The organism is Nocardia bhagyanarayanae (assembly GCF_006716565.1).
Taxonomy (GTDB): Bacteria; Actinomycetota; Actinomycetes; order Mycobacteriales; family Mycobacteriaceae; genus Nocardia; species Nocardia bhagyanarayanae.
Genome location: NZ_VFPG01000001.1, coordinates 2,125,950 through 2,182,845, shown reverse-complemented (window position 1 = coordinate 2,182,845; position 56,896 = coordinate 2,125,950). Strand labels below are relative to the sequence as shown.

General features: G+C 69.7%; 55 protein-coding genes (2 of these 55 only partly in view). 20 read left to right on the top strand and 35 right to left on the bottom strand.

Annotated features, from left to right (window positions below; genetic code table 11):
• Positions 1-1,244: the 5' portion of a glutamate-1-semialdehyde 2,1-aminomutase gene (gene hemL / locus FB390_RS09220; protein WP_141808590.1), read on the bottom strand. Its footprint begins 94 nt before the window's first position; the window shows 1,244 of its 1,338 coding nt (coding positions 1-1,244); it begins with the start codon at positions 1,242-1,244; its stop codon lies off the left edge, out of view.
• 168 nt (positions 1,245-1,412) lie between these two features.
• On the opposite strand from hemL, the gene FB390_RS09215 reads away from it, so the two are divergent.
• Positions 1,413-1,805 (top strand): hypothetical protein, encoded by a 393-nt coding sequence (locus FB390_RS09215; protein ID WP_141808589.1) that lies wholly within the window; start codon positions 1,413-1,415, stop codon positions 1,803-1,805.
• Between the two features lie 195 nt (positions 1,806-2,000).
• On the opposite strand, the gene FB390_RS09210 is transcribed toward FB390_RS09215, so the two are convergent.
• The 6 genes from FB390_RS09210 to hemB all read right to left on the bottom strand — a co-directional run bounded on the left by FB390_RS09210 (position 2,001) and on the right by hemB (position 5,320).
• A complete protein-coding gene (locus FB390_RS09210) occupies positions 2,001-2,219 on the bottom strand; it encodes a hypothetical protein (RefSeq protein WP_141808588.1) in 219 nt (72 codons plus the stop codon).
• 94 nt (positions 2,220-2,313) lie between these two features.
• The gene (locus FB390_RS09205; RefSeq protein ID WP_141808587.1) at positions 2,314-2,553 is read right to left on the bottom strand and encodes a hypothetical protein; all 240 of its coding nucleotides are present in this window, start codon (positions 2,551-2,553) and stop codon (positions 2,314-2,316) included.
• A gap of 73 nt (positions 2,554-2,626) precedes the next feature.
• Positions 2,627-2,875, bottom strand: coding sequence for a hypothetical protein (locus FB390_RS09200; protein ID WP_141808586.1), 249 nt, complete (start codon positions 2,873-2,875; stop codon positions 2,627-2,629).
• Entirely contained in the window at positions 2,872-3,474 is a 603-nt protein-coding gene (locus tag FB390_RS09195; protein WP_246123934.1) for a hypothetical protein, read from the bottom strand. Before FB390_RS09195 ends, FB390_RS09200 begins: the two co-directional genes overlap by 4 nt.
• Before the next feature lie 341 nt (positions 3,475-3,815).
• Positions 3,816-4,346, bottom strand: a complete 531-nt coding sequence (locus tag FB390_RS09190) for a hypothetical protein (protein ID WP_141808585.1) — start codon at positions 4,344-4,346, stop codon at positions 3,816-3,818.
• Positions 4,343-5,320: a porphobilinogen synthase gene (gene hemB, locus FB390_RS09185; RefSeq protein ID WP_141808584.1), complete on the bottom strand. Its 978-nt coding sequence runs from the start codon at positions 5,318-5,320 to the stop codon at positions 4,343-4,345. Before hemB ends, FB390_RS09190 begins: the two co-directional genes overlap by 4 nt.
• Positions 5,321-5,566: 246 nt before the next feature.
• On the opposite strand from hemB, the gene FB390_RS09180 reads away from it, so the two are divergent.
• The 4 genes from FB390_RS09180 (at position 5,567) to FB390_RS09170 (ending at position 9,615) form a co-directional block, all read left to right on the top strand.
• Positions 5,567-7,798 carry a hypothetical protein gene (locus FB390_RS09180; protein ID WP_141808583.1) on the top strand — a complete coding sequence of 744 codons (2,232 nt, stop codon included), beginning with the start codon at positions 5,567-5,569 and terminating at the stop codon, positions 7,796-7,798.
• Between the two features lie 6 nt (positions 7,799-7,804).
• A complete protein-coding gene (locus FB390_RS33450) occupies positions 7,805-8,320 on the top strand; it encodes a hypothetical protein (protein WP_185756980.1) in 516 nt (171 codons plus the stop codon).
• An 83-nt stretch (positions 8,321-8,403) separates the two neighbouring features.
• Entirely contained in the window at positions 8,404-9,198 is a 795-nt protein-coding gene (locus FB390_RS09175; RefSeq protein WP_185756979.1) for a tetratricopeptide repeat protein, read from the top strand.
• Between the two features lie 135 nt (positions 9,199-9,333).
• Positions 9,334-9,615 (top strand): hypothetical protein, encoded by a 282-nt coding sequence (locus tag FB390_RS09170; RefSeq protein WP_141808581.1) that lies wholly within the window; start codon positions 9,334-9,336, stop codon positions 9,613-9,615.
• Positions 9,616-9,689: 74 nt separating this feature from the next.
• Here the strand turns inward: FB390_RS09170 and FB390_RS09165 are convergent, their stop codons facing one another.
• The 5 genes from FB390_RS09165 to FB390_RS09145 form a co-directional block, all read right to left on the bottom strand.
• On the bottom strand, positions 9,690-11,252 hold the full coding sequence (locus tag FB390_RS09165; RefSeq protein ID WP_141808580.1) for a bifunctional uroporphyrinogen-III C-methyltransferase/uroporphyrinogen-III synthase: 1,563 nt from the start codon (positions 11,250-11,252) through the stop codon (positions 9,690-9,692).
• A complete protein-coding gene (hemC, locus tag FB390_RS09160; RefSeq protein ID WP_246123933.1) occupies positions 11,249-12,340 on the bottom strand; it encodes a hydroxymethylbilane synthase in 1,092 nt (363 codons plus the stop codon). Before hemC ends, FB390_RS09165 begins: the two co-directional genes overlap by 4 nt.
• Positions 12,337-13,749, bottom strand: a complete 1,413-nt coding sequence (locus FB390_RS09155; RefSeq protein ID WP_141808579.1) for a glutamyl-tRNA reductase — start codon at positions 13,747-13,749, stop codon at positions 12,337-12,339. Before FB390_RS09155 ends, hemC begins: the two co-directional genes overlap by 4 nt.
• Positions 13,746-14,576: a redox-sensing transcriptional repressor Rex gene (locus FB390_RS09150; protein ID WP_141808578.1), complete on the bottom strand. Its 831-nt coding sequence runs from the start codon at positions 14,574-14,576 to the stop codon at positions 13,746-13,748. Before FB390_RS09150 ends, FB390_RS09155 begins: the two co-directional genes overlap by 4 nt.
• Before the next feature lie 235 nt (positions 14,577-14,811).
• Positions 14,812-15,096 (bottom strand): glutaredoxin family protein, encoded by a 285-nt coding sequence (locus tag FB390_RS09145; RefSeq protein ID WP_141808577.1) that lies wholly within the window; start codon positions 15,094-15,096, stop codon positions 14,812-14,814.
• A 187-nt stretch (positions 15,097-15,283) separates the two neighbouring features.
• On the opposite strand from FB390_RS09145, the gene FB390_RS09140 reads away from it, so the two are divergent.
• On the top strand, positions 15,284-16,231 hold the full coding sequence (locus FB390_RS09140) for an HAD family hydrolase (protein ID WP_246124265.1): 948 nt from the start codon (positions 15,284-15,286) through the stop codon (positions 16,229-16,231).
• A gap of 15 nt (positions 16,232-16,246) precedes the next feature.
• Here FB390_RS09140 and FB390_RS09135 read toward each other — a convergent pair whose 3' ends face one another.
• From FB390_RS09135 to FB390_RS09095, 9 genes are all read right to left on the bottom strand, one after another.
• The gene (locus FB390_RS09135; RefSeq protein WP_141808576.1) at positions 16,247-17,275 is read right to left on the bottom strand and encodes a lysophospholipid acyltransferase family protein; all 1,029 of its coding nucleotides are present in this window, start codon (positions 17,273-17,275) and stop codon (positions 16,247-16,249) included.
• Complete coding sequence (locus FB390_RS09130; protein ID WP_185757222.1) at positions 17,272-18,303, bottom strand: NAD-dependent epimerase/dehydratase family protein; 1,032 nt, start codon at positions 18,301-18,303, stop codon at positions 17,272-17,274. Before FB390_RS09130 ends, FB390_RS09135 begins: the two co-directional genes overlap by 4 nt.
• Positions 18,304-18,560: 257 nt before the next feature.
• Complete coding sequence (locus FB390_RS09125) at positions 18,561-18,662, bottom strand: 30S ribosomal protein bS22 (RefSeq protein WP_003402602.1); 102 nt, start codon at positions 18,660-18,662, stop codon at positions 18,561-18,563.
• Between the two features lie 244 nt (positions 18,663-18,906).
• The gene (locus FB390_RS09120) at positions 18,907-19,095 is read right to left on the bottom strand and encodes a helix-turn-helix domain-containing protein (RefSeq protein ID WP_040696222.1); all 189 of its coding nucleotides are present in this window, start codon (positions 19,093-19,095) and stop codon (positions 18,907-18,909) included.
• 293 nt (positions 19,096-19,388) lie between these two features.
• Entirely contained in the window at positions 19,389-20,210 is an 822-nt protein-coding gene (proC, locus tag FB390_RS09115; RefSeq protein ID WP_141808575.1) for a pyrroline-5-carboxylate reductase, read from the bottom strand.
• Positions 20,211-20,233: 23 nt separating this feature from the next.
• Complete coding sequence (locus tag FB390_RS09110; protein WP_141808574.1) at positions 20,234-21,121, bottom strand: thioesterase family protein; 888 nt, start codon at positions 21,119-21,121, stop codon at positions 20,234-20,236.
• A 140-nt stretch (positions 21,122-21,261) separates the two neighbouring features.
• Positions 21,262-22,137, bottom strand: a complete 876-nt coding sequence (locus tag FB390_RS09105) for a sugar phosphate isomerase/epimerase family protein (RefSeq protein ID WP_141811637.1) — start codon at positions 22,135-22,137, stop codon at positions 21,262-21,264.
• Between the two features lie 139 nt (positions 22,138-22,276).
• Complete coding sequence (locus FB390_RS34160; RefSeq protein WP_246123932.1) at positions 22,277-23,896, bottom strand: ABC transporter permease; 1,620 nt, start codon at positions 23,894-23,896, stop codon at positions 22,277-22,279.
• 73 nt (positions 23,897-23,969) lie between these two features.
• Positions 23,970-25,004, bottom strand: coding sequence for a Ppx/GppA family phosphatase (locus FB390_RS09095; RefSeq protein WP_141808573.1), 1,035 nt, complete (start codon positions 25,002-25,004; stop codon positions 23,970-23,972).
• 65 nt (positions 25,005-25,069) lie between these two features.
• Between FB390_RS09095 and FB390_RS09090 the strand changes: the two genes are divergently transcribed.
• From FB390_RS09090 to FB390_RS09075, 4 genes are all read left to right on the top strand, one after another.
• Positions 25,070-25,948, top strand: coding sequence for a DUF3109 family protein (locus tag FB390_RS09090; protein ID WP_246123931.1), 879 nt, complete (start codon positions 25,070-25,072; stop codon positions 25,946-25,948).
• A 135-nt stretch (positions 25,949-26,083) separates the two neighbouring features.
• On the top strand, positions 26,084-26,569 hold the full coding sequence (locus FB390_RS09085) for a hypothetical protein (protein ID WP_141808572.1): 486 nt from the start codon (positions 26,084-26,086) through the stop codon (positions 26,567-26,569).
• A gap of 281 nt (positions 26,570-26,850) precedes the next feature.
• Positions 26,851-27,315 carry a hypothetical protein gene (locus tag FB390_RS09080; RefSeq protein WP_141808571.1) on the top strand — a complete coding sequence of 155 codons (465 nt, stop codon included), beginning with the start codon at positions 26,851-26,853 and terminating at the stop codon, positions 27,313-27,315.
• A 129-nt stretch (positions 27,316-27,444) separates the two neighbouring features.
• Complete coding sequence (locus FB390_RS09075; protein ID WP_141808570.1) at positions 27,445-27,777, top strand: hypothetical protein; 333 nt, start codon at positions 27,445-27,447, stop codon at positions 27,775-27,777.
• A gap of 103 nt (positions 27,778-27,880) precedes the next feature.
• Here FB390_RS09075 and FB390_RS09070 read toward each other — a convergent pair whose 3' ends face one another.
• The 3 genes from FB390_RS09070 to FB390_RS09060 form a co-directional block, all read right to left on the bottom strand.
• Complete coding sequence (locus FB390_RS09070) at positions 27,881-28,570, bottom strand: response regulator transcription factor (RefSeq protein ID WP_097245238.1); 690 nt, start codon at positions 28,568-28,570, stop codon at positions 27,881-27,883.
• The gene (locus FB390_RS09065) at positions 28,567-29,802 is read right to left on the bottom strand and encodes a sensor histidine kinase (protein WP_141808569.1); all 1,236 of its coding nucleotides are present in this window, start codon (positions 29,800-29,802) and stop codon (positions 28,567-28,569) included. The genes FB390_RS09070 and FB390_RS09065 overlap by 4 nt, the downstream gene beginning before the upstream one ends.
• A 203-nt stretch (positions 29,803-30,005) precedes the next feature.
• Positions 30,006-30,317 carry a winged helix-turn-helix transcriptional regulator gene (locus FB390_RS09060; protein WP_141808568.1) on the bottom strand — a complete coding sequence of 104 codons (312 nt, stop codon included), beginning with the start codon at positions 30,315-30,317 and terminating at the stop codon, positions 30,006-30,008.
• 953 nt (positions 30,318-31,270) lie between these two features.
• Here FB390_RS09060 and FB390_RS09055 point away from each other — a divergent pair.
• Positions 31,271-31,930, top strand: a complete 660-nt coding sequence (locus tag FB390_RS09055; RefSeq protein WP_141808567.1) for an NADPH-dependent F420 reductase — start codon at positions 31,271-31,273, stop codon at positions 31,928-31,930.
• Positions 31,931-32,893: 963 nt separating this feature from the next.
• Here FB390_RS09055 and FB390_RS09050 read toward each other — a convergent pair.
• The 6 genes from FB390_RS09050 to FB390_RS09025 form a co-directional block, all read right to left on the bottom strand.
• Positions 32,894-34,945: a CocE/NonD family hydrolase gene (locus FB390_RS09050; protein WP_141808566.1), complete on the bottom strand. Its 2,052-nt coding sequence runs from the start codon at positions 34,943-34,945 to the stop codon at positions 32,894-32,896.
• A 573-nt stretch (positions 34,946-35,518) separates the two neighbouring features.
• Positions 35,519-36,256 carry a phosphoglyceromutase gene (locus FB390_RS09045; protein WP_141808565.1) on the bottom strand — a complete coding sequence of 246 codons (738 nt, stop codon included), beginning with the start codon at positions 36,254-36,256 and terminating at the stop codon, positions 35,519-35,521.
• Positions 36,257-36,299: 43 nt separating this feature from the next.
• The gene (locus tag FB390_RS09040; protein ID WP_141808564.1) at positions 36,300-37,193 is read right to left on the bottom strand and encodes an ROK family protein; all 894 of its coding nucleotides are present in this window, start codon (positions 37,191-37,193) and stop codon (positions 36,300-36,302) included.
• 246 nt (positions 37,194-37,439) lie between these two features.
• Entirely contained in the window at positions 37,440-37,943 is a 504-nt protein-coding gene (locus FB390_RS09035) for a type III secretion system chaperone family protein (RefSeq protein WP_141808563.1), read from the bottom strand.
• Entirely contained in the window at positions 37,940-39,337 is a 1,398-nt protein-coding gene (gene mshA, locus FB390_RS09030) for a D-inositol-3-phosphate glycosyltransferase (protein WP_141808562.1), read from the bottom strand. The genes FB390_RS09035 and mshA overlap by 4 nt, the downstream gene beginning before the upstream one ends.
• Before the next feature lie 1,398 nt (positions 39,338-40,735).
• Positions 40,736-41,557 carry an alpha/beta fold hydrolase gene (locus FB390_RS09025; RefSeq protein ID WP_141808561.1) on the bottom strand — a complete coding sequence of 274 codons (822 nt, stop codon included), beginning with the start codon at positions 41,555-41,557 and terminating at the stop codon, positions 40,736-40,738.
• 96 nt (positions 41,558-41,653) lie between these two features.
• Here FB390_RS09025 and FB390_RS09020 point away from each other — a divergent pair, with 96 nt between their 5' ends.
• On the top strand, positions 41,654-42,388 hold the full coding sequence (locus tag FB390_RS09020; RefSeq protein WP_141808560.1) for an SDR family NAD(P)-dependent oxidoreductase: 735 nt from the start codon (positions 41,654-41,656) through the stop codon (positions 42,386-42,388).
• Between the two features lie 281 nt (positions 42,389-42,669).
• Positions 42,670-43,131 (top strand): large conductance mechanosensitive channel protein MscL, encoded by a 462-nt coding sequence (gene mscL, locus FB390_RS09015; RefSeq protein WP_141808559.1) that lies wholly within the window; start codon positions 42,670-42,672, stop codon positions 43,129-43,131.
• A 237-nt stretch (positions 43,132-43,368) separates the two neighbouring features.
• Here the strand turns inward: mscL and FB390_RS09010 are convergent, their stop codons facing one another.
• Positions 43,369-44,589, bottom strand: coding sequence for a L,D-transpeptidase (locus FB390_RS09010; RefSeq protein WP_141808558.1), 1,221 nt, complete (start codon positions 44,587-44,589; stop codon positions 43,369-43,371).
• Between the two features lie 69 nt (positions 44,590-44,658).
• Positions 44,659-45,765, bottom strand: coding sequence for a UDP-N-acetylmuramate dehydrogenase (locus FB390_RS09005; RefSeq protein ID WP_246123930.1), 1,107 nt, complete (start codon positions 45,763-45,765; stop codon positions 44,659-44,661).
• Positions 45,766-45,790: 25 nt separating this feature from the next.
• On the opposite strand from FB390_RS09005, the gene FB390_RS09000 reads away from it, so the two are divergent.
• Genes FB390_RS09000 through FB390_RS08990 form a run of 3 tightly spaced genes read left to right on the top strand, consistent with a single transcriptional unit; the run spans position 45,791 to position 47,606 of the window.
• The gene (locus FB390_RS09000) at positions 45,791-46,276 is read left to right on the top strand and encodes a DUF2505 domain-containing protein (RefSeq protein WP_141808556.1); all 486 of its coding nucleotides are present in this window, start codon (positions 45,791-45,793) and stop codon (positions 46,274-46,276) included.
• A gap of 38 nt (positions 46,277-46,314) precedes the next feature.
• Positions 46,315-46,836 (top strand): DUF2505 domain-containing protein, encoded by a 522-nt coding sequence (locus tag FB390_RS08995; protein WP_141808555.1) that lies wholly within the window; start codon positions 46,315-46,317, stop codon positions 46,834-46,836.
• Positions 46,806-47,606 (top strand): class I SAM-dependent methyltransferase, encoded by an 801-nt coding sequence (locus FB390_RS08990; RefSeq protein ID WP_141808554.1) that lies wholly within the window; start codon positions 46,806-46,808, stop codon positions 47,604-47,606. The genes FB390_RS08995 and FB390_RS08990 overlap by 31 nt, the downstream gene beginning before the upstream one ends.
• On the opposite strand, the gene FB390_RS08985 is transcribed toward FB390_RS08990, so the two are convergent.
• Positions 47,600-49,093, bottom strand: a complete 1,494-nt coding sequence (locus FB390_RS08985) for a hypothetical protein (RefSeq protein ID WP_141808553.1) — start codon at positions 49,091-49,093, stop codon at positions 47,600-47,602. The two genes, FB390_RS08990 and FB390_RS08985, sit on opposite strands and share 7 nt — an antisense overlap.
• A gap of 91 nt (positions 49,094-49,184) precedes the next feature.
• Positions 49,185-49,793, bottom strand: coding sequence for a hypothetical protein (locus FB390_RS08980; protein WP_141808552.1), 609 nt, complete (start codon positions 49,791-49,793; stop codon positions 49,185-49,187).
• 99 nt (positions 49,794-49,892) lie between these two features.
• Here FB390_RS08980 and FB390_RS08975 point away from each other — a divergent pair, with 99 nt between their 5' ends.
• The gene (locus FB390_RS08975; protein WP_141808551.1) at positions 49,893-50,621 is read left to right on the top strand and encodes an LmeA family phospholipid-binding protein; all 729 of its coding nucleotides are present in this window, start codon (positions 49,893-49,895) and stop codon (positions 50,619-50,621) included.
• A 60-nt stretch (positions 50,622-50,681) separates the two neighbouring features.
• On the opposite strand, the gene deoC is transcribed toward FB390_RS08975, so the two are convergent.
• Entirely contained in the window at positions 50,682-51,350 is a 669-nt protein-coding gene (gene deoC, locus FB390_RS08970) for a deoxyribose-phosphate aldolase (protein WP_141808550.1), read from the bottom strand.
• 158 nt (positions 51,351-51,508) lie between these two features.
• Here deoC and FB390_RS08965 point away from each other — a divergent pair, with 158 nt between their 5' ends.
• From FB390_RS08965 to FB390_RS08955, 3 genes are all read left to right on the top strand, one after another.
• Entirely contained in the window at positions 51,509-52,060 is a 552-nt protein-coding gene (locus tag FB390_RS08965; RefSeq protein ID WP_141808549.1) for a GNAT family N-acetyltransferase, read from the top strand.
• A gap of 2,068 nt (positions 52,061-54,128) precedes the next feature.
• A complete protein-coding gene (purU, locus tag FB390_RS08960; RefSeq protein WP_141808548.1) occupies positions 54,129-55,019 on the top strand; it encodes a formyltetrahydrofolate deformylase in 891 nt (296 codons plus the stop codon).
• Positions 55,020-56,154: 1,135 nt separating this feature from the next.
• A protein-coding gene (locus tag FB390_RS08955; RefSeq protein ID WP_141808547.1) for an IS5 family transposase crosses the window boundary here: on the top strand, positions 56,155-56,896 show its 5' portion. It continues 164 nt past the right edge of the window; only the first 742 of its 906 coding nucleotides appear in the window; it begins with the start codon at positions 56,155-56,157; the stop codon falls past the right edge of the window.

The following is a 56,896-nucleotide window of genomic DNA, read 5'->3' as shown; positions in this document are numbered from 1 at the left end:
GCCGCGGAGACGAACCACGCCTCGAACGCGCTCGGCGGCGCGTACACGCCGCCGTCGAGCAGCGCGTGGAAGAAGGCCGGGAAACGCCAGGTCTGGCTGGCCTTGGCGGTGGCGTAGTCGGTGACCGGACGGTCGGAGAAGAACACGCTCACCATATTGCCCGCGAACTGGACCTGGTGCTCGACCCCTGCCGCGCCGAGCGCCTCGGCGAGCAGTCCGCCGAGCCGTTCGGCGTTGCGATCCAGCGCGGCGTAGACCGCGTCGTCGGCGGCGCGCAGCGTGGCGAGGCCCGCGGCGACGGCGACGGGGTTACCCGAGAGCGTGCCCGCCTGGTAGACGGGGCCGAGCGGGGCGAGCTGGTTCATCACCTCGGCGCGTCCGCCGAACGCGGCGGCGGGCAGACCGCCGCTCATCACCTTGCCGAAGGTGTAGAGATCACCGGCGACGCCGTCGCGGCCGAACCAGCCGGAGCGGCTGACCCGGAACCCGGTCATCACCTCGTCCATGATCAACAGCGCGCCGTGCTCGGCGGTCAGCGCGCGCAATCCTTCGTTGAAACCGGGCAGCGGCGCGACCGCGCCCATGTTGCCCGCGGCGGCCTCGGTGATCACGCAGGCGATCTGGCCGGAGTGCGCCGCGAAGGCCGCGGCAACGGCCTCGAGATCGTTGTACGGAAGCACGATGGTGTCGCTCGCCTGCGCGCCCGTCACGCCGGGCGAGGTGGGCAGGCCGAGCGTCGCGACGCCGGAGCCCGCGTCGGCGAGCAGCGCGTCGACGTGCCCGTGGTAGCAGCCGCTGAACTTGATGATCTTGGTGCGGCCCGTGTAGCCGCGCGCCAGGCGCACCGCGCTCATGGTGGCCTCGGTGCCGGAGTTCACCAACCGCACCCGCTCGACCGGCGCGACGCGCTCGACGATCAACTCGGCGAGCTCGATCTCCGCGGCGGTCGGCGCGCCGAAGGACAAGCCGCCGACCGCGGCCCGCTGCACGGCCTCGACGACCGCTGGATGGGCGTGCCCGAGAATCATCGGGCCCCAGGAGCACACCAGGTCGACGTAGTCGATGCCGTCGGCGTCGGTGAGCGTGTATCCGTTCGCGGACGCGATGAACCGCGGCGTGCCGCCGACCGACTTGAACGCCCGCACCGGCGAGTTGACCCCGCCGGGGATGACCGCACTCGCCCTGTCGAAGAGCTGAGCGGAAACCGGCACCGATGCCCTGGTCACGCGCGGAGAAGAACTCACGGTCTCCAGTGTCGCAGCCCCGGCGAGCCCGGTCGACGACAGGGTGTAGGAGAGTGACGCGCGCCGCAATCCGGGCCAACACGCCGGGCGGGCGTTTGCGGCGATATCGGGCGACTCGTCCGTAATCTCGATTGGTCGTCGCAGCAGCTACCCTCGGGAGGGCTCTTCATGCGGTTCGCACTCGTCAGCACGGCAACTTTGGCCGTATTCACCACCGCGACAGCGGTATTAGGCGCGGGAACCGCCGCGGCGGCGGTACCGGTCGTCGATACCGCGCAGGGTCGCGTCGGCGTCCGGCTCAGCCACGAGGAGACGGTCGCGCTGGCGAGCGGCCCGGTCCCCGCGGTCGTCACGATGTTCGTGCCGCTGGACCGGATGGGGGCGGGACTGCACAAGGACACCGAACTTTACCGCGACGAGAACGGCGGGGTGCGCGCCTCGCTGCGCCAGGTGATCGCCGAGACCGCGAGGCACGCCGACGGCACGGTGACCATGTACGTGAACGCCCCCGGCACCCGCAACGGCCGAATTCTCGACGTCTATCAGAGCTGGACGGACTGAACGAAGAACTCGCCCGCGGACCGGAGTCCGCGGGCGAGGCGTAAATCGTTCGGAGGTACGCCTGGACGCGCTGCCGGACGAAGTCCGTCCTTGAACCGCGCATGGCCGCAGCGAAGGCGAAGGTACGCCTAGACGCGCTGCCGGACGAAGTCCGCCCTCAGACCGCGCATGGCCGGAGCGAAGGCGGAGGTACGCCTAGGTGTTGATGCACGGAGCCGCGGCGGACAGCGTCTGCAACGAGCACATGAGCCCGTTCAGCGCACCCGCCGACCCGGTCTCCGGCACCAGACCGGCGACGGGAGCCGTCGGCTCCAAGGGCAGACCGGCACCGTCCGCCATGGCGGGCGCGGCCGCCAAACCGATCGCCGCGAACGCGACAAGGGCCGCACCGAACCTCGCACCGAGAACCTTCACGAGCAACACCTTCCATTCGACCTGCTCACCGGCGAATACCAGTGTGCCACAAGGCGTATCGGCTCTCGAAGCGAGTTCGTTTCAGATATTCGGCTCAGGTGATGCCCACGCAGAACAACGCGAACCCGGTGGTGGCCAGGCAGGCCAGCGGCGGGGGTAGCAGCTTCATCAGCCCCGGCGGCTGTGTCGCGGCGAAAGCGGGTATCACCGGCACCGGAGGCGGCGGAGTGTATTCGACGGGCGCCGCGGCTGCCGGTACCGCACCGGCCGCACCGATCAGGCCACCGGCCACAACCCCGATGGCGATCTTCTTCGCATGGATTGTCGGCTTCATGTGGTCGAGATTCCCGCTTCGGCGCAGGTGAAACGGGGCGGCGAGCCGCAGCGACCGAGTTCGGTCGCCTACCTCACTTCGCCGCGGTGGACCGCAGCGCGCGGGTCACGGCGTCGATGCCGAGCAAGCCCGCCACCGTGGCGAGGAACGCCGCGAGCACCAGCCACGGCCCGACATAGCGGGTCGCCTCGAAGGCGGGCATCTCGCCGAGCGGCGCGAACGCCGTCGTGACGATCCCGCGATTCCAGCTCAGCACCGCGAGCAACAGCGCGACGACGGCCCCGACGACCTCGCCGAGCGCCACCACCATGTCACGTCTCACCGGTCCGCTCCGTTCTCGCTGTTCCGTTCGTCGGCGCCCTCGGGCGCCACCGCCTCGGCGCCCTCGGACCCCCGCATCGCAACGCCCTCGGTCTCCGTCCCCGCGGCGCACTCGGACTTCTTCGCCGGAGCGCCCTCGGGATCCAGCGCCGCGGTGAGCGCGGTTCGCAAGCCACGGTGATCGCGCGCCCACGCCTGCACGAGTCCGCCGTCGCGCAGCCGCAGCCCGATTCCCTTGCGCCTGCGCGGCACACCGCTCAGCTCGCCGAGCGCCCGCGCGGACTCCCATTCCTCATCGTTCCAGGAGTGCTCGTCGCGCTCCGGCAGCACGCGCGCGATGCCGGTGAGCGGCAGGGTCTCGGCGCCTTGGCGCAGGCTCGACTCGGTCAACTCGACGCTGACATGACGGCGGCCCGCCACCACTTGCAGCGCAACGAAAGCCGCGATCAGCACCGCGCAGAAGATCAGCGCGAACAAGTGCACCGGACTGGACGTGACCATTTCCAGCACGAGGACGAGAAGACAGAGCAGGGGGCCGTAGATCACCGCGCGCCACCGCGCGCCCGGCTCCGCGAACAAGACCGCGTCGCCGTCGCTCACGCCGCACTACCCATCGAATCGCGCATTCGAGCGCGCGGGGCTCCGGCTCGCACCGCCGGTGAAATCAGCCGACCATCCCCGGCAGCAGCAGGACCGCGACGGTGACCAAGCCGAACAGGATCAGCAGGCTGAGGACGAGCAAATCTCGCCGAATGCTCTGCGGCTGTTGGATCACCACTCGCATCTATGCCTCCGATCTCCCGGAGTTCACTGGATGACGCCCTCACGCAACGCAAGACAACGCATGACCAATAACTACCGGTTCCCATGTCTACTGTGACAACCCTCACCATACATGTCTGCGCTATGGCGACAAACTCGGTCGCGTCCCGGTCATCCGTTCACCGGCGGTTCGGCTGGAAGTAGGTCGTCGACTCGGGACGGTAGCTCAGATACAACGCGCCACCGGCCAAGACGCCCTGCACGATCGCCGCGCCGCCGGCCACCAGCGAGGCCACGCCGGTGACCGCGTCCAGGGCGAACAGCGCCGCGACGGCCCCGAGCACCAACCAGATCGCGACCACGGTCAGCACCGTGCGCGCCCAGAGTTTGCCGCGGCCGAACTGGTGCACGACGGCCAACGCGCCCGCGGCCAGCGCGAGCCCGGCGAGCACCATTCCCACGAGCATCAGGGAGACCAGCAGTTCGGCGCTGGCCATGGCGAAATTCGGGTCGCCCGCCTTGCCCTGGTCGAACATCCGCTGGTCGAGGTCGTCGCGCTGCTGCAACGAGGTGAGCACCGTGCCGACCAGCTGCACCACACCGAATCCGATGATCCCCCACCACACTTGGCGGGCCGTACGGATGTCTTCGGGCATCGGTGGCCGTTGCGGGAACGGCGCGACGCCCATCGGTCTCGGGTAGTTCGTCACGACAACCAGTGTGCGGCCTCGGTCGCCCAGTAGGTGAGCACGATGTCCGCGCCCGCCCGGCGGATGCCGACCAGCGATTCCAGCACCGCGCCGCGGCGGTCGATCCAGCCGCGCTGGGCGGCGGCGGTGATCATCGCGTACTCGCCGGAGATCTGGTAGGCCGCCACCGGCACGGTCGACCGGTCGGCGACATCGCGCAGGATGTCCAGGTACGACATGGCCGGCTTGACCATCACGATGTCGGCGCCCTCGGCCAGGTCCAGCTCCAGCTCGCGCAGCGATTCCCTGCGGTTGGCCGGGTCCTGCTGGTAGGTGCGGCGGTCGCCCTCCAGCGAGGAGCCGACGGCCTCGCGGAACGGGCCGTAGAAGGCAGAGGCGTACTTCGCGGCGTAGGCGAGGATGCCGGTGTCGGTGCGTCCGACCGCGTCGAGGCCGCGCCGGATCGCGCCGACCTGACCGTCCATCATGCCGCTGGTGCCGAGCAGGTCGGCGCCCGCTTCGGCCTGGGAGATCGCCATGTCGACGTAGCGGTGCAGGGTCGCGTCGTTGTCCACCGCGCCGTTGGTCGCGAGCACGCCGCAGTGGCCGTGATCGGTGAACTCGTCGAGGCAGGTGTCGGCCATGATCACCGTCGCGTCGCCGACCTCCTCGGACAGCGCGCGCAGACCGCGGTTCAGGATGCCCTTCGGATCGCTGGCCTGACTGCCGGTGGCGTCCTTGTCCTCCGGCTTGGGCACGCCGAACAGCATGAGCCCGCCCACGCCCGCCGTGACGGCCTCCACCGCCGCCTTGCGCAGCGAGTCCATCGAATGCTGGTAGACCCCCGGCATGGAGCCGATCTCGCGCGGCTCGTCCAGCCCGTCGGCCACGAACATCGGTAGCACCAATTGCCGTGGTTCCAGCGTGGTTTCGGCCACGAGACGGCGCAGAGCGGGAGTACGGCGCAACCGCCGCGGGCGGTCCATTCCGGTCATGAATCGCACGATACGCCTGCTGGGTGGAGGTGTCGCGAGCGCAGTCGGCGGTGGTGATCCGGCCCACCGGCGGTCGTGCGCTCGACCGTCCGATGCCGTGAGAATTCGGGCCACACTCGACAAGATCACGGTCTTCGCACAGCCCGGCGAATGGAGTCGCGCAACGGGCCGCGCGCGACGGATACTGGCCGGTGAGCGATCGGGGTGGAAAATGAACGGATTCACGCGTATTCGAGGTGCGCGCCGATGACGGACCGGGACGACGAAGCGGCAGCGCATCGGATACTGCTCGCGCTCGCGGGACGGATTCCCGACCGGTACCTGACCGACCTGCGCTACACCCTGGCCTTCGGCGGCGGCGCTGAGCTGACCTACGGGATCGTCGCGCTCGTTCGGAGGCATCGGGTGTGGTTGCCCGAGGCCGAGCGTGAACTGTTGATCGACTCGATCCGGCACAGCGGCAGGCCGGATCTGGTGTCGAAGCTGCCGGACGAGACCGCCGCGCCCGATTTCCGGTTCGGCCCGTTCGAGACGCCCGGGCGCGACCCGATCGACCTGACCGGCGAGTGGCCCGCCGAGCACGAGCCGGTCGATGGGATCGACGCGATGGCGTTGAACGCGATCGGCCGGTACGAGCACGTGGTCGCGGTGTGGCGTTGCTGGCGGTACGCGAAGGGCGTCGCCGCCGAGCGGGTGTATCTCGTGGAGGTTCGCGAGCCGACCGTGCCGTGGGAACTGGCCGCCGCGGTCGCCGCCGCGCTGCATGCCGTCGGCGAGGCCGACGCACAGGTCGAGGTCTATACGTCCGACACCGACCTGCCCTCCTATCACCTGCTCGCGCGGGCGAACGGGTGTCTGCTGTGGGCCGACTCCACGCGAATGCCGCAGGTGCCCGCGCCGTACGCGGGCGGCGAACAAGCCGGGACGAGCCTTTCCGCACACCCGAGGACGACCGCCGACGAGCGGGTGATCCGCTACCTGCGCGACGCGCCCGTCGTGTCCGAGGCGGATCCGGCAGTGGACGTGGTGTCGCCCGAGCGCGGCGCCGTGGTCCCGATGACCGTGCGCGGCGACGGCCGGTGGGTCTGGCCGGAGGCGGTCGCCTACTACCTGGAGAAGTACGGTCTGGCGCCGGACCCCGCGCTGCTCGCGCACCTGCGCGACGCGGGACCGCCGCCCGGATACCTGGACGCGGTGACCATGTTCCGCGCCCGCCTCGCGGTCCGCGACGAACTGGGGATGCGGTGCTCGGAGCCGGAACCGGACGCTCGGCCGGCGCGGTATCGGCACGCGCCGGTGTCGCCGGAGATCATGCGCGCGGCTTGGCCCCACCTGCCGGTCCGGCTCGACCTCGCCGACCCGGCCGGATCGCCGGACCTCGCGGAACTCTTGATCGACCGTGTCGACAGGGCGGTGCTCGCGTCGACCCGAAATCATCCGCGCGTGCTCGGAATCTGGCGGGTGTGGCGGTACCCGGCGAACCTGCCGCCGGAGCACGGAACACGGTGGTACTTCGTCGAATTCGAGTCCGCTGCGGGTTCCGCGTTGTCCGAGAAGCGGGATCTGCGGGACGCGGTCGTCGCTGCGCTGGGACAGCACGGCGCGACAGACTCCGCGACCGTGTACGGCAGCGTCGATGCGGCGCGGGCCGACATCGCCTCGGTGCGCGACCGCGGAGCGCTGCTGTGGGCGCGCGATCCCCGGCCCTCGCGGTTCGAGCCGCGCATGCTCGCCCGGCTGCGCCGTTTCGCCGGTTCGGACGGTGTGACGATGTTCCGCGCGGAGCTGGCGCTCGATGGCCGCCGCGATCCGCTGATCGCGCTGCGCGCTCGATTGCCGGAGGTGATCCCGGCTCCGCGACGTCCCGAACAGGAGCCGCCGCGCCATCCGCCGCATCTGTCCCCGGTCTGCTTCACCGGTTGCCCGCCGGTCGAGGAGCTCTGGCCGCAGGCGCGCCGCACCACGGGACCCCGGGCACGTCATCGAAAGTTACGGCTGCTCAGGCTTTTTCGCTCCTCGGATGCCCGAGCACGCCTGGGCCGCCGCGACGCCGCCGCCGCGCTGACCGCGGCCTCGGACCTGCTCGGCTACTGGTGGCCGCTGCTCACCGAGGGCGTGCCCGCGCCGGATACCGCGCGCCGCGGCTGGTCCCGTGGGGGCCGACGATCCTGGTGGGCATACTGCGTCGCCGAATCGCGGTCGCCCGCGGAACCGACCGGCTTGGTCGAGGCCGCCCGCGTGGTGCTCGCCGCGCACCGGGTCCGCGTCCGAGCCGAGAAAGCGCACTCGATGTTCGACACGACGACCGAATTGCATTGGCGGACAGGTGTTCATCAGGTGATGTTGCAGGTCGATCGGGAGACGCGATCGGTGCGGTTACAGGTGGACGGGCCCACCCTGCGGCCCCATCCGGCGATCGGGGCGGCGGTGTTGTCCACCGTCGAATACCTCCCGTTCCCGACGAACACGCGGAGGTGAGGGTCGATGCCCATCATGACCCCGGCGAAGGTGCGGGCGGCGGCCGCGACGGTCGGCGCTCTCGGCGTGCTCGTCGTGTTCCTCGCGTTCCTTCCTGTCGTACCGGCCCTGCGGACCGAGTGGACGGTGGCCGGCGGCGTGGTCCTGGTTGTCCTCGCCGTGGGGCTGCTCTTCTGGAGCGAGGAAATGAGATCCACGCGTCTCGCCGCCCAGCGGAGACGACTGACGGAAGCACGGCGCGAGCGTTCGGCGCGCGCCACGCTATGGCGCATGGCCGCCCTCGACCTCGCCGTACCGCTGCCGGATCCACTCGGTCCGGATGGTCACCTCGAGCTCCACCCGAACTCGGAACAGACTCCGCTGGATATCTGGCGGGTCGGGTCCACCGGCTGTTATGGCGGCGCCAACCCGACGTATGGATGCGTGGCGGGGTACAGCGGCGCCGGTTGCGGAGGCGGCGGCTGCGGCGGGGGTGGTGGTTGCGGAGGCGGCGGCGGTTGCGGAGGTGGAGGCGGCGCCTGAACCCGATTTCGCGCCATCATGAAAACGGGCGTCTCTCGCTGAGGACGGGCACCTCTCGGCGAGGCCGAATATCGGAGGCAGGGATGACGGGTTACGACCGGTACGGGCCGCGGGTGGCGGCGCTGCGGCGGTACGCCGAGGGCGGCGACGTGTGGGCGATGGAGCGGCTGGCCCAGGCGCTGCGTGAGGTCGACGACGCGGGCGGTGCGGAGCACTGGCTGCGGCGGGCCGCGGAGCTCGGCAGCGTTTCCGTGCTCGGCCCGCTCGGCGAACTCGCCGAGGCGGACGGGCGCGTCGCGGAGGCCATCGGGTGGTGGGAGCAAGCCGTCGCCGCCGGTTGCGCCGGCGCGGAGCTACAACTCGGTGCGCTGTACCTCGAGCGCGGGGAACTGGACGCGGCGGAGTTCTGGCTGCGGGATTCGGCCGCCGACGGAGACCCGGAGGCAATGGCCAACATGGGCGTGGTCGCGCACCGGCGCGGGGACGACGAGGCCGCCGTCCGCTGGTACGAGCGCGCGGCCGAAGGCGGAAACCCCACGGCCATGCGCAGTCTCGGCGTGCACCTAGCCCGCGCGGGGGAATTCGAGCGCGCCGTCGGCCTCCTCATCGAGGCGGTGCGCCTTGGCCGCCGCGACGCGATGGCGGTGCTCGGCGCCATGTACTTGGACTTCGGCGACGCCGAACGAGGCGAGCGCTGGTTGCGCCGGGGCGCGGCGGCCGGTGATCCCGACTCCATGTTCCACCTGGCAATGGCACTGCGAGACAACGGAACTCTCGACACCTCGGACTCCCCCGCCACCGTCGAGGCAGCCCACTGGCTCCAACAAGCCGCCGACCTCGGCCACCCCGAAGCCCTGCGTCTGCTCCTCGAGCCCTGACGAGAAGCCGCGGGGTTTCGGGTGTTGGTGCGCGAAAACGGTTGCGGCCAGCGGTTTTTGTCGGTGGGTGCCGGTAGAATCGAAGCTGTGTTCGAGGGGATCCGCCGGGTTCCCGATCGCGAGGGGAGGACGCAAGTGCCCGCGACCGCAGCCGCCCGAAAGTCCACGATCATCACGCCCTACCGGCCGCTGGAGAAGCGTCCGCTGCCCGCGGGGCGTCCGCGCAAGTGGTATGTCACGCACAACCGCAGGCTCAAGGCGATGCGGCTGAGCATCGCCCTGCTCGACTCGGGGATCTACCTGCCGACCCAGGCGAGCAACGAGAAGATCCGCCACACCGCCGAACTCGTCGGCATCCGCCCGCCATCGGACACCACGTGCCGCCTGGTGCGCACCTTGCTGCGCTACAGCCGCTGACGGCGTCCGGTCCGAGGCCGGGCGCGAAAGCGAAACGCCCACACACGGTGGGCGTTTCGCGGAGCGGTCGGAACTTACCGGCTGCGCCGGCTCTTCTTGCGCGGCGGCGGCAGCAGACCCTCGGCGCGCAGCCGGGCGGCGTGCTCGGCGAGCGCCTCGACCAGCGGGCCGACCTGCGCGGTCTCGGGCTGCACGTCCACGCGCAGACCGAACTCGATGGCCGTCTCGGCGGTCTTCGGGCCGATGCACGCCACGATGGTGCGCGCGTGCGGCTTGCCCGCGATGCCGACCAGATTGCGCACCGTGGAGGACGAGGTGAACAGGACCGCGTCGAAACCGCCGGTCTTGATCATCTCGCGGGTCTCCGCGGGCGGCGGCGAGGCACGCACCGTGCGGTAGGCGGTCACGTCGTCGATCTCCCAGCCGCGGTCGCGCAGACCCTCGGCCAGCGTCTCGGTGGCGATGTCGGCGCGCGGCAGCAGCACCCGGTTCACCGGATCGAAAACATCGTCGTAGGGCGGGAAGTCGGCGAGCAGACCCTCGGAGGACTGCTCACCCGACGGAACCAGCTCGGGGTTGATGCCGAACGAGCGCACCTTGTCCGCGGTGGCCTCGCCGACGCAGGCGATCTTCACGCCGCTGAACGCCCGCGCGTCCAAACCGAATTCGGCGAACTTCTCCCACACCGCGCGCACCGCGTTGGTGGAGGTGAACACCACCCACTGGTAGCGGCCGTCGACCAGACCCTTGACCGCGCGCTCCATCTGCGCCGGGCTGCGCGGCGGCTCGACCGCGATGGTCGGCACCTCCATCGGGATGGCGCCGTGGGTGACCAGGCGCTCGCTCATCTCGGCGGCCTGATCCTTGGTGCGCGGCACGAGCACGGTCCAGCCGTACAGCGCGCGCGACTCCCACCACGACATCTTCGACCGGGTGGCGACCGCCTTGCCGATGGTCACCACCAGCGGACCGACCAGTTCGGAGGCGGCGCTGTTCAGCGTGGCCAGCGTCGCTTCGATGGTGCGCTGCTGGCGGGTGGTGCCGCGCACGGTCACGGCGACCGGCGTCTGCGGCGCCATGCCGTGTTCGACCAGCGCGCTCGCGGTCTCGGCCAGATGGCCGGAGGTGGCGTGCAGGACGAGCGGGCCGGGCGCGGCGGCCAGTGCGGCCCAGTCGACCTCGCCGCGAACGTCGGCCTCGGTGTGGCCGGAGCCGAGCGCGATGCCCGCGTAGCTGGGCACCGCGGAGCCGTTCGGCAGGCCGGGCAGCACCTCGAACACCATGTGCGAGCGGGTCACCGCGGTGACCTCGGTGATCACGGAATCGGCCGTCAGCGGATCGCCCGCGACGACGCGGACCACGTCGTGGCCGTTGCGCGCCTCGGCGATGAGCGTCTTGGCGACCTCGGCGGGCTCGCCGAGCGCGGGTCGCACGTCGACCGGCCGGGTGCCGTCCTCGTTCTCCTCGACGTCGGCGCCGATCAGCGCGAGCACACCTTTGTCGACATCGGGATCGGTGAAAGCCAGTGTCGCCCGCCCGAGCACCTCGCGCGCACGCACTGTCAGCAGCGCCGGGTCACCGGGACCCGACCCGACGAACAAGATCCGACCGGGGTGCTTCTTGGTGGCTCGGCTCATTGGTTGTTCTCCATTGGGCTGGGATTGCTGATACGACCTTCGGCCGCGCCCGGTCGCGACCGCTGCGTGTTCGGGACGTCACCGTCGGATCTCGCATCGGCGACGTCGTCTGGTCCGGGGTTGCCGAGCAGCTCGCGCGCCCCCAGCTCCAAGAGCTCTTGCGCGAGCGTGCGGCCGAGCCGGTCGGCCTCGGCGGGTGCGCCGACCACCGAAGCGCGCAGCACCTCGGATCCGTCGGCGGCGGCGGCGCAGGCGCGCAGCGAGAGCTCGTCGACGATGCGGCCGTCGTCGTCGAGCGACTCGACGACCTCGGCGAGCGCGCCGATCGGCGCGGTGCATCCGGCCTCCAGCTCGGCGAGCAGCGACCGTTCGGCGATGACGGCGGCCCTGGTTGCCGCGTCGTCGAGCTGGGTCAGCGCCTCGATGGTCGCCGCGTCGTCGCTGCGGCATTCGACAGCGAGCGCGCCCTGCGCGGGAGCGGGCAGCATCTGCACCGGCTCCAGTGCCTCGGTCACCGCGTCGAGCCTGCCGATCCTGGACAGACCGGCTCTGGCGACCACCACCGCGTCGAGTTCACCCTCGGTGACCTTGCGCAGGCGGGTGTCCAGGTTGCCGCGCAGCGGCACGATCTCCAAGCCGAGGCCGAGCGCCGCGAGCTGAGCCGCGCGGCGCGGCGCGGAGGTGCCGATGCGGGAACCGGCGGGCAGCTCGCCCAGCACCAGTCCGTCGCGGGCCACCAGGGCGTCGCGCGGGTCCTCGCGCGGCGGGATGGCGGCGATGGTGAAGCGGGCGTCCGGCGCGGTGGGCAGGTCCTTGTAGGAGTGCACCGCGATGTCGATCGTGCCCGCGGCAAGCTCGTCGCGCAGCGCCGAGGTGAACACGCCGACGCCGATCTTCTGCACCGGATCGGAGGAGAGATCGCCGGGCGTCTTCACCACGACGAGCTCGGCCGGATGCCCGGCGGCGATCAGCGCGTCGCGCACGGTGCCCGCCTGGGTCAGCGCGAGCAGGCTGCCGCGGGTGCCGATGCGCCACGGCGCGCGGGCGCCGTCGACGGTCATGTTGTCCTCTTCCTGAACGACGGTCATGCCGACTTGCCCTCCTCGCCGAGATGTCCCGCGGTGAAGTCGTCGGCGAGGCCGAGGCCGAGGTCACCGGTGATCGTGCTGATTTCCATCGGCGCGGCAACCGCTTGCGCCGCACCTGGTTTGAGTTCGAACAGTTCGCGTAGCGCCTCGGCGTAGCTGTCGCCGCCCGGCGTCGACGCCAGTTGCTTCACCCGCACGGTCGGCGCGTGCAGCAGCTTGTCGACGACCCGGCGCACGGTGCGCGCCACTTCGTCGCGCTCCGGATCGGCCAGGCTCGGTAGCCGCGAATCCAGCCGCAGCAGTTCGGCTTCCACCACTTCGGCGGCGCGCTGGCGCAGGGCCGCGACCGTCGGGGTCACCTCGGCCATGCGCTGGCCCGCCAGGTACTTGGCGAGTTCGTCGGCGACGATCGACCGTGCGGCGGCGGTGTCGTCGGCCGCGGCGCCTGCGGCCGGATCGCGCTGCAGGGTCTCGATGTCGATCACCGCGACGCCCGGCAGACCCGCCACCGCGTGTTCGACGTCGCGCGGCAGGCCGAGGTCGCAGAACACCAGCGGACGCTCGGTCGCCGGGAATTCGGCGCGATCGCGATCGGCGAGCGCGCGGTGCGTGTCGGCCAGCGTCACCACGGCGCCGACCGCTCCGGTACAGGTGACCACCACGTCGGCGGCGGCCATCGCCTCGGTGAGGCGGGAGAGCTCGAGCGCGGTGGACTCGACGCCGTAAGAGCCCGCGGTCTCGGCGAGTCTGCGCGCCCGCTCGATGGTCCGATTCACCACGAGGATGCGGCCGATGCCCGCCCGCGACAGATGCGCGACGGCCAGCCCGCCCATCGCACCCGCGCCGACCACCACGGCCGTGCGGCCGACCAGATCGCCCAGCACCTGCTTGGCCCGGTCCAGCGCGACCGACACCACGGACGCGCCAGCGCGGTCGATGCCGGTCTCGGAGTGGACCCGCTTGCCGACCCGCAGCGCGTGCTGGGCCAGCTCGTGCAGGGTGCGCCCGACGGCCTGCTGCGCGTCGGCGGTGGCGTAGGCGCCGCGGATCTGGCTGAGCACCTGCTGCTCGCCGACGACCATCGAATCCAGCCCGCTGGCCACCGCGAACAGGTGCTCGGCGGCGGCCTCGCTGTAGCGCACGTAGGCGTGCTTGGTCAGATCGGGCAGCGGCAGCCCGGAATGCTTGGTGAGCAGGTCGCCGACCTCGGCGAGACCACCGTGGAAGGCGTCGACCACCGCGTACACCTCGACGCGGTTGCAGGTCGACACGATCATGGCCTCGGAGATGTGGCTGGAGGCGAGCATTCGATCGATCAGCTTGGGACGGTCGGCATCGGTGATGGCGACCTTCTCCAATACCGCGACGGGAGCGCTCCGATGCGAAATCCCGACGAGCAGAACACTCATGGTGTGACCACCGATCCCTTGCTGCTTGGCTCCGTTGCCGAATGCGAGGTCGTCGAGTGCGTGAGGGCCGGGTGCCCGGCCGGGGAGTGCGGAGTCGGCACGCGGCGCGCGATCCGGCCGGATCCCGCGTGCGCCACCTCGGGCAGCGGCTCCGGCTCGGCGTTGCGGGTCCGTTCGAACGACAACATCTGCATTTCGACCGCCAGGTCCACCCGGCGGACTTCCACCGCGGGCGGCGCGATCAGCCCGCACGCGGAGAAGCTCAGAATCGACTGCAGCCCGGCGGCGACCAGCTGGTCGCACACGTCCTGGGCCGCGTCGTCGGGCACCGCGATGACCGCGATGGTGGGTTCCAGCTCGGCGACGCCCGCGGCCAAGCCCGCGACATCGCGCACGGTGAGTCCGGCCACCGACCGGCCGACCACGTCGGGATCGGCGTCGAAGAGGCCGACCACGCTGAATCCGCGCCGCCGGAAGCCGCCGTAGCCGACCAGGGCCCGGCCGAGATTCCCGACGCCGACGAGTACCACGCGATGTCCACCGGACAGACCGAGCACGTCCTCGATCCTGGTCCGCAACTTCGCCACGTCATAGCCGACACCCCGGACGCCGTTGGGGCCGAGGAAGGACAAGTCCTTGCGCAACTTGGCCGAATTGACACCCGCCGCGACAGCGAGTTCCTCACTCGATACGATGAGCACACCGTCATCGGCCAACATGGCGAGGACCCGGAGATAGGTGGCCAGCCGCGCCACCGTGGCCTGCGGGATGTCCTTCTGCAGAGCCCTGCCGGAGACGCCGCCCGGCGCCTCATGCTGCTCTGTCACGTGTCGGCTCCTCGTTCCGGCCTGCACAGGTCCGGTTCGTCGTTCGACCTCGAGCCCGGCGGCGGTCCGGTGCCATGGTCGAAGTATCGGATTTCAGGGCGGCTCCGCAGCCTCGGCATGCGGGTCGCGTGCCACCACCGTAACCGCTTGTGAAGCCCTGCACAAAGTCGGTGAAATTGGCCTCATTTTCCGCCGCGACCAGCGCGGCGGCCAAATCGGACACGGATCACACCGATCAGCGACCCAGATCCGCCCGCAAACGCGCCTCGTCGACGTCGAAGTAGCTGTGCTCGCGGCCGTCCAGCAGTACGACAGGAAGCCGGTCGCCGTACTCCGCGCGCAGGCCAGGGTCGGTTTCCGCGGCGATATCGACATCGACGGCGCCCGGTTCGATGCCGAAATCCGCGCATATCGCGCGCAACTGCTCCATTGCCGTGGCACACAGTCCGCAGCCCGCTCTGGTCAGCAAAATCACTTCGTGTCCGGACGGCGCGGCGGAGCCATCTGTGGGATTGGTCATGGCGGATATTAAATCCCCTCGCCACCGCACCCGCGGTGCGCGTGGTCTTCGGGTGACTGTCGCCGAAGACAGTTACTGTGGACGTGGTTCGCGCGAACGGGCGGAGGTACTGGTGCCGGAACGATCGAAGGTGGAGAGGGCCGGGTTCATCGCGGGCCGGTTCGGCGAGTTCCCGGTGCGGTGGCACCTGGGCCCGCTCGGCCAGGGCCTGCAGGATCAGCTCGCCCGCATCTCCCGCAGCCCGTTCGGACCGACCGAGGAGGAGGTCCGGGCGAATCTGGCCGGTGAGGCCAGCGCCGACGCGGCGCTGTCGCTGCACGAATCGGAGCTCGCGGCGGCCGAGCCCACGGGACCGGAGGTGCCGCGCGACCTGACCGCCGCGGCGTTCTTCGACGTGGACAACACGATGGTGCAGGGCGCCTCGATCGTGCACTTCGCGCGCGGTCTCGCGGCGCGCAAGTACTTCAAGACCTCCGACCTGGTCGACGTGGCGTGGAAGCAGGTGAAGTTCCGCGTCACCGGCAAGGAGAGCAGCACCGACATGGCCTCCGGCAAGGAGAAGGCGCTCTCGTTCATCGCGGGCCGCCCGACCTCCGAGCTGGCCGCGCTCGGCGAGGAGATCTACGACGAGATCATCGCCGACAAGATCTGGCCGGGCACCAGGGCGCTGGCGCAGATGCACCTGGACGCGGGCCAGCAGGTCTGGCTGGTCACGGCGACGCCGGTGGAACTCGCCCAGGTGATCGCCAAGCGGCTCGGCCTGACCGGCGCGCTGGGGACCGTGGCGGAGAGCGTCGACGGGAAGTTCACCGGACGCCTGGTCGGCGACATCCTGCACGGGCTCGGTAAGGCGCACGCGGTGCGCACGCTCGCCGTCCGCGAGGGCCTGAACCTGAAGCGCTGTACCGCGTACTCCGACAGCCACAACGACGTGCCGATGCTCTCGCTGGTCGGCACGGCGGTCGCGATCAACCCCGACTCGGACCTACGCGAGGTCGCCAAGAACCGCGGCTGGGAGATCCGCGACTTCCGCACCGGACGCAAGGCGGCCAAGATCGGCGTGCCGACGGCGCTCGCGCTCGGCGCTGCGGGTGGAGCGGTGGCCGCGGCGGTCACCCGGAGGCGCGAGCACTAGGCCCGCGCCCTCTCCTCACCCCGTGAACGGGTTGCGGCGCTTGGTGAGCAGCTTGTAGAGCGTCTGCTGGATGGTCTCGCGGACCTGGTCGGTGACCTCGAACATCGTCATGGGATCGTCGGCGGCCTCCGGCTCGTAGGCCGTGGTGGCGATGGGCTTGCCGAATTCGATGTACCACTTCGAGGGCAGCGGCACAGCGCCGAGCGGGCCCAGGTGCGGGAACATCGGCGTCACCGGGAAGTACGGCAGGCCGAGCAGGCGGGCGAGCGGCTTGATGTCGGCCAGCTTCGGGTAGATCTCCTCGGAGCCGACGATCGAGCACGGGATGATCGGCACGCCGGTGCGCACCGCGGCCGCGACGAAACCGCCGCGTCCGAAGCGCTGCAGCTTGTAGCGGTCGGAGTACTGCTTGCCGACGCCCTTGAACCCCTCGGGGAAGACGCCCGTCAATTCGCCGGAGCGCAGCAGGCGTTCGGCGTCCTCGCGGCAGGCCAGCGTGTGCCCGGCCTTGCGAGCCAGCACCCCGAGGAACGGCAGCTCGAAGATGAGATCGGCGGCGAGCAAGCGCAGCGCGCGCTGCTTGGCGTGGTGGTCGTGGATGGCCAGCTGGAGCATCAGGCCGTCGATGGGAACGGTGCCCGCGTGGTTGGCCACCACCAGCGCGCCGCCCACCTCAGGGATGTTCTCCATGCCGCTGACCTCGACGCGGAACCACAGGTCCGACAGCGGGCGCAGCGCGGGCAGCAGGACCGACTCGAGCAGGTGCTCGTCGAAGCCGAACTCGTCGACCTGGTAGTCGCCGGTCAGGCGGCGGCGCGCGAAGTCGGCGGTGCGGCCGATCTGCTTGCCGACCTCTTTGCGGATCAGGTCGGACAGCGACTGCGGCGCCTGCGGCACGGCCGAGGCGAGCCGATCGGTCAGTGACGTGACCCGGCTCGGTTTCGTCTCGCCCGTCGGCGCTTCAGGCCAGCGACGGGTGCTGGTGCGCTGCCTGGTTTCGATATTCAGATCATGAAGTTGGATGACTTTCGCCACGTCGTTCATTGGTGTGCTCCCGTACCGGCCCCGATGAGGCCGAGCAGTTTCTTTTCTGCGGCATCGATCCACGCCGGATCGAAGACGGGCCGCAACGCTGCGCCCCCGATGAAGTCGTCGAACGCCTGAACCGTTGTCCAGCGCGGTTCGAAACCGAGTTCGGTTCGCATCCGCGTGGTGTCCAGGCCACAGCCGAAATGGAAGTAATCGAGTTGTTCGCCGGTGAATTCCCGCATCACCGGCCCCATCAACGCGCGACCCGCGGTGCGGAACACCGTGAACGGCACCGGCAGTTCGATGCGCCCCGCTCGACGCACCGCCTGTGACAGCGCCAACGCACCATCGCCCGCGACGTTGTAGGTACCGCCCGGGGCCGCTTGCGCCGCATGTGCGAGCGCGGCCACCGCATCTTCTTCGTGCAACAGCTGCATTCGAGGGTCCCGGCCGAAGACGGTCGGGGTTACCGGTGAACGGAGATACTGTACGCCGCGGCCTGCCAGTCGCGGGCCGACAATGGGCGCGAAACGCAGAATCGATGCCGCGATATCGGGGCGGCGGCGAGCGAGGCCGCGCACGAAACCCTCGATTTCGATCATGTCGCGCGCAAACCATCCGCGCGGCGGCGTGCGCGCGCTCATTTCCTCGGTGAATTTCGCCGGATCCTTGGCGCTGCACCCGTAGATCGCCGAGGTCGAGCGGACCACGACGCGCCGCACCGACGGCGACTTCTGGCAGACGGCGAACAGCTGCATGGCGCCCAGCACGTTGAGGTCTTTCATCACCGCGCGGCCGCCGCCGGCGGGCGGCTTGGCCAGTATCGCGGTGTGCACGACGGTGTCGACCTCGTGGCCGCCGATCACCTTGCGGATCAGGGGATTTCGAATGTCGCCGCGAACGAACTCGGCGCGGCCCATGCGGCGCCGCAGCTCCCGGCTCGGGGTCATGGTGTCGACGGCGAGAATACGCTCGACGGCCGGATCCTGAGCGAGCTTGGCTACCACGGCGCTGCCGAAGAAGCGGCTGGCGCCGGTCACCATCACGACCTTGGGCGTGTGCCCGTCTCTTATGTCAGATCCCACCGCAGCACCCGATCCCACCTACCAGGCCCCCATTTACGTTATTCGGCGGTTCTAGAGTAGCCGCTACCGTCTGGGCCGCCGAGGGTATTAATCAGGATCTAACGATGACTTCAGTCACCGGTTACACGGAAATATTTCAAACTGAACTGTTTCAAAAACAGAGGCCCGCCACCGGTCTGGTGACGGGCCTCATCTCGCGCCAAGGGCGCGCGCGCTCACTTGCCGAGTTTGCGCCGCTGAACACGCGTGCGGCGAAGCAGCTTGCGGTGCTTCTTCTTCGACATGCGCTTGCGGCGCTTCTTGATCACAGAACCCATAGGGTGTCCTCGCGTTCTCTCTACTCGGCGCGCACGCCATCGCGTACGCCTAGCTGATTTCGGCATCCGCGCCGCCAGCGGCCACCGGACACCACGAACTGGCGCCGCAGGCAGGCGAACACGAACCGAGGGTTCATCCTACCGGTATCCGATGGCGGCACGAGCAACGGCCCTCGCGGGCGCGCGCACCGTCATTCGCGGGCTCCCACGCGCCGCGCGGGGCCCTTCAGGGGTCGAAACCGCCTCACCCAGCGTCGAAGTAGGACGTCTCCAGATAGTCGTGCACGGCCTTCGCGTGCACCCGGAACGACCGGCCGACGCGCACCGCGGGCAGCTCGCCCGAATGCACCAACCGGTAGACCGTCATCTTGGACACCCGCATCAGATTCGCCACTTCGGCGACCGTGAGGAATTGCGTACCACCGCCGAGCATCGATTGGCCCGGCGATCCCGAACTGCCTTGCGCTCGGCCACCGCTACGGCCACCTGATGGGCCGGACGAACCTGGTGACGTCCCCGAGCTATTTGCAGACATCTTGTTGGAAGACATCATTGCACCATTGACCTCCGGCACGTCCGCGCCGCCGGCTTCCCCACCGGCGGAACAGACACGCACGTGCTCCTTGAAGCTTAGCGGGGCTAGTGGGATTACTGCGACGTGTGTGAGAAATCAGCTTCTGACGCCCGGTTTGCCCCAATGCGAACGCGAGATGTACGCGTCGTGCGTTATTCCGCCGACGCGCCTTGTTCGGCGGAACGCTGTTTGGCCGCGTGCAAAGCCTCGAGAAACGCCGAGCGAACGCCGCCGCGCTCGAGTTCGCGCAACGCCGCCGCGGTGGTGCCCGCGGGCGAGGTGACGGCCGCGCGCAGGTCCACCGCGCTCTGGCCGGATTCGTCGAGCAGCGCGGCCGAGCCGACCATCGTCTGCACCACGAGCTGGGTCGCGACGTCCCTGGTCAGGCCGAGCCCGACGCCCGCGTCGACCATGGCCTCGACGACCAGCAGGAAGTAGGCGGGGCCGGAGCCCGACACCGCGGTGACCGCGTCCATCTGCGACTCGGCGACGGTGACGACCTTGCCGACCGCGCCGAGCACGTCGGTGACCAGCTCCAGCTGCTCGGGCTTGGCGTAACGCCCCGGCGCGAGCGCGCTCATGCCCTGGCCGACCAGCATCGGGGTATTCGACATCACCCGCACTACGGGGAAGCCCGCGGGCAGCTTGGCCTCCAGCCGCGCGGTCGGCACGCCCGCGGCCAGCGAGACGAGCACCTGGTCGCGGTCGCCCGCGTTCAGCTCGGCCTTCCCCAATTCGGTCAGCACCGTGTCGACGTCACCCGGCTTGACCGCGATCACCAGCAGATCGGCGCCGACGGCCGCGTCGGCCGCCTCGCCCGTGACGCGCACGCCGAACCGGCTCGCGATCAGCTCGGCCCGGTCGGCGTGCGTCTCGACGACGACCAGATCCTTGCTCGCCCTGCCCGATTCCAGCAAACCGGCGATCAACGCCTCCCCGATCCGGCCTCCACCGATCACCGCAATTCTCGTCATGGTGGTAAAGGTTAGTGCGCGCGTCAGCGGCTCTGGGGAATCAGTGCGAGTTGGCGGCTCTGGGCGACCACCGCGCCGGTGCTGTCCAGGATGAGCTGGTCCTCGTCGAACATGCGGCCGCCCACCTCGTGCGAGGTGGCGATGACGCGCAGCCAGCCCGGCGCGGGCCTGCGGCGCAGGTATGTGGTCATCTGCACAGTGGGCGCCCAGCCGAACTGGCCGAGGTTCACCGGCACCGGCGGGCTCATGTCGGCCGCCATCATCGCGAAGAACATCGACACGTCGGGGTCGCGCTGATCGCCATCGAACGGGCGCATCCACAGCCGCAGCCGCGGCTCGCCCCGCGCGCCCTCGAGGAACGGCGCCCACGACCGGTCCAGGTAGAGGTCGGCGCCCTTGGCGACGTTCACGATCTTGCCCATCGGCGAACCCTCGTAACCCATCGCGTCGGCGGCCGGTTCGGCGGGCATGTCGCCGTGCTCGGGCGCGTAGAGCGGCTCGATGTCGTCGAGGTGGCCGAAGGTGAACGCGGTGCGCACCATCGCGCGCCCGTTCTGGGTGAGCGTGGCGTCGGCCAGGCAGATCTGGCGGCCGATCTTGCGGATGCGCACCTCGTACTCGACCTCGCCCGGCTCGGGCGCGCCGAGGAAGTCCGAACTGGCGGCGATGGGGGCCATCTCGGCGAGCGCCGGATCGGAGGCGCGCAGCCAGCGGGTGGCGGCCGCGGCGCTCGCGGCGACCATGGTGCCGCCGTGCACTTTCTGGCCGATGGTCCAGATCTCGTCGATGACGCCCGCGTACCGGCCGACCTCGGCGTCGCCGGAGAGCAGTTCGGTCAGCGCGCACACCTCGGCGAACGGGGCATCCGTCGCGGTCGGCTCGACCGCGTCGGTGGTCAACTCCAACGTCATCGTCACTCCTGTCCTACTGCACCGCGTGCGTTCGTACAGCGTACAACGCACGGTAGCGACAGGGTCGTTCCCCGTAGGGAGGCAGATCGATATCACACCGTGCGGTCACGAATGCCGCGGTGAAAGGACGCGGAAAGCGCTTACACCCGATTCGCCTGCGCCGAGGCGGGCGCGGGACTGGGCGCGACGCCGTTGAGGTGCAGCCGGGCGAAGGCCAGCGTGCGGTGCAGCATCGCCGCGCGGTGAGCGGTGGTGCGGGCGTTCTGGGTGTTGATCTCGGCGACGGCGTGGCCGGTGAAGCCGTTGCGCACCAGCTGCGCGCAGAGTTCGGCACAGGGCTGGGTGCCGTCGCCCGGGACGAGGTGCTCGTCGTGTGCCGCGCCGCGCCCGTCGGCCAGGTGCAGGTGGGCGAGGCCCTGCCCCATTCTGGCGGCGAGTGCCAGCGGATCGGAGCCTGCGGTCGCGGTGTGCGAGAGATCGAGTGTGTAGTGCCGGAAGCCGGTGTCGGTGGGGTCGTAGGACGGGCTGAACGCGGTCAGGCCCCAGCCCGGACCACCGCGCCGCTCCAGTCGCTTCGCCGCGTTCGCGCCGCGGCCGAACAGCGTGTCCGCGCGCATCGGGAACATGTTCTCCACCGCGACGACGACCGGGCTGTGCTCCTCGAGCTCGGCGACCTGCTCGGCGAAGCCGTCCGCGTAGCGGCGCTGCCAGCGGAACGGCGGATGGACGACCACCGTGTCCGCCCCGAGCGCCTCGGCGGTGCGCACGCTGCGCTCCAGCTTGGCCACCGGGTCCGCGCCCCACACGCGCTGGGAGATCAACAGGCACGGCGCGTGCACCGCGAGCACCGGGACGCCGTACTTGCGGGTGTAGTTCTGCACGGTGGCGATGCTCTGACTGGCAGGCTCGGCCCAGACCATCAACTCGACGCCGTCGTAACCGAGATCGGCCGCGTACCGGAAAGCCGCCTCGGTGTTCTGCGGGTAGACCGACGCGCTGGACAGCCCGACCAGAATGTCGCGCCCCGGCGGGCTCGCCGCCCCACCCGGCGTACCCCCGCCCGGTTGTCCGCTCTGATCGGGCGCCGGTCCCCCGACCGCGCTACCGATCCGGGTGTCGTCCGCCTGCCCGATGTTCCCCACAGCCGCTCCCTACTCAGTTCGTACTGAGAAGAAAGGCTAGCGGTCCCAGCGTGACGAAGATGCCCACTACGACGGCAATCACCGTGCTGAGGATGTCGTCGGTCCGGCGCAGAATCCGCACCAGGGCCACAAGGCCGAGGATCACGATCATCGCCAGCGCCAGCGCCACCCAGGGCAGCATCTCCCACATTCGCTCGAAACCCTTGAACAGCAACATTCCGGCGACCGCCGCCCCCGCGCTCTGACCGCCGAGGATCATCCACTGCTTGCGGTTGGCGTCGTACTCCGCCTTCCGCGCGGCACGGGAGCGGCGCTGCGTCGGGCGCGCGGCGGGCTTCTGCCGCGGCTCGGGCGCCTCGTCCTCGTCCTCGTCGTCGTCGAGCAGGAACGAGTCGTGCACATCGGTGAGGCCCTCGTCGAGCTCGACCTGGGCGCGACCACCGCGCGACCGGCCGCGTCCGCCGCCCGCGCGTTCGGCGCGCTCGACACCGTCGCGCAGCAGGTCGCCCGCCACCGTGGAGCCGGAGACCAGCTGCTGATCCTGGCTGGCCAGCGACCACGCGGCGGTCGGAATGCCGCCCGACTCCGGCTCGGAGTCGGACTTCTCCGGCTCCGGCTTGTGCCTTCGCGCCGACCACGAGGGCAGCGCGCCCTCGGCGCGGGCCCGCAGCGTCTCGGATCGGGAGGATCTTCGCTGCTCCTCCCGCGGCTCCTGGTTCGCGGCGCGTCCGGAGGGCTTGGCGCGTTCCGGTAGCGGCGAGAGGGGCAACGGCGCGGAATCGGGGGCGAAACCGTTCGACGGCGGCGCCCACGCCGCTGTCGAGGGACCTGCCTCGTCGGCTTCCGCCGCCCTTCGGCGCGCGGCCCGGCCGCCGCGGCCGCGTTCCTGCCGGTCCGAGCCGCGCGGCTCGTCCGGATGCCCGTTGCGGGGGATGTCGAAATCCATCGGATCGCGCAGCGGCGGGCCGACCACGATGGTGGCGTCGTCGTCCGGATCCGGCTTGCGCCTGCGGCCGCCGCGACTGCTGCGCGGCGCCTCCGACACTGGATCGGCGTAGGGGGCCGCTGATTCCAGCGGGTCCGGCGCGCTGTGCCGGGAGCCGGAGGACATGTCGCGTCCGGGCATCACCAGGTTGGAGCGCCCGGGCGGCGGATCCGAATACGACGGCGTCGCCGGGTAGGGCGTCGGCTCGGGATAGGACGTCGATTCCCGGTAGGGCGCGAGCGGGTCGTAGCGGGTGATCGGGCCCGACATCGGCGACTGGCTCGGCAAGTCCGCGACGGGATCGGGAGCGATGTACGAAACCGGCTCGGACGCAACCGGTTCGAATGCGGCGGGCTCGTAGGCGGCTGGTTCGTATGAGGGCGGCTCGAAAGCCGTGGGCTCGAATGATGTCGGCGCGTAGGAAGCGGGCTCGTACGCCGACGGCGCTTCGGCGATCTCGTCGTCGGGCGCGGCGTGCGCGGAGTGGCTGCCGCCCTCCCGGATGACCGGCAGGTCACCCGTCAGCTCGGCGACGGAGATGCCGCGGCCACCGCGTCTGCGGCGACCGCCGCCGGAAGACGACGCGCCCTGCTGCCCGTTGCGGGCCAGCAGCTCGGCGACCGATAGCTGCTTGGACTCATCACTCATGCCTGCACCTCGCTGGCGCTCGGTTCCGGCATGCGCGATGCACGCTGGCACATGATTCGCTCACTGCGTTCGCTCATGACGACACCGTTTCGACCGGACCGGACAGCCCCGCTCCACCGTCGGACGCCGGCTTGCCTGGTTCGGCCGCCGGTCCCGTCAGCAACGACGCTCTGGGTCCACCGTTCATATCGGTATCCAGTTTGCGCAGGATCAGTCCTTCCCGCAGCGCCCAGGGACAAATCTCGAGCGTATCCAGCGATAGTGCCCGCATACTCGCCTCCGCGACCAATGCGCCAGCCACCAATTGCTGTGACCGATCGGAACTCACGCCTTCCAATTCTGCACGGTCCGACGCTGTCATCCGCGAGATGAACGCGATCAGTTGGCGCAGACCCGAGCTGGTGAGTGTACGGCGCACCCGCGGACCCGCCGCCGAGGGCGCCGCTCCGGTCAGTCGCGCGAGCGAGCGGAAGGTCTTCGAGGTGCCGACCGCGAGGTCGGGCCTGCCCACCTCGATCAGCTGTTTCGCGGGGGCGACGAGTTCGGCGTCGAGCCAGTCCCGCAGCACCGCGACCCGGCGCTTGCCCGGCGGATCCTCACGCAGCCACTCCCTGGTGAGCCGACCCGCCCCGAGTTGCAGCGAGAGCGCGACGTCGGGCTCCTCGTCGCCGCCGTTGCTCATCTCCAGCGAGCCGCCGCCGATGTCGAGGTTCAGGATGCGGCCCGCGCTCCAGCCGTACCAGCGGCGCACCGCGAGAAAGGTCAGCCGGGCCTCGTCGACGCCGGTGAGCACCTGCAGATCGACGCCCGTCTCGGCGCGCACCCTGGCGAGCACGTGTTCGGAGTTGGTGGCCTCGCGCAGCGCGGAGGTGGCGAACGGCATCAGCTCGACGCAGCGGGAGGTCTCGGCGATGCTGGCGAATTCGGCCACGGTCTTGATGAGACGCTCGGCGCCCTGGACGGTGATCCGTCCCTCTTCGTCCAGGTTCTCCGACAGCCGGAGCGTGGCCTTCGTCGAGCTCATCGGCATCGGGTGGCCACCCCGGTGCGCGTCCACCACGAGCAGGTGAACGGTATTGCTTCCGACGTCGAGTACCCCAAGCCGCACATGAACACGGTACTGGGTCGACCAGCACTTCAGACCAGGCGATCGAACTGTTAGCGTCTGCAGATGTGACGGTAGGCGCAGCGGCGAGCAGCCGGACCCGGCCCCGACCAGCGGCGAAGATCGACCCGGCACCCGAGGTCGATCTGGACTTTCCGCGCGAATGGATCGAGTTCGTAGATCCAGCAAATGACGAGCACCTGATCGTCGCCGATCTCACCTGGCTGCTGTCCCGTTGGACCTGCGTCTTCGGAACGCCCGCCTGCCAAGGCATCATCGCAGGCCGCCCGGACGACGGCTGCTGCTCCCACGGCGCATTCTTGTCCGACGAGGACGACCAGGAGCGCCTGCGCAACGCTGTGAGAATGCTCACACCGGCCGACTGGCAGCTGATGGGCGAGGCCCAGAACGCCAAGGGCAAGGTGACCAAGAAGGGCTATCTCGAACTCGACGAGCTCGAGGACGAGCCCGCCCTGCGCACCCGGCGCTTCGATGGCGCGTGCATCTTCCTGAACCGGCCCGGTTTCGAGGGCGGCGTCGGCTGCGCGTTGCACACGATGGCGTTGCGCCGCGGCATGGAGCCGCACACGGTGAAGCCGGATGTCTGCTGGCAGTTGCCGATTCGGCGCACCCAGGAATGGGTGGACCGACCGGACGGCGTGCAGATCCTGCGCACGGTGATCACCGAGTACGACCGGCGCGGCTGGGGTCCCGGCGGACTCGATCTGGATTGGTACTGCTCGGGTTCGCCGGACGCGCACGTCGGCGCGCGGCCGGTCTGGCAGTCCTACGCGCCCGAGCTGAAGGAACTGCTCGGCGAACCGGCCTACGAGGAATTGGCCAGGCACTGCAAGCGCCGCGAAGGGCTGGGTTTGATCGCGGTACATCCCGCGACGGTGCACGCGCAGCGCAACGCGGAGCAGGCCGCGCACGGCAAGGCGCAGTAGAACTTCCGCACTGCCGAAACTCCCGACTCCATCCCTAACGGACGCTTGTCCAGATTTGCGAAACGCTCACATTTCACACATTCGGTCGCTTACTGTGCGAAGGCCCACATCCAGTGGGCAGCACAGGAGCACACCATGAGTTACACCACCTCCGCCCTGGTCGGACGCCGGATCGGCGCCGGACTCGCGGGTTTCGCCGCGGCCACGGCCGTCGCCGTCTTCGCGGCCCCGCAGGCGCACGCAACCGTCGACTCGATCACCGTGTCGGGCGCCGACCACACCATCAACACCACCTACACGCTGCGCGCCAAGCTGAGCGGAGCGGGCATCGGGCTGCTCGTCTACTGGTCGGACAACGGCGACCAGATCGCCGGCCCGCAGGTGCCGTGGCCGGTCGGCGAGTCCTCCGTGAGTTGGACCCCGACGACACCGGGACAGCACCTCATCACCGCCTCGCAGGGTGGCAGCACCAAGACGATCGTCGTCCAGGTGACCGACCCGAATGATCCCGGAGATCCGGGCGACCCGGGAGATCCCGGCGATCCGGGCGGCGGCACGGGCAGCGCGGGCACCGGCAGTGCGGGCAAGCTGCTGGGCAGTCTGTTCGGCAACGGGAGCTAGGCGGACCTCCGCCTTCACCCCGGCCGCGCAGCCTTGGGACGAACTGCATCAGGCAGCGCCGATCGGGCGCACCTCCGCATCCGCTCCGGGCATGCGCTGCCCATGGGCGGACTACGTCCGGCAGCGCCCATCAGGCGCACCTTCCCCGGCGCGGCCCGGAAGCCGGTCGCGCCGAACGGGTTCCGATATTTCGACTCGGCGAACTCGAGCCGAAATCTGAAACATCTCCGCTTCAAAGAGTAGGGTCCAGTCGATCGCATGGTCGGCACAGGAGGAGCACCATGACATCACCCAGCAAGTTCCGGCGCGGGGCAGGCGTCGGACTCACGGCATTCGCGGCCGCCACCGCCGTCGCCGTGCTGACCGCGCCCTCGGCGTACGCGGCCGTGCAGTCGGTCTCGGTCGACGGCAGCAACCACCAGGTCGGCAGCACGTACACGATCACCGCCGACGTCGGCGGCGCGTCCGGCGGTCTGCTCGTCTACTTCAGCGACAACGGCGAATTCATCGGCGCGCCCAAGGTGCCGTGGCCGCCGGGCACCGCGACCATCGAATGGAAGCCGAGCACGCCGGGCGAGCACATCATCACCGTCGAACAAGGCGGCAGCACGAAGTCGATCGTGGTGGAGGTGTCCAAGGCGAGCAGCGGCGGCACCGGTAGCTCGGGCAGCGCATCCGGCAGCGGGACCGGCAGCGCGGGACGCCTGCTCGGCGGGTTGCTCGGCGGAATGCTCGGCAGCAGCTGACGCGTGCGGTGTGCGGGTCGTCACTCGGCGGCCTGCACACCGGCCGACCAGCGCGGGTGAGCCGAACGCACCCGGCAGGTCACCTGCTCGCCATGCGAGCGTCACCCGTTTCGGGTTTGATGTCGGGTCATGAAGAAAGCGCTCACCCTCGCAACACTCGTCATCGGCGCGACCCTCTCCATGGCAGGCGGCGCGCACGCCGAGCCGGACGCGGATCCGACCAAGTTCGCCGACTTCACCGCCACCTTCGTGCCGGCGACCGATCCGGCCGCGGTGAACGCCGCCAAAGAGGGCAAGAACGTCATCATGAGCCCCTACGGCGTCAGCCGCACCATCGCCTGCCGCGGCAACGGCACCACCGTGCCGCTCTACGACTGCATGCAGGAAGACGACCTCGGCTGGATCACGCTGCGCAAGACCGATGTTCCCGCCATCGGCCCGACCTGGGTCTACCTCCCCTAAGGGGAGTCCGCCGGGGGCCGATCACGTACCTACGACGTAACGGGCCCCGGTTCCGCGCTCGGGGTGAGGAGGCGGAACCGGGGCCCGTTCGCTGTCTTGCCGTCTACGCCTCGAGCTTGTAACCGAGACCGCGCACGGTCACCAGGTGCTCGGGCTTGGCCGGATCGGCCTCGATCTTGGAGCGCAGCCGCTTGACGTGCACGTCGAGAGTCTTTGTGTCGCCGACGTAGTCGGCGCCCCAGACGCGGTCGATCAGCTGGCCGCGGGTCAGCACCCGGCCGGAGTTGCGCAGCAGGTACTCGAGCAGATCGAATTCCTTGAGCGGCAACGTCACTGGCTTGCCGTTGACCATCACGGTGTGGCGGTCGACGTCCATCCGGACCGGACCCGCCTCCAGCACGCCGTTCTCGCTGCCGCCGTCGATCTCGTCGCCCGCGCCGCGGCGCAGGACCGCGCGGATGCGCGCGATGAGCTCACGCGACGAGTACGGCTTGGTGACGTAGTCGTCGGCGCCCAGCTCGAGGCCGACCACCTTGTCGATCTCGCTGTCCCGCGCGGTCACCATGATGACCGGCACGCCGCTGCGGGTGCGCAGTTGCTTGCACACATCGGTGCCGCTCATGCCGGGCAGCATCAGGTCCAGCAGGACGATGTCGGCGCCGGAGCGATCGAATTCGGCGAGCGCGGAGGGTCCGTCGCCCACCACGGTGACCTCGAAGCCCTCCTTGCGCAGCAGGAACGCGAGCGGATCGGCCAGCGACTCCTCATCCTCGACGATAAGAACACTCGTCATCTGCGTGCCTCCACACCATTGGGTCTGCCCGGCCCCTGGGGACGCGGGCCGGTTTCCTTCGTGCTCACCGCGGGACTTTCGACGTCCTCGTCGCCGTCGGTCTCGAGGTGTGCGGGTATTCGCAAGGTGAACGTGGATCCGGTGCCCAGTTTGCTCCACAGGGTGATCTCACCGTTGTGGTTGGCCGCCACGTGCTTGACGATAGCGAGCCCGAGCCCGGTGCCACCGGTGGCGCGCGAGCGCGCCTTGTCGGAACGGAAGAACCGTTCGAACACCCGCTCCTGGTCTTCTTTCGGGATTCCGATGCCACGGTCGGTGACCGCCATGGCGACATGATCGCCGCGCAGCGAACGGCTCACCGAGACGTGCGAGCCGGCCGGGGAGTAGGCGATGGCGTTCTCCACCAGGTTGGACAGAGCGGTGACGAGCAATGTCTCGTCGCCGAGGACCTCGAGCCCGCTGGGCCGGTCGGTGCTGACGGTGATGCCCGCCGCCTCGGCCGCGGTGCGGGAGCGGTCCACCGCCTGCATGACGACCGTGTCGACGTCGACGACCTCTAGCTCGGGCAGCTTCTCCGCGCCCTGCAGACGGGAGAGCGCGATCAGTTCGGTCACCATCTTGCCGAGGCGGCGGGATTCGCCGAGCACGCGCTCGCCGAAGTGGCGCACCGCCTCCGGGTCGTCGGCCGATTCCAGCAGCGCCTCGGCGAGCAGGCTCATCGCGCCGACGGGGGTCTTGAGCTCGTGGCTGACATTGGCGACGAAATCGCGGCGGGTGGCCTCCATGCGGGCCTGCTCGGAATCGTCGTCGGCGAACAGCACGGTGAAGCCGGTCTCCTCCGGCGAGAGCGGCCGCGCGACGCCGCGCACCGCGATTCTGCTGCGGCCGGGCATGGGGTTCTTGGCGGTCAGGTCGAATTCCGCGGACTCGCCGGTGCCGAGCACCTTCTCCACGGCGGCCCAGGCGCGCTCGTCGAGCAGGCGGTTGCGGACCAAGCCGAGTTCCTCGGCGCGCGGGTTCACGAGCACCACGTCGCGGTACTGGTCGACCACCGCGATGCCGCTTTCGGACGCGAGCACGATCAGGTCGAGCACCTGCGACATGGTCAGCCCGGAATCGGCCTGTCTCCGGGCGGCCTGACGGGCGTTCACGTACGGAATGAGCAGCCCACCGACTGCCAGGCCGACGACAGCCGCGAGGACTGCCAACAACACGGCCTGCGGAACACTCACACTTGAATCGTACGGTCGCCGACCGACTGACCAACGGCGGGTACACGAAGTTTCACGCAGGTCATGGGGCCTTCCAGGGCCGTTAGCCGGGTGTTTACGCGTTGTTCGGACGCGAGGCGGCGCGGAGTGCCGGGGCGGGAAAGATCGACTTCGCGGGGCTGGTCCGAGGCTCGCGAAGATCGACGGGAAGGTGGGCTTCCCTGTCAATCCTCGTCTCCCGCGAGCGCGGCGTTCACCGCGCGCCCGTGTTTGTCGACCCACTCCCCCAGCGCGTAGATCGGCCCGAGTAGATCGCGGCCCGCTTCGGTTAGTTCGTACTCGACGCGCGGCGGGGCCTCGGCGTAGCGGCGGCGGTGCACGAGTGTGAGCTGTTCCATGCGGCGCAGCGTCTGGGTCAGCATCTTCTGGCTGATCCCGCCGATCGCGGCGCGCAGCTCGCCTGGGCGCATCGGTCCGTCCCGGAGCATGTAGACGATCACCGGCAGCCAGGAGTTGCCGAACAGGTCGACGCCCATGCGGGCGGGGCAGTCGGATTCGTAGTCGCCGTAGGGCGGGTAGGTGACGAGGTCGGGGGTTTGTCGTGGCGAGCCGTGGGGCGGGTGGGGCGGCGCGGGTGCGTCCGGGTCCTGCTGGGCGGCTGGGTCCGGGTCTTGTCCCGACGGGTCGTGGGATGCCCGGGTCAGCGCGGGTGCGTCCAGTCGAGTGACCGGGGTAGGGGCCTGCCGGGGCGAAGTACGAGGCGGGCGGGGAGGCGCGGGCGCGTCTGGGTGGGTGACCGGAGTGGGAGCCTGCCGGGGCGAACTGCGAGGCGGGCGGGGCGGCGCGGGCGCGTCTGGATGAGTGACCGGGGCTGGCGCATGTCGTCCCGAGCTGTGGGACGGGCGGGGCCTCGCGGCTGCGTCCGGCTGGGCCGGGGCTTGTTTCGGCGAGCTGCGGGACAGGCGGCTCGGAGTGGACGCGTCGGGCTGGACGATCGGGACGGGCTCGTGTCGCGGCGAGCCATGGCACGGGCCGGGCGACGCGGCCGTGCCGGGCTGCGCGACTGGTGCGGGTGCACGTTGAGGCGGGTCGGCGGATGGGCGGGGCGGTGCGGGCGCATCTGGGTGGGTGACCTGCGGCGACTCTTGTTGTGGCGAACCGCCGGATACGCGGGTCAGGTCGGGCGCGTCCAGCTGGGAGTCCGCGGCCGAGGCCGGTCGGGGCGAGCCATGGGCCGCGGGGGTCGGCGCGTCCGGCTGGGCGTCCTTGGTCACGGCTTGTTGCGAGCTGCGCGACGGGCCGCTCGGCTCGGGTGCGTCCGGGTGGGGTGGCAGAGGACCGCGGGGCGGAGAGCCTGGGATTGCCGAGGCGAGGGCGGTTTCGGCGTGGGGCGCGGTCATGGGTTCAGCATGGCATCGGCGTTGGGCACCCGGAGGTGCCTATCGAATTCCCTACCGTCGGAAGCACATTCGACAGTGAGGAGTTCGACATGCGGATCGGGATCATCGGGGCGGGCGCGATGGCGCGGGCGTTGGGCGGTGGTTGGGCCGCGGCGGGGCACGAAGTCTGCTTCGGTGCGCGGCGGAGTGCGGCGGCGGCTGAAGTAGCTGATGCCGTCGGGTACGGCGCGCGGAGCGGGAGCATCGCGGAGGCTGCCGGGTTCGGTGAAGTGGTGTTGCTGGCGGTACCGGTCGAGGCGTTGGACGGCATCTTGCGGGGGACGCCCGGGCTCGATGGGCGCGTGCTCGTCGACTGCACCAATGCGTTCGAGCCCGATGCGGCGTCCGATGGAACGGACAACTTCGTGCTCGGGGAGGACGCGGTGGCGGAGCGGATCGCCGGGACCGTTCCTGGTGCGCGGGTGGTGAAGGGGTTCAACCTGTGCGCGGCCGAGGTGTGGGCGGCCGAGGTTCGCGAGTTCGAGGGCGCGACCTTGTCGGTGCCTCTTTGTGGTGATGATCCGGATGCTGTGCGCCTTGTCGCGGGGTTGGCCGAGGATTTGAAGTTGCGGCCGTTCTTGGCGGGTGGGTTGCATCGGGCTCGGTATTTGGAGGCTGCTTCGGTATTGGCGGTGGGGCTTTGGTTCGGGGGGTATGACGCTCGTGCGATGTTGCCGCCGTTGGCGGGGGCGTTTGCTATGCGGGATTGATGGAGGTTGTCCGGCTGGGCGGGTTCTGCGGGATTGCGGGGTCGTCCGGGTGGGCGAGTTTCCGCGGATTGCCGGGCCGTCCAGTTGGGCGGGGTTCCGCAGGATTGCGGAGTTGTCCGGTTGGGCGGGGTTCCGCGGTATGGAGTCGTCCGGTAGGGCGGGAGTTGCGTTGGGGATCTCGGGGTCGGCGTGGGGTGGGATCGTCCGGTTAGCGGATGGGTGAGTTGGCGGACGTGGTTCCGGGGTTTGGGCCGCTAATTCACGCGCGGCTGGCCCAGGTTTGCCCCGAACGGTGCTGGGCGCGTTGGGTGCCGTACCCGGCTTACCTCCCGCAGTTGTCGAGCGTGGGTGCAACGCCCGGCGTGGTCGACCGGCTGTGGTTGCGTTCTTTGGATCGGCGTGGGGTGGGATCGTCCGGTTGGCGGATGGGTGAGTTGGCGGACGTGGTTCCGGGGTTTGGGCCGCTAATTCACGCGCGGCTGGCCCAGGTTTGCCCCGAACGGTGCTGGGCGCGTTGGGTGCCGTACCCGGCTTACCTCCCGCAGTTGTCGAGCGTGGGTGCGACGCCCGGCGTGGTCGACCGGCTGTGGTTGCGTTCTTTGGTTCGGCGTGGAGTGGGTTCGTCCGGTTGGCGGATGGGTGCGTTGGCGGACGTGGTTTGTGCGGCTCGGCCTACTAGTTCAGGCGTGTGGTCGCAGTTAGTTCAGTAACGGCACTTCGTATGGTGCGTTCTGGGCGGGCGGCCTCGCCTTGTGAGCCTGTCAAGGGGGCTAAGCAATCGACGGTAGTCGAATGGTGGCTGTTGAAGATCAACTTGCCACCATTTGACTACCGTCGATTTGGCCCAACCACCATTTCTCTATCGACGGGAGAGAAATGGTGGTTGGGGCCGACCAGCCATGGCGTCGGGTCCGAGGGGTGGTCGAGCTGGTTGAGGCGAGCGGCGGGGTCAGCGGATCGGATTCACCAGCCGTGGTTGCCGCGGACCGGGATGTTGACGAAGCTCGGCCGGGCCGGGTCCAGCTGCACGTGCTGCGGCTTCAACTCCGTGTCGAGCAGCATCGGTAGGACGGGCAGTCCTTTCGGGAAGTTGCTCGCGAACACGTCCACGCGCAGGCGGTGGCCGGGCTGCAGGATCGCCTCGGTGGCGCTCAGCGTGATGTCCAGCGTGGTGGCCTCGCCGGGCACCGTCGGCTGCCGCTTCTCGAGCGAGGTGTAGGGGCGCGGGTCGGTGTAGTCGCCGTTGGCCGAACGGCTGCTGTTGGCCTCGTCGATCTCGCGCAGGGAGGCCATCAGCTGACCGGAGGTGAGCACGGTCGACTGACCGTCGGGCGCGACGTCGTTGACGGTCACCGTCCAGTAGCCGTCGGTCGCGTCCTGAACGGTGTTGAGCCGCACGGCGATCGGGCCGGAGATGGTGGTCGCCTCGACGACCGGCGCGCTGGTGAAGGTGAGCGCGTTCAGCTCGGCGACGCGCGAATCCTTGGCGCAACCGTCGATGATCGACAGCACGCCCGCGCTGCCCTGCGCCGCATCGTTGGAGCACAGGGTGGTCAGGCCGGGGGCGACGGTCAGCCGCGCCGTGTCGGCGTTCGCTTCAGCGGTGAGCGAGCCGTCGTAGACGCTCTGGGCAGTGCCGCTGGGCGCCGCGGACAGGTACATGCGGCGGTGCTGCGCGGCGGCCTCGCCGACGGCCGAAGCGCCGAAGCCGTTCTGGGTGACCCAGCCGCCGCCCTGCTGGCGCAGGGTGACCGGACCGTAGCCATCGACGCCGTTGTCGATTCCCTTGAGCCACTTGTCGAACCACGCACGTTGCAGCACGTCGAGCCGGGGCGGCAGGCCGGGCTTGCCGTACTCGTTGCCGGAGTTCACGTGGTAGGTGTTGCCCATCAGCAGCTGCTTCTGGCCCGCGGGTAGCGGAATCTGGTTGTAGATCTTGGATTCCGAGTAGGTGAACAGATCGTGCCAGCCGCCGACGACGAAGGTCGGCACCCGGATCTGCGTGGGATCGCTGACGTAGTCGCCGCGTTCGGGGCTGCTGTGGGTGAGCAGATCGAGCAGGCGCGGGTCCGCGTCCTCGAAACGCGTTGCGGTGTAGGCGTTCAGGAACACGTCCATGAAGGTGAGCGGGGACGCGGCGCGGTCGTTGAGCCACTCCCAGTCGAACTTGCCGTGCACGATGGACTGCACGTCCGGCACCCATTTGAGGGTGTTGATCGCAGTGAGCCACAGCGGGATGAAGTTGAAGCCGAAGCCGCCGCCGGGGGCGAGCACGTCGTTGACCAGGTCGCTGCCCGGCACCACCGGGAAGATCGCCTTCAGCGCGGGCGGCTGCTTGGACGCCGCCTGCACCTGGTTGATGCCCGAGTAGGAAATGCCGTTCATGCCGATCTTGCCGTCCGACCACGGCTGGCGGGATGCCCAGTCGATCACCTCGAGGGTGTCCTGCTGCTCGCGGGCGCGGAGCATGTCCCATTCGCCCTGCGAGAAGCCGGTGCCGCGCACGTCGACGACGACCTGCGAGTACCCGCTCTTGATCAGCTGGCGGTCCACGGTGAAGTTGCGCAGCTCGCCGCCGCCGAAGGCCTTGGTGAGATCGGTGACGCCGGAGAGCGGGGTGCCGCTGAAATCGATCTGGCGGAAGAGGTTCAGCAGCGCGTCGGACAGCACCGGAATGGACTGCGCGTGATCGGCGAGGTTCGACACCAACTTGGTGTAGGGCGTCATGTTGACGATGGTGGGCGTCGGCGCGTCGATCGGGCGGCCGGAGGCGTCGGCGGGCCGGTAGACGTTGCCCTTCAGCACCGTGCCGTCGCTCATGGTGATCGGCACATCCCATTCGATGTGCACGTTCGGGTACTGCTGAACGCCGTCCTCGGTGGCGGCCCACGCCGCTCCGGCCGCGCCGCCGTCGGGGCCCGTTGCGACGGGTGCGGCGGTCGCGCCGGTGGTGAGGAATGGAACGAGCACTGCGGCGGCGAGCGCCGCGACTGTGGCCCGTAGCGCGTACTTCATCGGACGTGATCCACCTCTCGGACTGGTCGAACGTCCGGAAGCATACACAACTTACCAGTCGGTAAGAACTCCCGGATTCACGAAGATCACCTGGAATATCAATTCACATACGCATGACGGCTCGCGATAGCCCCTGGATATGGAGATCCTTGCGGGATTCCGAGCGCCAGAACGAAGGTTTACCGCATCGACCGCGCCCAGACCGACGCACACGCCGGAGATACAGGCCGAAACACGGCGGATTTCCGCGAGATACCGCAGCCGGATCGCGCCGAGCGCTGTTCCTCGGTGCGCTCAGCCGGACAGGTCGGCCACTCCGCGGTGCTGGAGGTTGTGCACTCGACCGGCACATCGGAGCCAACCCCAAAGCGCCTCCAGGACGCGCACTCGACCGGCATATCAGGGCGATGCACGGCGCCTCCAGGCCGCGCATTCGGTCGGTCGGCACGCCAGGGCCACCCCAGGGTCACGCACTCGACCGAACGGCGCTTCAGCCGGACGGCACCAAGAATCAAGCCCCCGAAACAGCGATGCGCCGCGGCCGAGTGACGGCCGCGGCGCATCGACGACGTACTACTTACCGCCCTGGCTCGCGACCGCGGCCGCGCCGGCGGCGGCGGCCTCCGGGTCCAGGTACTCGCGTGGGCGTACCGGGCGCAGGTTCTCGTCGAGTTCGTAGCGCAGCGGAATGCCGGTCGGGATGTTCAGGCCGGCGATGTCGTCGTCGGAGATGTTGTCCAGGTGCTTGACCAGGGCGCGCAGCGAGTTGCCGTGCGCGGCGATCAGCACGGTCTTGCCGGTGAGCAGTTCCTTGGAGATGGTCGACTCCCAGTACGGGACCATCCGGTTCACCACGTCGAGCAGGCATTCGGTCTTGGGCACCTCGATGCCCGCGTACCGCGCGTCGCCTTCCTGGCTGTACTCGTTGGCCGGGTCGATCGGCGGCGGCGGAGTGTCGTAGCTGCGCCGCCACAGCATGAACTGCTCGTCGCCGTACTTGTCGCGGATCTGCGCCTTGTTCTTGCCCTGCAGCTCGCCGTAGTGGCGCTCGTTGAGGCGCCAGTCGCGGATGACCGGGATCCAGTGCCGGTCGGCCGCGTCCAGCGCGATGTTCGCGGTGGAGATGGCCCGGCGCAGCAGCGAGGTGTAGACGACGTCGGGCAGGATGCCGTGCTCGGCGAGCAGCTCGCCCGCGCGCTTACCCTCGGCGATGCCCTTGTCGGTCAGGTGCACGTCCACCCAGCCGGTGAACAGATTCAGGGCATTCCATTCGCTCTCGCCGTGGCGCAGCAACACGAGGGTGTACGTCATGACGGCCATCCTGCCACGCGCGGCCCCTGCACCGGAGCCCTGGTCAGGATGCCGGAGCGAGCGCGGTGAGCAGTCCGGCGCCGACCAACGTGGCCTGATCGCCCAATTCCGAAGGGACGACGTGCAGGTCGCGCAGGAACTCGATGCGGGCGTGCGCGCCGAGCGCCTCCTGTAACGGTCGCCACAGCGGCTCTCCGGACTGCGCGAAGCCGCCGCCGATCACCACCAGATCCACGTCGAGCAGCGCGGCCGCCGACGAGATCACTTGGCCCAGCGCGATTCCCGCGCGCCGCAGCGCCGCCTTGGCGACCCGGTCCCCCGCTTCCGCGTCGGCGGCCAGTTCGATGCCGGTGGTTCCGTGCCAACCGCGCTCGCGCGCCCACCGCACCGAGGACGGACCGCTGGCCACCGCCTCCACGCAACCGACCCCGCCACAGGCGCACGGATCGGTCGACCCGGGCACGATCATGTGACCGATGTGCCCCGCGTTGCCGGTGTGCCCGACAGCGACCATGCCGCCGACGATGACACCGCCGCCGATCCCCGAGGACACCGTCATGGCCAGCGCGTCCGGCGTCTCCCGCGCCGCGCCGAAATGCCGCTCCGCCAGGGCTAGGCACACCCCGTCGATGGCGAAGCGCACCGTCGCGCTGGGGAACAGTTCCTGAACCGCGGGCACCAGAGCGAATCCGTCGCGCCACTCCGGGATGTTGAGCGGGGTGGTGATCCCCGCGGGGGCGTCCACCGGACCGCACGAGCCGATGCCGATCAGATCCACCTCGGATCCGTTGGCCGCGGCGAGCAGCAGCCCGCGCACCGCCTCCCACACGCCGGTCGGCGGCACCTGAATGCGGCCTACCTCGTGCGTCATTCCGTCGGCCCCCACCAAGCCGACCGCGATCTTGGTCGCGCCGATGTCCAGAGCGAGAACGGTCATCCGAAACCCCCACTTCCCAACGCCACCGGACCGCCGCGGTCGCGCGACGGTCCGGTGCCGAATGATCTTGCTGTGCGGTCGCCAACGGTAGTTGCTCGGCGGCAGCCGGGCCACCATCAGGCCAAGCGCTCGGCGGCAGCCGGGCCACCACCAGGCCGAGCGCTCGGCGACAGCCGGGTCACCATCAGGCCAAGCGCTCGGCGACAGCTGAGCATTATCGGATTTCGCACCATCGGGTGCGGCGGGTCAGGAGTTCTCGGAGGATTCGACCAGGTGCTCGAACGGCAGCAGATTCTTCAGCGACTCCCCGCGCGAGACCCGCCACTTCCATTCCTTCCGAATGGATTCCGCGAAGCCGAGTTCCAGCAGCACGTTGAAGTCGGCGTCCACCGCCTCCAGCACCTGGCCGAAGATGCGGTCGAGCTCGTCCTCGGTGACGGCGTGCGTGGCCATGCGGCCGACGAGGTAGATGTCGCCGACCCGGTCCAGCGTGTAGGCCACGCCGTAGAGGCGGCGGTTGCGGCGGAGCAGGAACTTGTAGACGCCCTCGAAGTTCTCGTCGGGCTTGCGGCAGACGAAGGATTCGATGCGCACGCCGTGTTTGCCGACGGTGAGCATGAGCGTCGTCTTCAGCTTGCGCTCACCGGGCAGCACGACGACGAAGACGTCCTCGCCAGGGCGGGTGTACTCGATCTCGCGATCGCGCAGGGTCTGGTCGATCACCTGCGCGGTCGCCTGGATCTCCGTCATCGGTGCACTCCCATCCGGCGCCGCCACAGCGCCCGCGATCTGGCCTGACCGCCCTCGCCGAGGAGCGCGGCACCGGACAGGTTAGTGCGTTCCGCGCTCGCCGCCCGCAGTCCGCCGCCCAGTTCGGTCTCGGGGAATCCGGCCAATGCCGCGGCGTAGCTGGCGAGCAGCCCGTCGGCGGTGTGCTCCCAGGAGAAGTTCGCGGCGTGCGCGACCGCGCGATCGCTCATCTCCGCCAGCCGCGCTGGTGCGTCGAGCAGGGTGCCGAGCGCGGCGGCCCAGTCCGGGGTGCCGTGACCCGCGACGAGCAGTCCGGTCTCGCCGTGCCGGACGGCGGTGCCGAGTCCGCCGACGTCGGCGGCGAGGACCGGGGTGCCGCTGGCCTGCGCCTCGATGGCGACCAAGCCGAAGGATTCGTTGTAGCTGGGCACCGCGACCAGGTCCGCGGCGCGGTAGACCCGCACGAGACGGTCCGGCGGCTGCGGCGGCAGGAACGTCACGCGGTCGGTGATGCCGAGTTCGGAGGCCAGCTCGATCAGCGCGTCGGGGCGCTTCAGTCCGGTGCCGGACGCGCCGCCGACGATCAGCACCCGCAGGTTGCGGTCCGGATCGGTGCGCAACAATTCGGCGGCGGCGCGGACGAGCACGTCGGGCGCCTTGAGCGGTTGGATGCGGCCGACGAAGGCGACGATCCGCTCGTGGGCGGCAAGACCGAGCTCGGCGCGAGCGGCGGCCTTGTCACCGGGACGGTAGCGGGCCAGGTCGGCGCCCGGCGGAACCACATCGATGCGCTCGGCGTCGGCGCCGTAGAGCTCGACGAGCTGACGCGCCTCCTCCGCCGTGTTGGCGACCATCCGGTCGGCCTCCGCGATGACCTGCTTCTCGCCGATCTCGCGGGTGACGGGCTCGGGGCAGTCGCCATCGGCCAGCGCGGCGTTCTTCACGGCGGCCAAGGTGTGCGCGGTGTGGATCAGCGGCACCCGCCAGCGGTCCCTGGCCAGCCAGCCGACCTGCCCGGAGAGCCAGTAGTGCGAGTGCACCAAGTCGTAGTGGCCGGGCTGATGGCGCGCCTCCTGGCGCAGCACCTCCGCGGTGAACGGGCAGAGCTGGGTGGGGAGGTCGTGCTTGTCGAGCCCCTCGAACGGACCCGCGACCACGTTGCGCACCAGCACCCCAGGCCCCGCCTCCTGAACCGGAGGGACGTTCGACGAGGTGGCGCGGGTGAAGATCTCGACTTCGGTCCCGCGTCGCGCCAGCTGGAGAGCCGTTTGCAGCACGTAGACGTTCATGCCGCCCGCATCACCGGTGCCCGGTTGCGCGAGTGGTGAGGTGTGCACCGACAGCACGGCGATCCGGTTCGGCCGTAGGTCCGCACGTTGACTCACACCATCCATAGTGCACGGTGAATATCCGCCGCCGACGCCCCCTACCGGGCAAGTGAGAGTCATCACACAGCAAAGGTGAGACCGCTCACCGACCGCGCTGACCTGCGATTCGAATGTATGTGCGTAGCTACGGATGCGCATTCCGCGCACCGGCCACTGGCCGCAGCGCCGGCTATGCGTACCTCCGCTTGGCCGACCGCTGCGCGTACCTCCGCATTGGCTCCGACCGTGCGCGGTTCAGTACCGGCCCAACGGCGAGCCGCCGCACGACAACGCCCCCGTGCGGGACCTCCACATCCGGCTTCGGCTGTGTGCGGGTCCGCATGACCGACCGCCGCCCGGCAGCGCCAGGCTGCGCGTACCTGCGCCCGCACTCGGACGTGCGCGTTGGATGACGGACGACCACCCAGGTCCGCGAGAGGCCACCGCCTGACAACGCCGCCGAGCCGCCCGCGCCGCCCGCGTTCCCGCCGCGCTGTCAAATGACGAGCTGTCGCCCGGCAGCGCCAACCATGCGAACCTCCGCCCGCGCTCCGCCCGTGCACGGGTCCAGAGACCGGCCGCCCGACAACGACCAGCCCTCCGATCCTCCGCCCCGTTCCCACAGCGCTGTCCAATCGCGAACTGTCGCCCGGCAGCGCCCGCGCTGCCTAGCAACCCCGGCTCCGGCCTCACGCGGTTCAGTGACGGGCTGCCCGCCCGGCCCGACGACGAGCCGCCACGCGACACCGCCAACCATGCGAACCTCCGCCCGCGCTCCGCCCGTGCACGGGTCCGGAGACGGGCCGCCCGACAACGACCAGACCTCCGATCCTCCGCCCCGTCCCCGCAGCGCTGTCCAATGACGAACTGTCGCCTGGCAGCGCCCGCGGTGCGTAGTTGCCTCGGCTCCGGCGGTGCCGGGTGTCGGTGACGGGCTGCCCCCGGCCTGAAGACGGCCGCTGCGCGAACCCCGTCCGGGCTCCGGCAGCGCGCGGGTCCAGAAACGAGCCGCCGCCCGACGCCAGTCGTGCGAACTTTCCCCATCGGCTCGGCCGCGCGCGGTGCAAACGACAGGCTGCCCGCCCGGCCAGCGCCAGCCATGCGCACCCGCCTCGGCTCGGCCGAGCGCGGTTCAGTGGGCGGCCGCCACCGGCAAACGGCGAGCCGCCACCCGGCAGCGCCAGACGTTCACACCTTCCCCATCCGCTCGGCCGCGCGCGGTGCGAACGACAGGCTGCCCGCCCGGCCAGCGCCAGCCATGCATACCACCTCGGCTCCGCCGTGCGCGTCAGTGGGCGGCCGCCACCGGCAAACGGCGAGCCGCCACCCGGCAGCGCCAGACGTTCACACCTTCCCCATCCGCTCGGCCGCGCGCGGTGCAAACGACAGAGCACCGGCCAGCGCCAACTGTAGGTACCGGTGCCGCTACAAACTCTCGACGAACTCGGTGACCTCGGCGACGAAGCGCGGGCGGTCCTCGATGAACAATCCGTGCTGCGCGCCCGGCCAGAACGAGGTGCGCGCACGCGGGGTGTTCTCGGCGATGTAGCGGCCGTTGTCGATGGGCACGACGGGGTCGGCGTCGCCGTGCAGCACCAGGACCGGAATGTCCAGGGCGCGAAGGGTTTCGGTGTTGTCGACGGAACGGTAGAACAGCGCCTTGCGCACCGCGGGCGGGGTGGCCAAGCTGATGCCGAACAGTCGTTGGGCGTCCTCGCCCTTGTCCGCGCCCGGACCCGTGTTGGCGTTGCCGAACGCGGCGAAGGCCCTGGTGGCGCGGCCCGCGCTCGTCTCGAAGACGCCGGGGATTGCCTCCCGCATCGCCGAGCCGGTCGCCGCGCCGGGTACGTCGCGTCCGATATTGGCCATCGAGCCGGTGAAGACGACGCCCGACACCGCGCCGGTGCCGTACGCGGTGAGGTAGTCGCTGATCACGATGCCGCCGTAGGACCAGCCGAGGAGGACCGCGCCGGACTCGATGCCCTCGGCCGCGAGCACCGCGGCGATGTCGGCGGCCCAGTTCTTGGGATCGTCGTAGCCGCTCTCCGGGACGCCGGAATAGCCGTGACCGCGCAGATCCAGCGCGATCACCCGGAACCGACCGGCCAGATCGTCGGCCGCGCCGCCCCAGCAACGCAGGCTGGCCGACCATCCGTGTACCAGGACGAGCGGCCGTCCATCGGCGGGTCCGTCGACCCGATAGACGATGCTGGTGCCGTCCGCGCTGACCGCTTCCCGAAGTGCCATGCCACCCAGCGTAAGGCCGCCCGCCGACGATCCGCGCGGGGTGATCCGCGCGACAGCGCGCGACACCGGCAAACGCTCCGCACTTAGGATCGCCCCATGAGCAATCGCACCGCCGTCGTCACGGGAGCCAGTTCCGGCATCGGGGAAGCCACCGCGCGAGAACTCGCCGCGCAGGGCTACCACGTGTACGTGGGCGCGCGCAGGCTCGACCGGCTGAAGACTCTCGCCGACGAGATCGGCGGCACCGCACTCGAACTCGACGTCACCTCGGACGAATCGGTCGCGGCCTTCACCGACGCCGTTCCGTCGGTCGACGTGCTGGTCAACAACGCGGGCGGCGCGAAAGGCCTTGCGCCGGTGAGCGAAGCCGACCTCGACGACTGGCGCTGGATGTGGGAGACCAACGTGCTCGGCACGCTGCGCGTCACGAAGGCGTTGCTGCCCAAGCTGATCGACTCCGGCGACGGCCTGGTCGTCACCATCACCTCGGTCGCCGCGTTCCACGCCTACGACAACGGTTCCGGTTACACCTCGGCGAAGCACGCCCAAGCCGTGCTGCACCGCACCCTGCGCGGCGAACTGCTCGGCAAACCGGTGCGGCTCACCGAGATCGCGCCCGGCGCGGTGGAAACCGAGTTCTCGCTGGTGCGTTTCGACGGTGACGCGGAGCGGGCGGCGAAGGTGTACGAGGGGATCGATCCGCTGGTCGCGGCGGATATCGCCGAGATCGTCGGGTTCGTGGCCTCGCGGCCGCCGCACGTCAATCTGGATCAGATCATCGTGAAGCCGCGCGACCAGGCCGACCCCGGACGCTTCGCGCGCCGCCCCTGAGAGTCGATCGCCGACACGGCCCGGTCGCGCCAACCACCATTCGACTGCCCTCGATAGAGAAATGGATCCGGCGGTAGTCGAATGGCGGTATCTCGAGGTCGACGAGCCACCATTCGACTCCCGTCGATTCCGGCCGTCCTGGCAGCGGGAGCGCTGGTGTCCGGATTGCTGGGATTTCCGGCTCAGGTGATTTGCTGAGAATTCGCCGAGTTGCGGAGTGGCGGTTAGCATCGCATCGTTTTTCCGAAACTTGGCTTCACCGGATTGGAGTTGTTCGACTCATGCTCAAGGGCTTCAAAGAGTTCCTGATGCGCGGCAATGTCATCGACCTGGCCGTGGCGGTGGTGATGGGTACCGCGTTCACGGCGGTGGTGACCGCGGTGACCAAGGGCGTGGTCAACCCGTTGCTCGCCGTTTTCGGCAATGCGAACGAGCTCGGCCTCGGCTTCCACCTGGTGTCCAGCAAACCCGCGACCTTCATCGCCGTCGGCCCGATCGTCACCGCGATCATCGACTTCGTGATGATCGCCGCGGTCCTCTACTTCGTGCTCATCATGCCGATGAAGACCCTGAAGAACCGGTTCGGCACCACCAAGGCCGCCGAGCCCACCGAGACCGAACTGCTCATCGAGATCCGCGACCTGCTCGCCAAGCAGAGCGCCGACGCCCGCGCCGCCAACAACGCGGAGACTCTGGCGAAGATGGACCGGGTCGACCCGACACTCGGCAGCTCGCACCAGTAGGCCGACCTAACGCGCTCGCACCGGCCGGACGAACTCCGCGCACGGCCGGGATGCCGGTATGCCCAAGCCGGACGAAGCTCCGCCGACAGTCTGCGCGCGAATCAGCACTTGTTCGTCCGGCGGGTCCGTGGGTGAGCGAAACTCGAAGCGCCCCTGCCCGACGCGCGGGCTGCACCATCGCGACTGCACAGCCGGATGAAGTCCGTCCTCGCCGCGGATGGCCGGAGGGGAGACCACCTAACGCGGCGGCCCCGGCGAGATCGGTGTCGCCGAGACGACCGGGGACGAGGAACCGTCCAGCGCCGACATCTTCTTCCAGGTCTCCCAGTCGATGGTCCAGTCGTAGAGGTCGCCGTCGGCCGCGGACAGCGGGATCGTGGTGCCGGTGACCTCGACCGGGTCGCCGTAGCGCGCGGTCGGGAAGTACGCCTGGGCGTCGGCGGGCGAGAGGTTGATGCAGCCGTTGGTGACGTTCGCCGAGCCCTGCGCCGACAGGGATTCCGGATTGGCGTGGATGAATTCGCCGTTGTTGGAGATGCGTACCGCCCAGCGTTCCCGGACGTTGGTGTAGTACGGCGGATTCGACATCAGGAAGTCCTCGTACTTCTCGGTGACCACGTGGATTCCCGATCGCGTCACATTGCGCGGCTCGTTGCCCTGGCCGTAGCTGACGGCGAAATCGAAGATCGTCCGACCGTCCTGCACCACCCGCATGCGATGGCTCGGCGCGTCGGCGTACACGATCTGGCTTCGGCCGATGCGGAAGTCCGAGGTGAGGTCGGAGTAGCCGTAATTGCCGCCGCCCAGATCCAGTCCGTAGAGGTGGGCCGCGACGTGCACGGTGGTGCCCGGCGTCCAGTACCGCTTGGGCCGCCAGTGCACGCGCGAACCGCCGTTGTCGTCGGGGAACCAGGCCCACGCGCCCTCGGTGGGCGGATCGGTGGTGACGGTCAGGGCCTTCTCCACCTCGGCCTTGTTCGTCACCGAGGACTTGAACTGGAGGATGATCGGCGCGGCGATACCGACCTCTTGGCCGTCGCCGATATTGACCGTCGCCGGAACGGTGCTCTTGGGCGCCAGCGTGTGGAACGAGCCGTCGATCGGGACCGGCTTGCCGTCGGTGCCGACGGCGGTGCCCGACCACGTGTAGGTGGCGTCGTAGCCGAGCGGTTCGGTGATGCGGAAGGTGCGCTTGTCGGGGCTGAGCTCGCCCTGCACCTGTTTGCCGGCCGCGTTGGTCAGCGCGACCTGGGCGATGGTTCCGTCGGCGACCGTGACGGAGACGGGCGCGACGGGGTTGACGTTCTCGTCGGCATCACCTGGGCTCATGGTCACTTCGGCCACCGGACCGGACGCACCGCCGGGCTTGTCACTGGAACAACCGGCCACCAAGGCGATCACGACGATCAGCACGGCCGACACGGCGGCCGCCGGTCGGCAGAAGGGACGCTTGCTCACCGAATCGAATTTACGCCTCGCGAACGACCCGATCGGCGGGTCGCGAAGCGCGCCGGTCGTTTCGTCCGGTTACAGCGTGACGCCGACGGTGACGGGCTCGGGTTCGAGCCGGATGCCGAAACGCTCCGCCACGCCGTCGCGCACCGTGCGGGCGAGCGCCACCAAGTCCTCGGCGGTGGCGTCGCCCCGATTCGTCAGAGCCAGCGTGTGTTTCGTGGAGAGCCGGGCGGCGGCGTCCGGGCCGGGGAAGCCCTTGGCGAAGCCCGCTCGTTCGATCAACCAGCCCGCGGAGAACTTCACGCCGTCCTCGGCCGGGTAGGTGGGAATCGTGACTTCACCCACATGTGCCGCGATCGCGGCCCGCACCTCGGGCACGCGCGCGTGCGGGACCACCGGGTTGGTGAAGAACGAGCCCGCACTCCAGGTGTCGTGATCGGCGGCGTCGAGCACCATGCCCTTGCCCGCGCGCAGGCGAAGCACCGCGTCCCGCACGGCCGCGGCGGGCTTGGTCTCGCCCTCGGTGGCGTCCAGGACCCTGGTCAGTTCGCCGTAGCGCAGCGGTGCGCTCGCCCCGCCCGCGTTCAGCGCGAAATCCACGTCGAGCACGACCGCGTCGTCGCGGTGCTTGAGCACGCTGGTGCGGTAGCCGAAGCCCAGTTCGGCGGGCTCCACCCAGCGGATCTCGCCGCTCGCGCGGTCGAGCAGCCGCACCCGGCGCAGCAGATCGGCTACCTCGACGCCGTAGGCGCCCACGTTCTGCACCGGTGTCGCGCCCGCGGAACCCGGTATGCCCGAAAGGCATTCGAGACCGCCTAGGCCGGCCGCCACGGTCGCGGCGACCACGGCGTCCCAGTTCGCGCCCGCCTCCGCGACCACGCCGTCCGCGCCGATCTGGACGTCCTCGGTCGCGATGCGCACCACGACGCCGTCGAACCCGTCGTCACCGATCAGCAGGTTCGAGCCGCCCGCCAGCAGCAGCACCGGGATGTCCGCCGCGTCCAGGGCGCGCACCGTCGCCACCACGGACTGCGTCGACGCGCACTCGGCGACCAGCGCGGGGCCGCCGACCCGTAGCGTGGTCAGCTCGGCAAGCCGCACCTCGTCGCGCACCAGCGCACCGGTGTCGGCCAGCACGTCGCGCGCCTGATCGGTCGCCACCACACGTGAAGTTCGCACGCTCCAGACGGTAGCGTGTCCAACCATGGCTACACCCTTGGCGTTCACGGCCCGCTACTCCCACCCGGTCGCCGCCGTGCGCGCGGCCTTCGCCGACGAGCAGTACTGGAAGGACCGCATCGCCGAGGTCGGGGGACCGAACGCCCGCCTCGAATCGGTCACCGTGCAGGGCGACCAAGTGCGCATCGAGATGGTGCAGGCCATCGCCGCCGAACTGCTGCCGCCCGCCATCACCGCGGTGCGCCCCGGCGACCTGATCATCCCGCGCACCGAGAACTGGACCGGCGACACCGCTGCCTTCGATGTCCGCGTCGAGGGCGCCCCGGCCACCATGCGGGGCACCATCACTCTGACCGGCGACGACACCGCCGCCACCGCCACCGTCGACGGCAACATCGAAGTGAAGGTCCCGATCTTCGGCAGCAAGATCGAAGCCGCCATTCAGGAACGTCTCACCGAACTTCTCCAGTCGGAGGAAGAGTTCACCAACACCTGGCTGTCCCAGCACTGAGGATCGGGTGCCGACCGCCACCCAGTAATCTTTGCCGAATGGCACGCCGACTGGACTACTCCGCCCGCTACCCGCTGCACACCACCAAGGAGCTGTACGAGGCGCTGTCGACCCGTGAGTACTGGGACGCGCGGGTCGCCGAGATGCGGAAGTACACGCCGGGCAACGAGGTGACGAGCCTCGAGGTGAGCGATTCCGGGATCGAGGTGGTGCTGCATCACACCCTGCCGCGCGAGATGCTGCCGGAGATCGCGCAGACCGTGATGCGCAAGGACATGATCATCACCCGCAAGGAGAGCTGGGGCCCGTACAACGGCGAGGAGACCGTCGGTAAGTTCTCGGCCTCGATTCCGGCCGGGCCGGGCAGCCTGGGCGGCACCATCAAGCTCTTCCCCACCGAGACCGGCTGCACCATGCGCTTCTCCTCGGAGGCGAAGGTGTTCATCCCTATGGTGGGTCCGCGCCTCGAGCAGTTGATGTTGGTGAACCTCGTCGATCTGTTCCGCGGCGAGGCCGAGGAAACCGTGAAGTGGCTGGAAGAGCGAAACCCGACCAGCTGAGCAGACCTATCGGCACGATCACCAGGGGGACCACCGGCGTCAACCGGCTGCGGCGCAGCGATCGTTGGCTGATGCACGACGAGCTGGTCACCGCGCGCCTGTCGGCGGCGCCCGATCCGCTGGTGGTCGACCTCGGTTACGGCGCGAGTCCGTGGACCACCTTCGAGCTGGCGGGCAGGCTGCGCAGGGTACGGCCGGACCTGCGGATGGTGGGTCTGGAGATCGATCCGGATCGGGTGGTGCCCGGTCGCGACGGCGTCACCTTCGCCAGGGGCGGTTTCGAGCTGGCCGGTCTGCGTCCCGTGCTCGTGCGCGCGTTCAACGTGCTGCGCCAGTATCCCGAGTCGGCCGTGCCGGACGCCTGGTCGACCATCCTTTCCGCCATGGCTCCCGACGGCCTGCTGGTCGACGGCACCTGTGACGAGTTGGGCCGCCGCAGCGCCTGGGTACTACTGGACCGCTCCGGCCCGCTCTCGCTGACGCTGGCGTGGGATCCGTTCACCGTCGAGCGGCCCTCCGACATCGCCGAGCGGCTGCCGAAGGCGCTCATCCACCGGAATGTGCCCGGCGAACCGATCCACGCCTTGCTCACCGCAGCCGATCGCGCGTACTCGCACGCCGCGCCGCTCGCTCCGTTCGGTCCGCGGGTTCGCTGGCGCGCCGCCGCGGAACAGCTACGTGCGCAAGGGTTTCCGGTGCGGGAGTACCGCAGGCGGATGCGGGATTGTGTGCTGTCGGTGCCGTGGTCGGTGGTCGCGCCGCGTCACTGAACGGTTTCGTCGCGGTGCAGCAGCCCGCGCAGCTGTCCGGTGGCGATGGCGACGGGGAGGATGGAGCGCGGCTCGAACGGCAGCGACCAGAGCCCGCCGTGCGCGGCGCCGCTCGCGAAGAGCGATTCGGGATTCGGATCGGCCGGTGCCGGGTCGTTGAGGTCGGCGACCAGTTTGGCGGCGAGCAGCGTGCGCGCGGTGTCGGGTTCGAAGATCTCCATGCCGAAGCGGTGCGCGCTGCGATACGCGGCGGCCAGGGAGCGCTGGGCGCGAACCGCGCGGGTCCAGGTCGGCGGCGCGACGGTGTACGAGACGATGTGCCCCGCGTCCCATGCGGCGATCGCGCGCCAGCGCAGAATCCGCTGAGCCAGAACGTGATTCGGACCTTGCGGCAGGAAGAGCGCGTCGGCGACCGACCAGCACGCGCCGGCGGCGTCGGTGACTCGGGTCCGGTAGTTGGGCCGATACAGCGCGGATCGGGTGAGTACGCGCAGCGCGTCTTGGGCAAAACCGCGCGCCCCGCGTCCGTGTAGACGCGAATGCGCCTGTGCGACTACGGACTCCGGCACGGCGTAGCAGTCCGTCGGCGATCCGATTCCGGCCAGCGCGGTGTCGGGGCGCGCGGCGAGCAGATCGGCGGCGAGCAGGTCGAGGGCGACGGCGAGCCGGACACCGCCCGGGCCGCGCCGCGTGACGTAGCCGCCGAACACCGGAAAAGCGTCCCCGCCGAGGTGTTCTCGAATCCAGTGCACCAGCGCTGGGAACTGGGTGGTGATGTCGGCACCGGGCTGCCCGTCGACCAGCGGATAGCGCAGCACGCCCCCGCCGGCTTCGGCCTCCCCCACCAACTCGCGCCAGCGGGCGGGTCCCGGCCGCGCCACCGCGAGCACGTCGGCGCCCCAGCGCAGCAGCGGGCGCAAGGGCGTCAGCTCACCGGCACCGGCGACGACGACCCGAAATCCGGGCAGCGCCAACCACTCCGGATGATCGATCACCCGTTCCACCGCGGCCGCGAAACCAGGCTCCACGATGCCGCGCTGCCGCCAATCGGTCAGCTCGCGTTGCAAGGACTCCTCGGCGAGCACGGCGCCGCGAAACGGAACTTCCAGGCGCCGTGCGGATTTCCCGGTGCCGCGCGCCGTTCCGGTATCCGGTCCGTCGGCGGCGACCGATGCGATCTCCACACCGTGCAACGGTTCCACCGTGTACCCGGTGACGAAGCGCAGCAGGTTCCGGGCGGCGCGCAGCCCTTCGCGCGCGCTGCCCACCGACGCGTCGGGCGAGCTGGCCGCCAGCGCGGTCATCCCGCGGAACACCGGGCGGTATTGGCGCGACCAGTCGCGGCAGGTCTCCACCCATTGCGCGAGATCGGCGTCGTAGCGGCGCACGGCGTCGGCGACCACGGCGGTGGCGAACATGTCACCGACCCGATCGGGCGCTCCGGACGGAAAGACGAGATCCCACCTACCCGCACCTACCGACCCCATGATCAGTCACCCTGCCACGATTACGCGCCCGGCAAAACCGGACGGACCTCGAATTCATAGCCGAAACGGATGACCGCACTCACCGCGCGCCTCACAATCCCGTGAGCGCGCGGTGCACCCTGGCGGCGGCCCGCGGCGGCAGACGTACGCTGGCCGAACGGATTTCCGCGCCCGCGCACCGGTTGATGGCGACCGCGTCGCCGACCACCTCGTTCAGCGCCGTCTGCCCGATGTCGGCCTCGGCCAGGTCGAGCACGGTGCGCACCGGCGTGGTCACCAGGAACGCACCCGCCGATTCCACGTCCGAGCCGATCAGCGGGCGGCGCAGCACCACGAGCCGCGGGGTCACGGGCGGGCGTCCCGCGCCGACCGACAGGTGCAGGAAACGTGGGCGCAACCGGCCCATGCCGTGCAACTCGGCAGCGCTGTGGTGCGAGACCGCCGCGGCGCCGTCGAACCAGGCCGCCCACATCGCGTATTCGTCCAGCGGACCATCGGGCCATTCGGTCAGCCGCAGCATCCCGACACCGGCCCTGGTCACCGATCCATCCCCCAGCCCGGCCCGTACCTTGGCCTCGCACCCCGTCCGCAGCACCTGGCGGGTGGTGAAGAATCCGGCGTGCCGACCGGCCAGCCTGCGCAGCACACGCCACCCTTGATCGACGGATTCGGGTGCGCGGCCCGCCGCATCGCCAGCCATGCAGACCAGGCTACGCCCGAATTCTGTGTCACATGTCACATTCGAGACCCACAACCCGGCCACAGAACCCGCACAGAAACGTCGTGAAGAATCGTCCGCATGAATACGAAGCCGCCCACCAAGTTGTCCGTCAGCAGGCGCACGCTGGTGATCGCCCTGGTGGTGGTCGCCACGTTGCTGGCCGCCGTCCTGGTCGGCGGCGAAGCGTACGCGCGCCACGCCGTCTCTCGTTGCATCAGCAGCCAGTTCGAGAAAGAGATGGGATCTCGGATCGATGTCGGCTTCGGCGCCAAGCCGATGCTGATCACCTGGGTGGACGGGAAACTCTCCTCGGTCACCGTGGACAGCAAGGACAACAAATTCGGTCCCGCCGTCGGCATGGTGGTGCACGCCGAGTTCAACGATCTCGAAGGCGTGAACAGCGGCAACGGCGGCGGCACCGTCGGTAGTTCCTCCGCGGACGTCACCTGGAGCAACGAAGGCATCCAGGAGTCTCTGGGCGGCCTGGTCAGCGGGGTCCGCTCGTCGTCGGCGACCGGCATGATCACGCTGGACGTGCTCGGCGGACTCGCTCAGCTCCAGGTGCATCCCGAGGTGCGCAACGGCGCCGTCGAGGTGCAAACCAAGTCGGCCGAGCTGCTCGGCATCGGTCTGCCGACCGACCTGGTCGAGGGCATCGTCGACATCATGACCCAGAGCCTGCAGAGCTACCCGATGGGCCTGAAGGCCACCGAGATCAAGGTGACCGACGACGGCATCGTCGCGCAGCTCGCGGGTGGTCGCACGGAACTGCCCGCCGCCGAGAACAACGCCGACGTGCGCTGCTGATCCCGCGTTATGCGTTCGCGAAAGAGCGTCGGCCCCTGCCGTTTCCCTCGCGGCAGGGGCTCAGGCGGGGAAACCCTCCAGCACCGCACGCGATTTCGACAGTCCGAGACGCGTCGCGCCCGCCGCGATCAACTCCGCCGCCGCCTCCGTCGTGCGAATGCCGCCGCTGGCCTTGATCCCGAGCCGCCCGCCGACCGTCTCCGCCATCAACCGCACCGCATGCACGCTCGCGCCGCCCGCGGGATGGAATCCGGTGGAGGTCTTCACGAAATCGGCGCCCGCGCGCTCGGCGACGCGGCACACCTCGACGATCGCCTCGTCCGGCAGCGCGGCCGATTCGATGATGATCTTGAGCACCGCGCGATCCCCGACGGCCTCGCGCACCGTGACGATATCGGCGAGCACGGCGTTGTATTCACCGTCGAGCGCGGCGCCGACATCGATGACCATGTCGACCTCGGCCGCGCCCTGATCCACCGCGAGCCTCGCCTCCGCGCCCTTCACCAGCGAATGGTGTTTGCCCGAGGGGAATCCGGCGACCGTGGCGACCACCAGTCCCGGCGCGCGCACCGGAAGCATGGACGGCGAGACGCAGATCGCGTACACCCCGAGCGCGCGCGCCTCGTCGACCAGCGCGGCGACCTCGGCGGGCGTCGCTTCCGGCGCCAGCAAGGTGTGATCGATGACGGCGGCCACTTCGGCCCTGCTCAGCGACGCGGAATCTGCCATGTTTCGAGAGTCTGGCACACGCGAGGCGAATTCCGTTGCGTGCCTGGCGACGCGTACCGCACACTCGTATCTGTCGGTGGATTCACGGGCTTCGGGAAGCTCGCCCATCCGACGAGCGTTGTGCGGATGGCCCAACTCGTTCGGGAGGAGACGACACTGTGCTGATCCGTCGCGAACGCGCCGAGGACGCCCCCGCTGTCGCGTCGGTGCACCGCAGCGCGTTCAACGCGCTGTACGCCCGCGAGGCCGCCACGGGCGGACTCGCCGCCGCGCCACCCGCCGAACCACCGGAGGTCGATCTCGTCGCGCGGTTGCGCAGCGACGCGGGCTGGATCCCCACCCTCTCGCTGGTCGCCGTGGAGTACGACACCGTGATCGGGCACGTCTGCCTGACCCGCGCCGCCGTCGGCCCGTTCCCCGCGCTCGGCCTCGGACCGCTCGGCGTGCACGTCGAGCACCAGGGCACCGGAGTCGGCTCCGCGCTGATGCACGCCGCGCTCGGCGCCGCCGACGCGCTCGACGAACCGCTGATCGGCCTGCTCGGCAGCCTCGACTACTACCCCAGGTTCGGCTTCGTCCCCGCCGCCCGCCTCGGCATCGCCCCCGACGAACCGGACTGGTCCTCCCACTTCCAAGTCCGCCCGCTCACCACCTACGAAGCCCAGATCACCGGCGAATTCCATTACGCCGAACCGTTTTACGACTTGTGATCGACCGGCGACCTCCATCGCCCACCCCAACCACCATTTCTCTACCGTCGATAGAGAAATAGATTCGACGGTAGTCGAAAGGTGGTCAACCGATCTTGGTTTGCCACCATATGACTCCCGTCGATTTCCGATCGCGGCGCGGTCACCTCGGCCCGTGGCAGCGCGCATCGACGAGGTCCCACGCCACACCGCCCGCGACGACACTGCGGGTGTTCGCCGGCACCACACAACCGCAGGCCGGCGAACACCGAAGCGACCGCAGGCGCGTCCCGCCCGCACCCGCATAGCTGAGCCAGCGAACCGGAGCCACCGCGGGCACGCCCGACAGACACCACACACCGCCCCACGGACGCCGAAGCCACAGGGCCGCGTCCGGCGAACCGCTGCTGTGCCCGGCCGTAATCGCACGCGACGGACACAAACCACCGCGTGCGCGTCCGGCCCGCACCCGCAAAACTGCGCCGGGGGAACCAGAGCCACCGCGGGATGAATCCGACCGGTCCGGCGAACGCCGAAACCACCGCGGACCCGGCACCGCACGACTTCACTCTTGCCGCATGGCGAACCACCGCAGGCGCTTCCCGCCCGCACCCGCACAGCGGCGTCAGCGAACCGGAGTCACGGCGGGCACGCCCGACATCAACGCACAACCGCGCTGGCGGGCACCGAAGACACGTCGGGTACGCCCGTCGCCCGTCCCAACCCGCGCAACGCACACCCGGCAAACCGGAGCGACCGCTGCTGTGCCCGACCGCAATCGCACACAGGCGGACACCGAAACCACGACGGGGCGCATCCGGCCCGCACCCGCATAGCAGCGCCGGGCGAACCGGAGCCACCGCGGGCACGCCCGACGTCACCGCACAACCGCGCTGGCGGACGCCGAAGACACGGAGGTACGCCCGTCCCGACCCGCGCAACGCACACCCGGCAAACCGGAGCGACCGCTGCTGTGCCCGACCGCAATCGCACACAGGCGGACACCGAAACCACGACGGGCGCATCCGGCTCGCACCCGCATAGCTGCGCCGGGCGAACCGGAGCCGCCCTGAGGGTGCATCCGACCGGTGCCACGCAACCTCACTCGGCGAACACTGAAACCACCGCGTGCCCGCTGGCCGCCACCACACAACCGCGCTGGCGGACACCGAAGACACGTCGGGTACGCCCGTCGCCCGTCCCAGCCCGCGCAACGCACACCCGGCGAACCGCTGCTGTGCCCGGCCGTAATCGCACACGGCGGACACCAAACCACCGCGTGCGCGTCCGGCCCGCACCCAGAAAACTGCGCCGGGCGAACAGGAGCCACCGTGAGTAGTACGGACAACCGCGCCCTGGACGCACAACGAAACCACCGCGGCTGCGGCCTTGCGGTAACGGCGCGCATCTGGCGACTCGCATCAGGGCCGGGTTCCCGGCGGTTAGCCGGGCCATGGTCGGCGCAGCCTCAACGGCGCCCGTCGACAGCCCGTGCGAATACCTGCAACCGGCTGCCTTCAGCGCGAATACTTGCACGCGGCCGAACACCCGCATTCCGATCGAAAGCCATCGGCTGCCGCGATTTCCGCACCGGATGAGCATCCCGATTGCCCGCGCCCGGACGAACACTGGAGCCACGTAGGCTGCGCCGACCCGCACCGCACACCGCGCCCGGCGGACACCGAAACCACCGCAGGCGCGTCCGACCCGCACCCACAAAACTGCACCGGGCGAACCGGAGCCACCGCGGGTGCGCGCAACCGACGCCCCACGACCGCATCCGGAGAACGCCGAAGCCACCGCGAGCACGCCAGCCGACATCGCCCACCGCCCGGCCGATGCCGAAGAGACGCCGCGTGCGCCCGACCCGCACCCGCGAAATCGCCCACCGCCCGGCCGACGCCGAAGACACGCCGCGTGCGCCCGACCCGGACCCGCAAACTTGGCCAGGCGACCCGGAGACCGCGGGTGCGTAGGACCGGCACCCGGGCGACCGCACGCCGGGCGAATCCTGGGCATCCGAGCAGCGGTATCGCGGAACAACCGGTCCTGGTGCAGCGTGCGGAGCGTCGCCTGGGAGGATGGGTCGATGAGTTCCGCTCCATCCGCCTCGGACGATCGCCGTTTCGTGTTGACGTTGGGCTGCCAGGACCGACCCGGCATCATCGCAGGGATCACCTCGTTCATCGCCGAGTTCGGCGGGTCGATCGTGGAGGCCGGTTACCACTCGGACACCGAAACGGGCTGGTTCTTCACCAGGCAGGCGATCAAGGCCTCGACGGTGCCCTTCGGCATCGCGGAACTGCGCGAGCGCTTCACCGAGGTCGCTGCTCGGCTCGGCGCGGCGACGGAGTGGCAGCTGCACGACACCGGCGAACGCCGCCGCGCGGTCCTGCTGGTCAGCAAGGACGGCCACTGCCTGCACGACCTCCTCGGCCGCGCGGCCTCGGGCGAGCTGCCCGCGACCATCGAAGCCGTCATCGGCAACCACCCCGATCTGGCGGGCATGACCGAGGCGCACGGCGTCAAGTTCCATCACGTGCCGTTCCCCAAGGATCCGGCCGAACGCGGCCCCGCCTTCGAAGAGGTGCGCAACCTGGTCGACGCGCACGACCCGCACGCGGTGGTGCTCGCCCGCTTCATGCAGGTGCTGCCCGCCGAACTCTGCGAGCACTGGGCTGGCCGGGCAATCAACATCCACCACAGCTTCCTGCCCTCCTTCGTCGGCGCCCGCCCGTACCACCAGGCGTTCGCCCGCGGCGTCAAGCTGATCGGCGCCACCTGCCACTACGTGACCGCCGAACTGGACGCGGGCCCGATCATCGAACAGGACGTGATCCGCATCGACCACGCCGACGAGGTCCGCGACATGGTGCGCCAGGGCCGCGACATCGAACGTGTGGTCCTGGCCCGCGGACTGCGCTGGCACTTGGAGGGCCGGGTGCTGGTGCACGGCCGCCGCACGGTCGTCTTCAACTGAGCGCCGTCGAGTCCCTTGTAGTTGCACACCTACTCAGGAGGCGCCCCGCGAACGCGGCCGTCTTCCCACTGAGCACTGTCGCAGCAGGCATGGGTCTTGCGTAGTTGCCCTTCTGCTCGGAAGGTGCCCCGCGAACGCGGCTGCCTTCAACTGAGCGCTGTCGCAGTAGGTACGAGTTCCGCGTAGTAGCGCTACTACTCGGGCAGCGCCACCCGCTCGCGGCCGTCTTTCAACTGAGCACTTTTGCAGCCGGCACGAGTCCCACGTAGTTGCGCTCCCACTCTGGAAGCGCGCCACGCGGCTGTCTTCAACCCGTCAGCGGCACGCGAATCCCTTGTAAGCGCCCCCATTCGGAAAGCACCACCCCACACGCAACGGTCGAAAATCGACGGTAGTCAAATGGTTGCTAATCGATCTTGCAAAGCCACCATTTGACTACCGTCGAATCCATTTCACTATCGACGGTAGTCAAATGGTGGATGCGCCCTTGACAAGCCAACAGCCCTCCCACGGTCGACCGGCCAAAGAACTCTTTCCGCTTGCCCTCCCTAGACGCAACCACAGCCAGATGACCACGCCGGAAGCCGAACCCAGCGCACCTGACCGCGGGAGGTAAGCCGGGTACGGCACACGACGCGCCCAGCACTGCTCCGAGGCAAACCTGGGTGGGCAGACTTGCTGGGCCCTGCAACATTGGGCCCACTACCTGGGTGGGCGCACCCTCTTGGGCACCCCAGCACTGGGAACCGTCGACCAACCGCAGGATCCACCCAAGGATGAGCCCCGGCGTCCCGCGGCCCCCACTGTCCGTTCTTACACCGCGCCACTTTCGCTACGCCCGCGCGTTAGCGGCAAAACTGCGCCCGCACTCGCGACTTCCGTGGCCCGCGCCGCACTCACCGCGCCCTGCCCTGGCGGCGAAACCGCGCCCACACTGGCGACTTCATCGTGCCCCCACGCCGACGACCTGGCTGTGCATCGCACTAGGGCGTGTGTCGAAGTCGGTAGGGGTGGCACCGCTGTGCCAGCGCCACCCTTGAGGCTTTGGAAAGTGTTGTCCGCGTTGGTGTATGGGTGAGGTCTCCGGTAGGTGGTTTAACGACCAAGAAAAACCGGAGACCTGACCGGAGACCTCGTGACCAGCGTAGCGGTGGCGGGGCGGGCGGATCTGACCGACGCTCAGTGGGCACGGTTGGAGCCGTTGTTGCCTCGCGGTAAGAAGGCGGGCCGGCCGCCTGTGTGGACGAAACGGCAGCTCATCGATGGGATTCGGTGGCGGACCCGGGTCGGCTGCCCGTGGCGTGATGTTCCACCGCAGTACGGGTCGTGGCCGGCGATGTACGGGTTGTTCCGCCGCTGGCAGCGCTCCGGGGCGTGGCTGGTGATCTGGAAGTTGTTGCAGGTCTTCGCCGACGCGGCGGGCCGGATCGTGTGGCAGGTGAGTGTGGACTCGACGATCGTGCGGGCCCATCAACACGCTGCTGGTGCTCGTCGCGACAGTGGTGGGCAAGCCGAGCCACCGGCCGGTCCGGGTGAGCATGAGCCGGTCGATCACGGCCTGGGCCGGTCACGTGGTGGCTGGACGACGAAGCTGCATCTGGCGTGTGAGCAGGGCTGCCGCGTTCTGGCCATGCTCGTCACTGCTGGTCAGGCCGGTGACAGCCCGCAGTTCATGTCGGTGCTCGATGCGATCGAGGTCGGCAAGCTCGGTAGGGGGCGGCCCAGGCGGCGTCCGGACCGGGTGCTGGCCGACAAGGCGTATTCGGGTCGCGCCAACCGGGACTGGCTGCGTCGCCGCGGGATCAAAGCAACCATCCCGGTCCCGGCCGATCAAGCCGGGCACCGCCGCAATCGCGGTTCGGCCGGTGGCCGTCCGC

Bases quoted from the DNA above. Each gene is read 5' to 3' on its own strand.
- FB390_RS09155 (WP_141808579.1), bottom strand. From the start codon at position 13,749: ATGAGTGTTCTGCTCGTCGGGATTTCGCATCGGAGCGCTCCCGTCGCG.
- FB390_RS09055 (WP_141808567.1), top strand. From the start codon at position 31,271: ATGCGGATCGGGATCATCGGGGCGGGCGCGATGGCGCGGGCGTTGGGC.
- FB390_RS09080 (WP_141808571.1), top strand. From the start codon at position 26,851: ATGACATCACCCAGCAAGTTCCGGCGCGGGGCAGGCGTCGGACTCACG.
- FB390_RS08975 (WP_141808551.1), top strand. From the start codon at position 49,893: ATGAATACGAAGCCGCCCACCAAGTTGTCCGTCAGCAGGCGCACGCTG.
- FB390_RS34160 (WP_246123932.1), bottom strand. From the start codon at position 23,896: ATGAGTGATGAGTCCAAGCAGCTATCGGTCGCCGAGCTGCTGGCCCGC.
- FB390_RS09130 (WP_185757222.1), bottom strand. From the start codon at position 18,303: ATGGTGACCGGCGCCAGCCGCTTCTTCGGCAGCGCCGTGGTAGCCAAG.
- FB390_RS09135 (WP_141808576.1), bottom strand. From the start codon at position 17,275: ATGAACGACGTGGCGAAAGTCATCCAACTTCATGATCTGAATATCGAA.
- FB390_RS09075 (WP_141808570.1), top strand. From the start codon at position 27,445: ATGAAGAAAGCGCTCACCCTCGCAACACTCGTCATCGGCGCGACCCTC.
- mshA (WP_141808562.1), bottom strand. From the start codon at position 39,337: ATGGATGGTGTGAGTCAACGTGCGGACCTACGGCCGAACCGGATCGCC.
- FB390_RS09120 (WP_040696222.1), bottom strand. From the start codon at position 19,095: ATGCTCGGCGGTGGTACGCAATTCCTCACGGTCGCCGAAGTGGCGAAT.
- FB390_RS09125 (WP_003402602.1), bottom strand. From the start codon at position 18,662: ATGGGTTCTGTGATCAAGAAGCGCCGCAAGCGCATGTCGAAGAAGAAG.
- FB390_RS09050 (WP_141808566.1), bottom strand. From the start codon at position 34,945: ATGAAGTACGCGCTACGGGCCACAGTCGCGGCGCTCGCCGCCGCAGTG.
- hemB (WP_141808584.1), bottom strand. From the start codon at position 5,320: ATGACCGGAATGGACCGCCCGCGGCGGTTGCGCCGTACTCCCGCTCTG.
- FB390_RS09085 (WP_141808572.1), top strand. From the start codon at position 26,084: ATGAGTTACACCACCTCCGCCCTGGTCGGACGCCGGATCGGCGCCGGA.
- FB390_RS09180 (WP_141808583.1), top strand. From the start codon at position 5,567: ATGACGGACCGGGACGACGAAGCGGCAGCGCATCGGATACTGCTCGCG.
- FB390_RS09060 (WP_141808568.1), bottom strand. From the start codon at position 30,317: ATGGGCGTCGACCTGTTCGGCAACTCCTGGCTGCCGGTGATCGTCTAC.
- FB390_RS08995 (WP_141808555.1), top strand. From the start codon at position 46,315: ATGGCACGCCGACTGGACTACTCCGCCCGCTACCCGCTGCACACCACC.
- FB390_RS09205 (WP_141808587.1), bottom strand. From the start codon at position 2,553: ATGAAGCCGACAATCCATGCGAAGAAGATCGCCATCGGGGTTGTGGCC.
- hemC (WP_246123933.1), bottom strand. From the start codon at position 12,340: ATGACCGTCGTTCAGGAAGAGGACAACATGACCGTCGACGGCGCCCGC.
- FB390_RS09020 (WP_141808560.1), top strand. From the start codon at position 41,654: ATGAGCAATCGCACCGCCGTCGTCACGGGAGCCAGTTCCGGCATCGGG.
- proC (WP_141808575.1), bottom strand. From the start codon at position 20,210: ATGACGAGAATTGCGGTGATCGGTGGAGGCCGGATCGGGGAGGCGTTG.
- FB390_RS09045 (WP_141808565.1), bottom strand. From the start codon at position 36,256: ATGACGTACACCCTCGTGTTGCTGCGCCACGGCGAGAGCGAATGGAAT.
- FB390_RS09165 (WP_141808580.1), bottom strand. From the start codon at position 11,252: ATGAGCCGAGCCACCAAGAAGCACCCCGGTCGGATCTTGTTCGTCGGG.
- deoC (WP_141808550.1), bottom strand. From the start codon at position 51,350: ATGGCAGATTCCGCGTCGCTGAGCAGGGCCGAAGTGGCCGCCGTCATC.
- FB390_RS09175 (WP_185756979.1), top strand. From the start codon at position 8,404: ATGACGGGTTACGACCGGTACGGGCCGCGGGTGGCGGCGCTGCGGCGG.
- FB390_RS09070 (WP_097245238.1), bottom strand. From the start codon at position 28,570: ATGACGAGTGTTCTTATCGTCGAGGATGAGGAGTCGCTGGCCGATCCG.
- FB390_RS09215 (WP_141808589.1), top strand. From the start codon at position 1,413: ATGCGGTTCGCACTCGTCAGCACGGCAACTTTGGCCGTATTCACCACC.
- FB390_RS09000 (WP_141808556.1), top strand. From the start codon at position 45,791: ATGGCTACACCCTTGGCGTTCACGGCCCGCTACTCCCACCCGGTCGCC.
- purU (WP_141808548.1), top strand. From the start codon at position 54,129: ATGAGTTCCGCTCCATCCGCCTCGGACGATCGCCGTTTCGTGTTGACG.
- mscL (WP_141808559.1), top strand. From the start codon at position 42,670: ATGCTCAAGGGCTTCAAAGAGTTCCTGATGCGCGGCAATGTCATCGAC.
- FB390_RS09040 (WP_141808564.1), bottom strand. From the start codon at position 37,193: ATGACCGTTCTCGCTCTGGACATCGGCGCGACCAAGATCGCGGTCGGC.
- FB390_RS09035 (WP_141808563.1), bottom strand. From the start codon at position 37,943: ATGACGGAGATCCAGGCGACCGCGCAGGTGATCGACCAGACCCTGCGC.
- FB390_RS08985 (WP_141808553.1), bottom strand. From the start codon at position 49,093: ATGGGGTCGGTAGGTGCGGGTAGGTGGGATCTCGTCTTTCCGTCCGGA.
- FB390_RS33450 (WP_185756980.1), top strand. From the start codon at position 7,805: ATGCCCATCATGACCCCGGCGAAGGTGCGGGCGGCGGCCGCGACGGTC.
- FB390_RS08980 (WP_141808552.1), bottom strand. From the start codon at position 49,793: ATGGCTGGCGATGCGGCGGGCCGCGCACCCGAATCCGTCGATCAAGGG.
- FB390_RS09025 (WP_141808561.1), bottom strand. From the start codon at position 41,557: ATGGCACTTCGGGAAGCGGTCAGCGCGGACGGCACCAGCATCGTCTAT.
- FB390_RS09145 (WP_141808577.1), bottom strand. From the start codon at position 15,096: ATGACCAATCCCACAGATGGCTCCGCCGCGCCGTCCGGACACGAAGTG.
- FB390_RS09110 (WP_141808574.1), bottom strand. From the start codon at position 21,121: ATGACGTTGGAGTTGACCACCGACGCGGTCGAGCCGACCGCGACGGAT.